The organism is Paenibacillus sp. GCM10027628, from assembly GCF_042676385.1.
GTDB lineage: Bacteria > Bacillota > Bacilli > Paenibacillales > NBRC-103111 > Paenibacillus_E.
Map to the genome: position 1 here is coordinate 113,678 of NZ_JBHTHA010000001.1, position 57,671 is coordinate 171,348.

Annotated in this window: 48 protein-coding genes and 1 pseudogene (2 of these 49 running past the window's edge); 13 read left to right on the forward strand and 36 right to left on the reverse strand. The window is 46.9% G+C overall.

Annotation, left to right across the window (positions count from 1 at the left end; all coding sequences use genetic code 11):
* From ACFQZT_RS00570 to ACFQZT_RS00615, 10 genes are all read right to left on the reverse strand, one after another.
* On the reverse strand, nt 1-932 hold the 5' portion of the coding sequence (locus ACFQZT_RS00570) for an amidohydrolase family protein (RefSeq protein ID WP_379295494.1). The gene continues 328 nt to the left of window position 1, outside the view; 932 of the gene's 1,260 nt are visible here — the first part of the coding sequence; its start codon is at nt 930-932; its stop codon lies beyond the left edge, outside the window.
* A gap of 36 nt (nt 933-968) precedes the next feature.
* Complete coding sequence (locus tag ACFQZT_RS00575) at nt 969-1,865, reverse strand: ABC transporter permease (RefSeq protein ID WP_379295496.1); 897 nt, start codon at nt 1,863-1,865, stop codon at nt 969-971.
* A 19-nt stretch (nt 1,866-1,884) separates the two neighbouring features.
* Nucleotides 1,885-3,222: an FAD-binding oxidoreductase gene (locus ACFQZT_RS00580; protein ID WP_379295498.1), complete on the reverse strand. Its 1,338-nt coding sequence runs from the start codon at nt 3,220-3,222 to the stop codon at nt 1,885-1,887.
* Between the two features lie 17 nt (nt 3,223-3,239).
* On the reverse strand, nt 3,240-4,019 hold the full coding sequence (locus ACFQZT_RS00585) for an ABC transporter ATP-binding protein (RefSeq protein ID WP_379295750.1): 780 nt from the start codon (nt 4,017-4,019) through the stop codon (nt 3,240-3,242).
* A 32-nt stretch (nt 4,020-4,051) separates the two neighbouring features.
* Nucleotides 4,052-4,873, reverse strand: coding sequence for a creatininase family protein (locus tag ACFQZT_RS00590; RefSeq protein WP_379295500.1), 822 nt, complete (start codon nt 4,871-4,873; stop codon nt 4,052-4,054).
* Nucleotides 4,874-4,978: 105 nt separating this feature from the next.
* Complete coding sequence (locus tag ACFQZT_RS00595; RefSeq protein WP_379295502.1) at nt 4,979-5,695, reverse strand: NAD(P)H-dependent oxidoreductase; 717 nt, start codon at nt 5,693-5,695, stop codon at nt 4,979-4,981.
* Nucleotides 5,696-5,705: 10 nt separating this feature from the next.
* A complete protein-coding gene (locus ACFQZT_RS00600; protein ID WP_379295504.1) occupies nt 5,706-7,085 on the reverse strand; it encodes an amidohydrolase family protein in 1,380 nt (459 codons plus the stop codon).
* 24 nt (nt 7,086-7,109) lie between these two features.
* Entirely contained in the window at nt 7,110-8,204 is a 1,095-nt protein-coding gene (locus tag ACFQZT_RS00605; RefSeq protein WP_379295506.1) for an ABC transporter substrate-binding protein, read from the reverse strand.
* 403 nt (nt 8,205-8,607) lie between these two features.
* Nucleotides 8,608-9,603 (reverse strand): aromatic ring-hydroxylating dioxygenase subunit alpha, encoded by a 996-nt coding sequence (locus ACFQZT_RS00610; protein ID WP_379295508.1) that lies wholly within the window; start codon nt 9,601-9,603, stop codon nt 8,608-8,610.
* Nucleotides 9,604-9,636: 33 nt separating this feature from the next.
* Nucleotides 9,637-11,022 (reverse strand): amidohydrolase family protein, encoded by a 1,386-nt coding sequence (locus ACFQZT_RS00615; RefSeq protein ID WP_379295510.1) that lies wholly within the window; start codon nt 11,020-11,022, stop codon nt 9,637-9,639.
* A gap of 273 nt (nt 11,023-11,295) precedes the next feature.
* On the opposite strand from ACFQZT_RS00615, the gene ACFQZT_RS00620 reads away from it, so the two are divergent.
* On the forward strand, nt 11,296-11,757 hold the full coding sequence (locus tag ACFQZT_RS00620; protein ID WP_379295512.1) for an Lrp/AsnC family transcriptional regulator: 462 nt from the start codon (nt 11,296-11,298) through the stop codon (nt 11,755-11,757).
* Nucleotides 11,758-12,222: 465 nt separating this feature from the next.
* Here ACFQZT_RS00620 and ACFQZT_RS00625 read toward each other — a convergent pair whose 3' ends face one another.
* From ACFQZT_RS00625 to ACFQZT_RS00655, 7 genes and pseudogenes are all read right to left on the reverse strand, one after another.
* A complete protein-coding gene (locus ACFQZT_RS00625) occupies nt 12,223-12,450 on the reverse strand; it encodes a hypothetical protein (RefSeq protein WP_379295514.1) in 228 nt (75 codons plus the stop codon).
* A gap of 312 nt (nt 12,451-12,762) precedes the next feature.
* Nucleotides 12,763-13,719, reverse strand: a complete 957-nt coding sequence (locus ACFQZT_RS00630) for a 3'-5' exoribonuclease YhaM family protein (RefSeq protein WP_379295516.1) — start codon at nt 13,717-13,719, stop codon at nt 12,763-12,765.
* 367 nt (nt 13,720-14,086) lie between these two features.
* Entirely contained in the window at nt 14,087-15,388 is a 1,302-nt protein-coding gene (locus ACFQZT_RS00635; RefSeq protein ID WP_379295518.1) for an AAA family ATPase, read from the reverse strand.
* Complete coding sequence (locus ACFQZT_RS00640) at nt 15,385-16,812, reverse strand: RtcB family protein (RefSeq protein WP_379295520.1); 1,428 nt, start codon at nt 16,810-16,812, stop codon at nt 15,385-15,387. Before ACFQZT_RS00640 ends, ACFQZT_RS00635 begins: the two co-directional genes overlap by 4 nt.
* Nucleotides 16,813-16,828: 16 nt before the next feature.
* The gene (locus ACFQZT_RS00645; protein WP_379295522.1) at nt 16,829-17,611 is read right to left on the reverse strand and encodes a nucleotidyltransferase domain-containing protein; all 783 of its coding nucleotides are present in this window, start codon (nt 17,609-17,611) and stop codon (nt 16,829-16,831) included.
* A 313-nt stretch (nt 17,612-17,924) separates the two neighbouring features.
* Nucleotides 17,925-19,031: a slipin family protein gene (locus tag ACFQZT_RS00650; RefSeq protein WP_379295524.1), complete on the reverse strand. Its 1,107-nt coding sequence runs from the start codon at nt 19,029-19,031 to the stop codon at nt 17,925-17,927.
* Between the two features lie 495 nt (nt 19,032-19,526).
* Nucleotides 19,527-20,945: pseudogene (locus tag ACFQZT_RS00655) on the reverse strand (RtcB family protein).
* Nucleotides 20,946-21,133: 188 nt separating this feature from the next.
* Between ACFQZT_RS00655 and ACFQZT_RS00660 the strand changes: the two are divergent.
* The 3 genes from ACFQZT_RS00660 to ACFQZT_RS00670 all read left to right on the forward strand — a co-directional run bounded on the left by ACFQZT_RS00660 (nt 21,134) and on the right by ACFQZT_RS00670 (nt 23,719).
* Entirely contained in the window at nt 21,134-22,459 is a 1,326-nt protein-coding gene (locus tag ACFQZT_RS00660; RefSeq protein WP_379295752.1) for a helix-turn-helix transcriptional regulator, read from the forward strand.
* Entirely contained in the window at nt 22,434-23,249 is an 816-nt protein-coding gene (locus ACFQZT_RS00665; protein ID WP_379295526.1) for a WYL domain-containing protein, read from the forward strand. Before ACFQZT_RS00660 ends, ACFQZT_RS00665 begins: the two co-directional genes overlap by 26 nt.
* Before the next feature lie 83 nt (nt 23,250-23,332).
* Nucleotides 23,333-23,719, forward strand: a complete 387-nt coding sequence (locus tag ACFQZT_RS00670; protein ID WP_379295528.1) for a helix-turn-helix domain-containing protein — start codon at nt 23,333-23,335, stop codon at nt 23,717-23,719.
* 62 nt (nt 23,720-23,781) lie between these two features.
* On the opposite strand, the gene ACFQZT_RS00675 is transcribed toward ACFQZT_RS00670, so the two are convergent.
* The 10 genes from ACFQZT_RS00675 to ACFQZT_RS00720 all read right to left on the reverse strand — a co-directional run bounded on the left by ACFQZT_RS00675 (nt 23,782) and on the right by ACFQZT_RS00720 (nt 38,794).
* Entirely contained in the window at nt 23,782-24,129 is a 348-nt protein-coding gene (locus ACFQZT_RS00675) for a hypothetical protein (RefSeq protein ID WP_379295530.1), read from the reverse strand.
* A gap of 249 nt (nt 24,130-24,378) precedes the next feature.
* Nucleotides 24,379-28,674, reverse strand: coding sequence for an S-layer homology domain-containing protein (locus ACFQZT_RS00680; RefSeq protein WP_379295532.1), 4,296 nt, complete (start codon nt 28,672-28,674; stop codon nt 24,379-24,381).
* A 244-nt stretch (nt 28,675-28,918) separates the two neighbouring features.
* Nucleotides 28,919-33,349: a coiled-coil domain-containing protein gene (locus tag ACFQZT_RS00685; RefSeq protein ID WP_379295534.1), complete on the reverse strand. Its 4,431-nt coding sequence runs from the start codon at nt 33,347-33,349 to the stop codon at nt 28,919-28,921.
* Nucleotides 33,333-34,088: a DUF6063 family protein gene (locus ACFQZT_RS00690; RefSeq protein WP_379295754.1), complete on the reverse strand. Its 756-nt coding sequence runs from the start codon at nt 34,086-34,088 to the stop codon at nt 33,333-33,335. Before ACFQZT_RS00690 ends, ACFQZT_RS00685 begins: the two co-directional genes overlap by 17 nt.
* Nucleotides 34,078-35,604, reverse strand: coding sequence for a replicative DNA helicase (locus tag ACFQZT_RS00695; RefSeq protein ID WP_379295536.1), 1,527 nt, complete (start codon nt 35,602-35,604; stop codon nt 34,078-34,080). Before ACFQZT_RS00695 ends, ACFQZT_RS00690 begins: the two co-directional genes overlap by 11 nt.
* Nucleotides 35,592-36,638, reverse strand: a complete 1,047-nt coding sequence (locus tag ACFQZT_RS00700) for a Wadjet anti-phage system protein JetD domain-containing protein (RefSeq protein WP_379295538.1) — start codon at nt 36,636-36,638, stop codon at nt 35,592-35,594. The genes ACFQZT_RS00695 and ACFQZT_RS00700 overlap by 13 nt, the downstream gene beginning before the upstream one ends.
* Before the next feature lie 151 nt (nt 36,639-36,789).
* Nucleotides 36,790-36,978: a DUF6930 domain-containing protein gene (locus tag ACFQZT_RS00705; RefSeq protein ID WP_379295540.1), complete on the reverse strand. Its 189-nt coding sequence runs from the start codon at nt 36,976-36,978 to the stop codon at nt 36,790-36,792.
* 111 nt (nt 36,979-37,089) lie between these two features.
* Complete coding sequence (locus tag ACFQZT_RS00710; protein WP_379295542.1) at nt 37,090-37,599, reverse strand: UPF0158 family protein; 510 nt, start codon at nt 37,597-37,599, stop codon at nt 37,090-37,092.
* A gap of 197 nt (nt 37,600-37,796) precedes the next feature.
* On the reverse strand, nt 37,797-38,204 hold the full coding sequence (locus ACFQZT_RS00715) for a hypothetical protein (protein WP_379295544.1): 408 nt from the start codon (nt 38,202-38,204) through the stop codon (nt 37,797-37,799).
* A gap of 158 nt (nt 38,205-38,362) precedes the next feature.
* Nucleotides 38,363-38,794, reverse strand: a complete 432-nt coding sequence (locus tag ACFQZT_RS00720) for a MarR family winged helix-turn-helix transcriptional regulator (RefSeq protein WP_379295547.1) — start codon at nt 38,792-38,794, stop codon at nt 38,363-38,365.
* Nucleotides 38,795-38,980: 186 nt separating this feature from the next.
* On the opposite strand from ACFQZT_RS00720, the gene ACFQZT_RS00725 reads away from it, so the two are divergent.
* The 3 genes from ACFQZT_RS00725 (at nt 38,981) to ACFQZT_RS00735 (ending at nt 41,727) form a co-directional block, all read left to right on the forward strand.
* A complete protein-coding gene (locus tag ACFQZT_RS00725) occupies nt 38,981-39,475 on the forward strand; it encodes a hypothetical protein (protein ID WP_379295549.1) in 495 nt (164 codons plus the stop codon).
* Complete coding sequence (locus ACFQZT_RS00730) at nt 39,472-40,245, forward strand: SDR family NAD(P)-dependent oxidoreductase (protein WP_379295551.1); 774 nt, start codon at nt 39,472-39,474, stop codon at nt 40,243-40,245. The genes ACFQZT_RS00725 and ACFQZT_RS00730 overlap by 4 nt, the downstream gene beginning before the upstream one ends.
* Nucleotides 40,246-40,347: 102 nt before the next feature.
* Nucleotides 40,348-41,727 (forward strand): DJ-1/PfpI family protein, encoded by a 1,380-nt coding sequence (locus ACFQZT_RS00735; RefSeq protein WP_379295553.1) that lies wholly within the window; start codon nt 40,348-40,350, stop codon nt 41,725-41,727.
* A 684-nt stretch (nt 41,728-42,411) separates the two neighbouring features.
* Here ACFQZT_RS00735 and ACFQZT_RS00740 read toward each other — a convergent pair.
* Nucleotides 42,412-43,653, reverse strand: a complete 1,242-nt coding sequence (locus ACFQZT_RS00740) for an MDR family MFS transporter (RefSeq protein ID WP_379295555.1) — start codon at nt 43,651-43,653, stop codon at nt 42,412-42,414.
* A gap of 108 nt (nt 43,654-43,761) precedes the next feature.
* Nucleotides 43,762-44,040, reverse strand: a complete 279-nt coding sequence (locus tag ACFQZT_RS00745) for an MFS transporter (protein ID WP_379295557.1) — start codon at nt 44,038-44,040, stop codon at nt 43,762-43,764.
* Between the two features lie 517 nt (nt 44,041-44,557).
* On the opposite strand from ACFQZT_RS00745, the gene yhbH reads away from it, so the two are divergent.
* From yhbH to ACFQZT_RS00765, 4 genes are all read left to right on the forward strand, one after another.
* On the forward strand, nt 44,558-45,712 hold the full coding sequence (gene yhbH, locus ACFQZT_RS00750; protein ID WP_379295559.1) for a sporulation protein YhbH: 1,155 nt from the start codon (nt 44,558-44,560) through the stop codon (nt 45,710-45,712).
* Nucleotides 45,709-47,139: a SpoVR family protein gene (locus tag ACFQZT_RS00755; protein WP_379295561.1), complete on the forward strand. Its 1,431-nt coding sequence runs from the start codon at nt 45,709-45,711 to the stop codon at nt 47,137-47,139. The genes yhbH and ACFQZT_RS00755 overlap by 4 nt, the downstream gene beginning before the upstream one ends.
* Nucleotides 47,140-47,251: 112 nt before the next feature.
* Complete coding sequence (locus tag ACFQZT_RS00760) at nt 47,252-47,464, forward strand: hypothetical protein (protein ID WP_188176423.1); 213 nt, start codon at nt 47,252-47,254, stop codon at nt 47,462-47,464.
* A gap of 142 nt (nt 47,465-47,606) precedes the next feature.
* Entirely contained in the window at nt 47,607-48,398 is a 792-nt protein-coding gene (locus tag ACFQZT_RS00765) for a hypothetical protein (protein ID WP_379295563.1), read from the forward strand.
* Nucleotides 48,399-48,528: 130 nt separating this feature from the next.
* Here ACFQZT_RS00765 and ACFQZT_RS00770 read toward each other — a convergent pair whose 3' ends face one another.
* From ACFQZT_RS00770 to ACFQZT_RS00795, 6 genes are all read right to left on the reverse strand, one after another.
* A complete protein-coding gene (locus tag ACFQZT_RS00770) occupies nt 48,529-48,780 on the reverse strand; it encodes a hypothetical protein (RefSeq protein WP_379295565.1) in 252 nt (83 codons plus the stop codon).
* 101 nt (nt 48,781-48,881) lie between these two features.
* Nucleotides 48,882-49,208, reverse strand: a complete 327-nt coding sequence (locus ACFQZT_RS00775) for a hypothetical protein (RefSeq protein ID WP_379295567.1) — start codon at nt 49,206-49,208, stop codon at nt 48,882-48,884.
* Between the two features lie 18 nt (nt 49,209-49,226).
* The gene (locus ACFQZT_RS00780) at nt 49,227-49,682 is read right to left on the reverse strand and encodes a DUF3995 domain-containing protein (RefSeq protein WP_379295569.1); all 456 of its coding nucleotides are present in this window, start codon (nt 49,680-49,682) and stop codon (nt 49,227-49,229) included.
* Entirely contained in the window at nt 49,672-50,883 is a 1,212-nt protein-coding gene (locus ACFQZT_RS00785; RefSeq protein ID WP_379295571.1) for an ArsA family ATPase, read from the reverse strand. The genes ACFQZT_RS00780 and ACFQZT_RS00785 overlap by 11 nt, the downstream gene beginning before the upstream one ends.
* Nucleotides 50,884-50,944: 61 nt before the next feature.
* Nucleotides 50,945-51,427 (reverse strand): MarR family winged helix-turn-helix transcriptional regulator, encoded by a 483-nt coding sequence (locus tag ACFQZT_RS00790; protein ID WP_379295573.1) that lies wholly within the window; start codon nt 51,425-51,427, stop codon nt 50,945-50,947.
* 155 nt (nt 51,428-51,582) lie between these two features.
* Complete coding sequence (locus ACFQZT_RS00795) at nt 51,583-53,274, reverse strand: peptide ABC transporter substrate-binding protein (RefSeq protein WP_379295575.1); 1,692 nt, start codon at nt 53,272-53,274, stop codon at nt 51,583-51,585.
* Nucleotides 53,275-53,442: 168 nt separating this feature from the next.
* Here ACFQZT_RS00795 and ACFQZT_RS00800 point away from each other — a divergent pair, with 168 nt between their 5' ends.
* On the forward strand, nt 53,443-54,114 hold the full coding sequence (locus ACFQZT_RS00800) for a response regulator (RefSeq protein ID WP_379295577.1): 672 nt from the start codon (nt 53,443-53,445) through the stop codon (nt 54,112-54,114).
* A 21-nt stretch (nt 54,115-54,135) separates the two neighbouring features.
* Complete coding sequence (locus tag ACFQZT_RS00805) at nt 54,136-57,294, forward strand: ATP-binding protein (RefSeq protein WP_379295579.1); 3,159 nt, start codon at nt 54,136-54,138, stop codon at nt 57,292-57,294.
* A 17-nt stretch (nt 57,295-57,311) separates the two neighbouring features.
* On the opposite strand, the gene ACFQZT_RS00810 is transcribed toward ACFQZT_RS00805, so the two are convergent.
* A protein-coding gene (locus ACFQZT_RS00810; RefSeq protein WP_379295581.1) for a nicotinate phosphoribosyltransferase crosses the window boundary here: on the reverse strand, nt 57,312-57,671 show its final stretch. Its footprint extends 1,083 nt past the window's final position; the window shows 360 of its 1,443 coding nt (coding positions 1,084-1,443); the start codon falls outside the window, past its right edge; the stop codon is at nt 57,312-57,314.

The following is a 57,671-nucleotide window of genomic DNA, read 5'->3' on the forward strand; positions in this document are numbered from 1 at the left end:
TGCGCGATGCTGACGTTGACTCCAGCTCTCCACAGCTCCTTGATGCGCGTGATTCCGCGCCCTTTGGGGTAGCTGTCGAACCGACCCTGCATCGCACTGTTGATGAGCGGACAGCATACAACATTGACGCTCGAACGCGCCAGCATACCCTCCACTTTCTGGTAGTACGCATCGCCGTAATAGGCCGAAGCGCTCGCATGGGCGGCCGTGACGCGTTCCCGCAAACCGGAACGCATTGCCAGATGCGCCACCGTTTCGAGAAAGGTGGAGTGGGCATCGTCAATTTCGTCGCAGAAAATATGGACGAAGCAGCCATGCTTCTGCGCAAGGCGGAAGCAGATCTCGAGCGAGGCGACGCCTTCCTCGCGCGTCGGTTCCAGGTGCGGGATGGCGCCGATGCCATCCGCACCCAGCAGCAGCGCTTCTTCGAGGCGCTGCTCGTTGCCCGGGCATGCACGGATGCCGTCCTGCGGAAAGGCGATGACTTGCACGTGCATGTAGGGCTTGACGCGCTCGCGCAGCGCGAGGAGCGCGCGCAAGGCCGTGAGCTTCGGGTCTGAGATGTCCGCTTGTGTTCTCACGAAGAGAACACCGTTTAACATCTGCATCCGAAGCACTTGCTCTGCCCGTGCAAGCACATCCTCATAGGTGAGTGCTTGCTTGCGCTGTTGCCAGAGCCCGATGCCTTCGAAGAGCGTACCGCTTTCGTTCCAGGCGGGCTCTCCTGCCGTTAACACCGTATCGAGGTGAATATGCGACTCGACAAAAGGAGGGAGCAGCACATGTCCGCTCCCATCGATTTCCCTCGCTCCAGCTTCTGCAACAGTCCCCAAAGCAACGATTTTATCACCATTCACGCCTACGTCGACAAGCTGCTGCTCATTCCCCATTCCATCCAACAGACGAACATTTCGAACGACTAAATCCAACACGTAGGATCACCCTCTTTTGCCGCATTGTTCTTCCCATTAATTATCTTTTCTCATTTCCGATTCATGCCAGGAGCTCAGCATCCATTTGGCAAAGGCATTAACTAATAAGAAAAACAAGATTCCCAACGCCGAGGCGGAGAGTCCGCAAGCGAATAAGTAAGGCGTCTTCAAGCGCGCTGCGGCATAAGTAATGGCATAGCCCAGTCCGCCCTGGCCGCCGCCGATTCCGGCGATGTACTCACCGACGATCGCGCCTACGACCGACAGCGTACAAGAGATTTTAAGACCAGCGACAATGTAAGGCAGAGCAGCCGGAATGCGCAGTTTCCACATCGTTTGAAAAGCGTTAGCATTATACAGATAGAACAGGTTACTCATGTTCTGATCTGTCGAATTCAGCCCGATCAGCGTATTGGAGAGCATCGGGAAAAAACCGATTAAAAACGCAATGATGACGATGGCATTCATCCCCGCATCGAACCAAATCACGATGAGCGGGGCGATCGCTACGATCGGGATCGTCTGCAAGATGATCGCATAAGGGTATACGCCTTTCTCAATCCATTTGGACATGGCCAGCAGGATCGCACCGAGTACACCCAAAATGATGCTCATGAAGAATCCCAGCACAGCTTCAAGTGTCGTCGTGGAAACCGAAACCCACAGCGCACTTCTATTTTCTATCGCTGCCGCCACAATATCCGATGGTTTCGGCACCAGGTACACCGGCGCTTTCACCAGGTAGGCGATCAGCTCCCAGCCTCCGATAAAAACAATAAACGCGACTAACGGCGGAGCCACGTGCTTCAAAAATGCCCAAAATGCGCGCCCCGGCGTGGCGCCTTCTTCGAGACGGTTGGCCCAAGCCGCACGCTCGCGGGCAGGAAAAATTTCGTCCGGTAACATCTGCAAATACTTTGAGTCCACAGCCATATTCAATTTCTCCTTTCATTCACATCTCATAAACAATTTTCCCGGGATTGAGCAGCCCTTTCGGGTCGTTTTGGCGTTTTTTCCGCTCCATGCTTCCGACTTCACCGCGCCCGCCGTGATCCAGCACCCAAGTATGGGGATCAAATATCCTCACGCCGATCGACTCGCAGTAGTCAATGATTTCATACAAGCGTTCTTCGCTTTGAAAACGAACAACCGGCAGTGCGGTTGGAATCAACGCGCCTCCGCCTTTTACCCATTCGAAATGCATTAGCACCTCATCGCCGTATTTATTTTTCAGCATTCGCACTTGCTCCATATAACGATCCAGCTTAAATCCAGCTTGCAGGTAAGTCATTGCAGGGTCCGTTTTCATCGCCCATAATGTCGTATGGTTCCAGGTAAAATCGGAAACACCGATCGTTTTACGGTATTTTTCCGCTTCAATGACATGCCCCAAATGGCCGCCGTAACTCTGAGCTAACGCTTCTACCTGCGCGAGCGTACCCTCAGCGAATTCGAGCATAACCGCTGCCATATCCGGCTTAATGACTTTCCCGAACGGTATGAAATAGGAAGGAATCGGCCATTCCATCGGCGCAACAAGACGCTTACGGATGGATTCGTCCCTCGCTAAGGCTTCACCAAAAAGCATCGACTGCTCAAAGGTGTCGAACTGTGCAATAGCCTGCGCCCACTCCGTACGCGGAGCCAGTGGAATCGTCACCTCGGTTAAAATGCCGGTTGTCCCGTAATTATGAATGTAGTTGAACAAATCATCGCCGCTTACGACTAAGCGCTGAGGCTTATCTTCCATGGTATAGATGACAGCTTCCAACACGTTGCCATCCCACAAGTTCCCGTAGGTAATGGAACCGATGCCCCCGGATCCGCCGCTGACAAAACCACCTACAGTAGCTTTGACATAGGTGCTTGGATAGATACGAATTTCCTGTCCATGTTCACGGGCTTTTTTATCGATTGTGGCCAGACGGACTCCGCATTGCAAACGGGCATAACCAGGGCTGATTTCCAGAATTTCATCCATGCGGCTTAAATCCAGTACAATGCCGCCTTGCAGCGGTACGGCCTGACCGTAATTGCCTGTACCCGCTCCGCGAACAGTGACGGGCTTACCGCTGCGGTAGCCAAAAGCAAGCACCTCAGCCACCTCGGCTTCATTGCGGGGAAGCGCAACGACGTCAGCGGCCTTATTATTTTTCAACTGACGGTCCAATACCGGTGAGTACCAAAAATAGTCCTTGGATAGCTTTTCTCTTGTTTCGCCATCCAGCGTGACGATGTCTTCGCCAAGCAGATCCTGCATTTCTTTTTCCCAGCTTATATGAACAGCCATGGCCTTTCCTCCTTTAATCAATGCTCCAAAGCAGCCGATACTTCGCGAACCAATTCGCCGAATTGCGCGTTCGTCCGGAAACCCTCATCCCGCGGAAACGGTACGGGAATATCAATTATCGCGGATATTTTACCCGGACGCGGTGTCATCACTACGACGCTGGTCGATAGAAAAACGGATTCAAACACGTTATGCGTCACAAAAAGCACGGTCATGTCTTTATTCTGCTGCCAGATGCCGAGCAGCTCCATTTGCAGCGTCTGGCGTGTAATTTCATCCAAAGCTCCAAACGGCTCATCCATGAGCAGCAGCTTAGGTCTTGATATGAGCGCACGGGCAATGGAGACACGCATTTTCATGCCACCGGATAGCTGTCTGGGCAGCACTTTCATATAGTCCTTCAATCCGACCAACTCCAGCACGCGCTCCGCTTCTGCCTTCTGCGTTTTCTTATCGACTCCGCGAAGCTCCAGCGGCACCCTTACGTTGGCTTCGACCGTCGACCAAGGCAGGAGTGTGTGGTCTTGAAAAACGAAGGCAATATCGCTTTGCTTACGGGCTTCCTTCGGCGTCGTTCCGAACACATTCAACATCCCTTTGCTCGGTTTACCAAGCCCGGTGATCATCTTAAAAATCGTCGATTTCCCGCAGCCCGATGGACCGACAAAACAGAGAAACTCGCCTTCGTTGATGGTCAGATTGACATCTTGCAACGCGACCGTGCCGTTGGGGTAGGTTTTTGACAAGTTTTCCATCCTTACGAAATTGGCTTTTGACTCTAGGTTGCGGTTCGTCATCCCGATCAAAGATGTATCTATGCTCATCGTCATCAGCTCCTGTTCATTTTCAAAGAGTCCATCTTAAACTTCGAGAATTCGAGCAGTGCTTCCGCGATATCTGCCCCATATTTTTCAAGCATCGCCCGCCCTTTCTCCACGGTTGCTTGTGTAGCATCACCGGAGATCCCCGAGTGGGATAGATCATTCATCACCCAAGCAAAACCGCGGGAGCGCAGCTGCAAATAGCGTGAATCCGGGTAATTGGGAAACTCCGCCTGGGCCAGATTCATGTTGACCCAATGCGGCATCGCCGCCATCACAACGGAGGTTTCCATATCGCCGGCATGAATGCCGAACTGCTTTTCCTTCGGGGTGATCCACTCGTCAGCAGAACCTAAACCGCCCGGGTCTAACCGGAAAACGGCCATTCCCGTTTCGATACGGATCTCACGCGCCATCATGCTGAGCAAATCCGCATTGCCGCCGTGCGTATTGACCAGCACCAGCTTTTCGAAGGCACTCTTTTTCAAGCTCTTGGCGATGTCCATGACAACCGCCATTAAGGTTGTGGCCGATAAAGATATCGTCCCCGGATGCCCTAAGTGCTCCGTGCTTTTTCCATAGGGAATTGCCGGGAGCAGCCAAATATTCGCATCTTCGGGGAGAAGTTCAAAGGCTCCCGTCAACATCGCTTCGGATATTAGCGTATCTGTAAAAACAGGCATGTGCGGTCCGTGCTGCTCAATTGCGCCTACAGGCAGAACGATCAACGCGTCTTCCTTACGCAGCTGCGCTACTTCTACTTTGCTCAATCGGGGGAAGAAATAGCGATCCCAAGCTTTACCTGCTCCTGCATAACGTTGTAGTGGCAAGATCAACACCTCCGAAAAATGTTATGTGAAAACCACTATGGAAGCCATTCAGATAACGGCTGCGTTTAGAGGTTCTTTTTATCATCAGTCATATATAATCGATGATCATGCCTTTGCAAATTGCCGGAGAGCCTCAGCGACATTTGCAACTCTTGCGCCTAAGCGGGACGCCATCAGCAATTCACGTTGATCCGGGGATCTCGAACTATCCGGACCAGCTAAAGTCGATGCGCCATAAGGCGAACATCCGATTGCGTCAGCCGTCAAATATTCGGGATTTTCCGAGTACGGAAGTCCGACGAAAATCATACCAAAATGAAATAATGGAACCATCGAGGTTAAAATGGTCGCCTCATGCCCCGTGTGAATCGAGGCTGTGCTATTGAAAATCCCTGTGGGTTTTCCTTCCAGCGAACCATCCACACATAGCTCACCGGCGAATTCAAGGAACAACTTCACTTGCGATGGCATCGAGCCGTAATAAGTTGGAAATCCCCATAAAATGCCGTCTGCCCAACGCAGGTCATCGTTCGTGGCAATCCGAATTTCCCCTTGCATGGCCTGGGTTGCAACATATTTACTGTAACGATCCGTCAGACGGAATTGATTAGATAGGGTTTGTGCAGCGACAGACGTTTTCGATTCAGCAGCAGGTCTATTTTTATCCTGTTGGATGACACGGTTTTCATGGCCGATCATTTCGGGAATACGCACAACCCGAACCTGATGTTCACCATCTTGGCTCGCGCCTTCCGCAACAGCCTGTGCCATTTGGAACACGTGGCCGAATGCGCTGTAATAAATCACTAGTATATTTGCCATTAGCGACCCATCACCCCTTCGCTAGTGCTTGTTTACCGAAAGAAACGGTCTTTGTTGCATCCTCCCAAAATGCGCTTAGTTCCTGGTCGTGCCATTGCGCCTTACCCGCCGCCATTCTTCTCCAGCCTCCCTGGCTGTAAACCCAGCGACGCTCAGGCAATAAAGTAAACAGCTCTTCGGGCGATTGACCATCCAATATAACAAAATTGGCTTGATGACCTAACTCAACGCCATAATCAGGCAAACCCAGCACCGTCGCCGGTACATCAGTGATCATCCTGAGCAGTGTGCGGAGATCCGCAGGTCGCCCCATATGAGCGGCATAGGAGCCAATTAAAGCAATTTGGAGAAGATCCCCTCTTCCGAAAGGATGGAACGGGTCATGAATATTATCTGAAGCGACGGCAATCGGAATGCCCGCTTGCCAAATTTCCTTCAGTCGCGTCACCCCGCGTCGTACCGGAAAACGATCGTGTCTTCCTTGCAGATACAAATTCACTGCCGGTAAGGATACGGCTTTTAAGCCCGCATCAGCCATGCGGCCAATGATCTCTTCAGCATCTTCATCCGTCATGGAAGCCAGTGCGCACAGATGATCGACAGTGACCCGTCCTGCATAGCCTTCGGCTTTTGTTCGCAGCGCGATGTAGTCGGCAGTGCGCATCAGCGGATTGTCCGTTTCGTCACAGTGAAGATCGATCGGTAAGTCATATTTTTCCGCCAATTTAAAAATTCGGTCAATGTCTTCATTGGCTGTTAATGACAAATGCGGCGCTCCGCCAATGCCATCAACACCCATGCGAAGCGCTTCTTCGATGACGCCAACATCAAGCGATTCCAAATGATGAGGAATCATCGGGAATAGCTGCAGCGTCATGTAAGGTTCGAGCATGGCTTTTGCCTCTAACGCCGCTTCAACGGTTCGCAGCGCCACCTCCCGAGAAGCACGTAAGTTGAAATCCAGATGTGTCCTTATATGCGTCGTTCCGAAGGACAGAGCCTGCAAAGCAGAACGTACGATTCTTGATCGAATCTCCTCTTTCGTAAAGGCAGGCGAAGCCTGGGCATAGTTGCGAACGGCCTCTTCCAAAGTTCCGCTGCTATTTTCGACGGAAGTCAAGGAAAACGATTTGTCCAAATGCATATGCGCATCGACAAAGCCCGGCAGCAATATTTTTCCCTCGAGATCAATTCGGGCAACAGGCGCCCCCTCTTGCGCCGAGTCAGGTCTCCACGCCTCCAAAAAAGTAGAATCAGGAATGGCAGCACCAGCCTCTTGACGTTGAATGCGAGTCCAGATTCCATCGCGAACGGATATTTGATACAAAAACTCCTCATCCTTCATCGGCAATCGAACATTTACCAGATCGATATTCATTGTAGAAGCCAATGCCGCCACCTCCTGAACGTTTCCTTATTTTTTAGGCAAGAATTGGGTTGTGAATACTTTATTGATATCTTCCGCTGTTTTCAGTACGCCAACGTCGACCAATTGCTTTTGTACTTCTTCCCAGCGCTCTTTGGTCATAATTCCCGTACCTTTCGTTGCCGCATCGCCCCCAAACGCAAAATCCACTTCCTTCTGAGCGCTAAACTTCATCATATCGAGGCCCATGTCCGGGTTTTTCTCTTTAATGGAAGGGTTGATTTCTTCCCAGTGATCCTTGTAGTAATCCCAACCTTTTACGGTTGCTTCTACGAAGGCCTTCACTTGATCCGGATGTTCGGCAATCATTTTCTCTGTCGTGAAGTAAACACCGGCATAAATGTTATAGCCGGAATCTGCATTCAGCAGCGTACCATACTCAACCTTTTGCTGATCGAGGGTGAATGGTTCGGATGTGACATAACCTTGGGTCAAGGAGCTTTTATCGCTTACGAAGTTCACTAATTGACCTGTATATTTCATCTCCTGTGCGCCGTCTAATTTATATTTCTTCTTCATGAATTGCCAGAAGCTTGCCGTGGAAGCCACGTAAACCTTATGACCGTTCAAATCGCTGAAGTCTTTAATGCCAGATTCTTTGTGATAAAAGAGGGCTTGCGGACTTTTCTGGAGAGATGTTGCAATCGCTACGATCGGAATTCCCTCTTGCCGTGCTACGAGAATATCGTCGCCGTTAGCCATACCGAATTGCGCCTTGCCAGAAGCAACAATTTGCGTAGCCGAAACCGATGGACCGCCTGGCGTGAGTGTTACATCCAACCCAGCATCCTTATAAAAGCCTTTGGCTACCGCCGCAAAGTTGCCGCCATGTTCAGGCTCGGCAAACCAATTTAAAATGAGGGTCGCCGGTACTGCAGCTTTAGCTGCCGCTGGCGTCGTTGTAGCAGCTGTGGTTGCAGCAGCAGTTGCAGCCGGTGATGCCGCTGTAGTTGGGGCTGAAGTTGCGCCGTTTGAACCCGTACTGCCGCAGCCGGCAAGCATACTCATCATCAAGACTAGACCTGAAGATACTATTGCTGTGCGTTTCATGAAAAATGGATGCTTACGATCGAATGATTTCATACTCAACTTCCCCTCCAAATTTGGTTTTCTATACAAAGCGTTGTTCCTTGAGTCCAATATAGTTTTATGTCATGTTCAAGTCAATAAATCTAACAATAGTTTGTGATTCCACACAATAAAAGTACGGATATTTATTGTTTTTGAAACAACGCATGCGTGAATTTACCGATAAATTCATTAAAACCCGAACATTAGCTCCAATCGCATCTATAAATTAACATCCGCGTTATAAAATCTCACAAACCTCCTCTTTCCCCAAGCCGTTCCAATAGTCACGTTCAGACCGCCAGCGCCCGTGGAGAAATTTTCTCATCAACGCGCTAGGCCGATATGCACATGCATGCACCCTGCCGGTCAGGTCATATTTCCAGTCTCGGCATGGAACACACCTCCTCCTCATAAATTAGATCGTCCCAACAACGACGCCAAGCTCCTTTAACCAACGACGGTAGGCAATTGAAAACCGGTCAACCTTATGGTTGAGCTCGACTTGCAGATCTAGCGGCAGCAATTCCGGTTTTTGCGTTTCGATCACTTTTGCATCCTGATCAAAAACAATGTCCTGGAAACGGATAAAGTCGGCATCATCCACATCAAAGGCATAGTTGCGTGAAACCATCATAAACACAACGCATTCTTCCGCAGCAACCGGCAGCACCGTTAACATGATCCAGAGCGTCTGCCCGTTACTCGGATCCGCCTTGGACAATCTGGCCGATAATGGGCGGTACACTTCCTTCATATATACATAAGTCGTCCCCTCTTCTTTATCAGAGCCTGAATGGGCAACCGGCTGAAAGATCGGGATATTTTCGATATAGATGCGTTCTGTTTCTTTAACGACTTGAAAATCAGGCAGCTCGGCGTAATCCGGATGTCCCAGCAGATTTTGGTGGACGAACATGAGGTGGGCAAAATCAGTGAAATTCTCAATCACTCTGGTGCCGGCAGCCGCTACTTGATAAGGACCGCAAGGCAGCGGACGATACTCGGGGTTTGCAAACTCTTCAAAATGCGGCAGAGCCGCAGCCGGCTCACCAATACAAACCCAGATGAAGCCGTACTTTTCCTGACAAGCATAGACTTCAGCTTTGGCGCGAAGCGGAATTTTCTCATCCTTCGGTTGCGCAGGGATACAGACGCACTGGCCTGAAGAATCATACTGCCAACCATGGTATGGACAGACTAAGTTATCGTCTTTCACCCAGCCCTTGGAAAGCATGGCTCCACGATGTATACATAAATCCCGGAGTGCGTGGACACCTTTTTTCGAACGGTAAATGGCCACTCTTTCCCCTAAAACAATGACGCCAACCGGCTGATCTTTCAGTTCCGATGCCAGATATACCGCATGCCAATCATTTTCCAGCACAGGATCATGCAAACGTTGTAAAGCCATATCAATCATCCTCCTCAAATTGTGATCCATGGATTATTCTTGGATTGAAAAAATCGGATAATGCGCAGAAAGCTTGGAACGAAGCGCATCGACACGCTGCTGCGCCCTTTGGATCACTTCCTGCTCATCGATCCATGTGCTCTTGCCACCTTCCACAACAACCTGACCGTTCACGATAACCAGATCAACATCGTTGCCATTTGCATTGTAAACTAGTGCGGATGTTGCGCGATGAACGGGACTGATATGCGCTTTTTGCATATCTACCGTGACCAGATCCGCATTTTTGCCCGGCTCCAGACTTCCGAGATCCGCGCTTCTCCCTACAGCTTTGGCTCCGTTTACAGTGGCCATTCGAAGGATATCCATCGGCGGCAGCAGGGTCGCATCCAACTCATTGACTTTGTGCAAGCAGGCTGTAAATTTCAGCACTTCCAAATTGTCCTGACAGTTGTTACTGCCCGGTCCATCCGTACCGAGCGCTACGTTGATGCCCATTCGCAGCATCTCAGGAACCCTCGCTACGCCTGAAGCGAGATACATGTTGGACACCGGACAATGAATGACCGATGCTTTTTTATCGCGGATCAGCTCCAACTCGCCATCATCGAGCCATATGCCGTGCACGACTTGCGTCTGTTCGCCCAGCAGCCCGACATCATGGAGCAGCTCCAGATTGCGAAGCCCGTAACGTTCCATTGTATTGTCAATTTGCCCGCTTGTCTCCGCCACATGTACGTGAGAGATTAGCTTGCGATCTCTGCTGAATACAGCAGCGCGCTCCAGATAGCCCCGGGAGCAGCCGTACAGATTGAGCGGTCCAAGCGCGACCTTTATGCGACCCGACGCTGCACCATCCCACTCATCGAGTAGTCGATCCGTGCCTCCAAAGATTTGCTCCTCGGTTTCCCGCAGGCGAACTTCACCCGCCAGATCTGACCCTCCGCGCGCCAAATGCCCGCGAATGCCGGAGTCAACCATCGCGCGAAGAACGCTCTCGTCATTCTCCGGATACGTGTGAATGTAATGATGGTCCATGATGTAAGTAGCCCCGGACTTCAAATTCTCGATGCAGCCAATCAGTGCAGCTAAATAAAAATCTTCCGGCTCCATCGCCAGACTCATCGGCCAAATGATTTCTCTAAGCCACTCCGCCAAAGGCGAATGATCGGACACCCCTCTCATAAATGTTTGAAATAAATGAGTATGGCCATTAATAATTCCTGGAATGATCACTTTTCCAGATGCATCGTGAACGTACGCCGCTTGCGTTTTCAGATGATCTAAACTGCCATCTCCCCTCCACACTCCCACCTCACGGATAACATCATGTTCGATATAAACGTAACCCGACTTATGGATCGTATTTTCACTGTCCATAGTAAGCACCGTGCCGTTGTAAATCAGTTTGCGCGACATTTACTCACCCCTTTATAATGTCACGTTAAGTAACATTGATTTATTTAACCTGCAAATTATGTCACTTTAATTAACATGATTATAAAAAGGAACCACACTTCCGTCAACACTAGTTGTAAATGTGATTACGTATATTTAGTTTCTATTTTTAATAATAATGTATATAATGGTTAACAAATCATTTAAAATCACTTAGTTTTCTTTCGTTTTACGCGAAACCGTACTTAAAGTGAACAATTGTATAAATTTCATTATTTAAAGGAGATACCTAACATGATCGAGCTACCGTACTTAGATCAAACCGATCAAGAGATCATCAAACTGCTTCATGAAAATAGCCGGATTTCTTACGCAAAAATAGGAGAGCTTCTTAATCTCTCCCGCGTTGCGATTCAAAAGAGGGTGGAAAATCTCGTAGAGAACGAGATTATTGAGAATTTCACGATTCGGCTGAATGCAACCAAGCTGGGCAAGGTGGTCAGCGCTTTTTTCGAGGTTGAAGTGGAACCTCGCTATGCCGAGGAAGTGGGCAACACGCTTTCTGACGATCCTAATGTGATCAGCATTTATCAAATGACCGGTTCGAGCTCTCTCCACATGCACGCATTGTTGAAGGATGATGCGGCACTGGAGAACTTCCTCTACCAGAACATATACAAACTTAACGGCGTTGTCCGTGTGAATACGCAAGTTGTGATAAAACGCTTCAAACAAGGGACAGGATTGGAGCTGTAGGGGGCACCTTTATTTGATCGCCAGGCCTAAGCGGGCTGTAGCGCCCTTTTCGGCGCTTACAGGGCCGCGAATTCGAGATGCGGCTCCTGTAAGAGCCCTCAGGGGTCTTACAGGTGCCAAAACACACGCACAAACCCAATTATTTCGGGCTGTAGCGCCCTTTTCGGCGCTTACAAAGCCGCGTGATCGAGATGCGGCACCTGTAAGGGCCCTCAGGGGTCTTACAGGTGCCAAAACACGCACAAACCCAATTATTTCGGGCCGTAGCGCCCTTTTCGACGCTTACAGGGCCGCGAATTCGAGATGTGGCAACTGTAAGAGCCCTCGGGGATCTTACAGGTCGGGAGTCATGGCTAGCTACTATGCATTCTCAAAAGCAGAACGCAGCTAGACCTAACTACCCTTCGCCGATATGCAACAATCCGGCAAACGCAAAAAGCGGTTAAGCAGAGAATTTACTCTTCTCTACTCAACCGCTTTTCGTTTTAGCCTTATGGTCATTTTCGCCGGATCGCTGATAAAAACAAGCGCCACTAGCAGTTCGTTCCACGTGGCAATAAACCCAAAAATCACACAAGTCATGAGCGCCGATTTCATTACAGGCAGCACCACGCCGAGTAAACGCCGTACATGGTTCAGCCATCCACGGCGGCCGGCAAGCCGAACGCTGAGTAAATAAGGACGATCTCCCACTGTGAGTTGACCAACCCCAGTTTCGAAAAATACACAAACAACGGAATCAATGTAGCGTGAATCGGAACCATCATACCTAGAAGAAAATAACCACTTCATAACCCGCTTCTTTCCACTGAAGCATCTGTAATCCTTGCCTCATAATCGGTTCATCGTCTGCGATAATTAGCCGGATCACAATCTCCCATCCTCTCCGTCTGCTTCCTATAACCATCACTATAGTTCGTCAGGGGCAAATCTGTCATCCACAAAAAAAGCCTACCCGGCATCCACACATATAACAGCAGTGAACAGCGGTTAGGCGATATTATTTTATAAGTTCAATCGATAAATGGCTTTATTCTCCAGGCCTCTGATCATCGGCGTCCATGGTTCCGTTTCCGGCGTAAGTTCCAGAGCGTCCTCCACCATTTGCAGTTTAGCATCCATGGAATCAATATAATGCAGCGCTACGGCCTCAGGCAGTTGCGGGAGTACAGGGCTTCCCCACTCAGGGAGATTATGATGGGATAAAATGATGTGTTGCAAGCCCAGTACGATATCCGATTGAAGATCAATTCCATGATGAATCGCGGCTTCCGTGATCCAGCCTGCCGCCATTGAGATATGTCCAAGCAGCTTCCCTTGAACGCTGTAATCGGAAACGATGCCAAGCTGGGCAATCATTTCCTCCGGTTTGGCGATATCATGAAGAATAATGCCGGCTTTAATAAGATCCGAGTTGAGAAAAGGCCGCTGCTTGCAAATAAATTCGCCGATCTCCAGCATGCGCACGATATGATAGGCGAGCCCGGCAAAATATGCATGATGATGCGTTTTGGCAGCCGGATAATGCGATAGCTTCTCATCCACTTTATCCACGCAAAAAGCAACCAGCTTCTTGATCGTCTCATTCGTGATGCTGTCCATCGCCTGTTTGATCGTATGTATAAGATCCGTCGGGCTGATCGGCGCGGAACGGATAAAGTCTTTGACGGCGACGCCATCTTCAGGGGTGACCTTGCGAAGGCGATGAATTTTGACCTGCAATTTCTCGCGGTAAGTTTGGACCAAGCCTTGAACCTTAACTAACCCCATAGGGAAGAAGGTCTCTTTATCCGTCTGGCTCACATCCCAGAACTTGGCCGACAGCTGCCCGCTGGCGTCACATAGAACGATGTCGAAATAATCTTTTGCAGGCGTGCTGTTCGTCTGTTTGACCTCAAGCTCTTTGAGCAGATAGAAGCCGACGAACTCGTCTTGAGCTTGTAATTGTTTGATTAAAGTCATTGAAGTTCCTCCCACTCTCTTTAGAGATATTATACTAGATTATGTCAGGGAGGAATCATTAAAAATAAGATTTATCTCAGACAAATGAAAAAGAACCCCTTTCGGAGTTCTTTCGACGGTGAATTCGTTGTTGGTACTTTTGCCTTGAACCTTACTTGGCTCGGTCTCTACCTCATCACTTCATTGTAGTACATGACTACATTAAGCTTCTGCGGCACATCTCCTCGCTTCTGTATATAGATTCAAAAACAACTTACCTGGTATTTATCTCGTTGATTGTCCAACGGAACCACACCTCTCTTATTGCACCGTCGAAATCTATTATGATCCGATCCGATTCCAATTATACATCCGGGTTTTTAATTACTTAACCAGCCAAAAAACCAACCTTCATTCCCGCGTCTTCTTGCATCCAAGATAGCGTCTGACCTTTATGAAGATCTGACTTCATCGTTTTTATCAGACCTTCTACATCCACCTTCTGTTCGTAATGCCACTCCATTGCCGCCGATACATAAAGCTCGCCCAGTTGGGCAAAAGTAAAACCCTCCGTTAGTTTTGCCGTTGTTTTTACGCTATCTTCCGCTAAAAGTTTGCCAAGCCCTTTTTGCTGCAAATAAGTGAATCGAAGCTCGGTATCCGGAAGCTTGATTTCATATGCACGGTCAAAACGACCGGCACGATTCATCAAAGCGGGGTCAATTTTGTCAGGATAATTGGTCGTTCCAATTATGAAAATACCTTCTTTGGAGGTAGCACCATCCAATCGATTCAGAAAATAAGACCTGGCCCTTTCCGGCATGGAATCGATGTCCTCAATGACGAGAATCATGGGAGCCATGCTCGCCGCAGCTTGAAACACCTCTTGAATCGAATCGCTGCCGGTATTCTCCGTAATTTGCCAATAGGCTACAGGCGCTTTCACGCTGCCGGCGATCGATTTCACAAGGGTCGTCTTCCCGTTCCCCGGCTTGCCGTAGAGCAGTATTCCTCTTTTATAAGGAATCTGAAACGTTTGAAAAAAACTCCGATCCTCGGCAAAAAATTGGTCGATGGACCGATAAATGCTCGTTTTTACATCCTCCTTCATGATCACTTCCTCACGCTCGACCATACGCGTCATCGGGGATATCTCTTTCAGCAAACCGTGAGGTCCATCGGTAAAAACGGTAACCTGCCGGCGATCCAGATCCCGCCGCCGCTGCCGGGAATGCTCCATAAACCGCAGCAAGCTATCATCATCTATGGCGAAGACGAAATCCTCGATGCCGATCCCGTTAGGCCGAAAAATCGGGACCCGGGCAAGTGCGACTCCCCAATCGGGATAAGCAAATACATTATTACGAAGCGTTGGGAACGTGCGATAAGCCAAACTTTCATTCTCCTCTTCCATTCCAAACGCCATTGATTCCATATGATCAAAAATTTTTGTCACTAGATCGACCCGGCCGCTCTCGGACTTCACATCTTGTTCCAGCAGCTCCCAGTATTCCTCATCACCGTTATCACTGACATATGGCTCAAAATGCAGGCCGTACCGTGCCTTGAGGACACTTTGTATCCGCCCAAGCACGTGCGCATAATCCGAAAATGAGGTGAGGGCGCGCCCCTCTTCCTGAGCAGGGACAGTGACAGCCGCTTTTTGTTTCAAACTGTTTTCATTGTTCATTTAGCACCTTTTACCGTCGCCAGCGGTTTACATTTGGCCACAACTTGCGCAAGGCCCGCTCCAACGACACTTTCGATAATTTGATCTACATCTTTATAAGCTTGGGGCGATTCGTCCAGAATCGATTCCAGAGACCTTTGATTCACGACGATTTCCTCGTCGGTCCCGATACGCATGGCTGTATTGAATTCGTTCAACGTGATAAGCCGCTTGGTCGCGCTCCGCGAACGAATCCGTCCCGCTCCGTGACAGATGGAGTAATAGTTGGCTTTGCCACCCGGAGCGCCAACCATGATATAGGAAGAGGTTCCCATCGATCCCGGGATCAGAGCCGGATGACCGGTTAACCGATAGGGCTCCGGATTATCCGGGTGGTTTGCAGGCAGCGCTCTCGTCGCTCCTTTGCGATGAACAAAATAGGACTGACCCTCATGCCGCTCCTCCCAAGCATAGTTATGCATGAGATCATACAGCGTCGTCATTTCGAATTTCGACCCGAATATGTCCTTGCCCGCTTCCCGGATCTCATACGCGATGAGGTGCCGGTTGACAACCGCGTAGTTCAACGCAGAATTCATCAGGTCCACATAAGTCTGGGCGTGAGGATGTTCAAGCGGAGCGAATAGCAGCTTAGGGTCCGCTGAACCCAGCCCTAACGAACGCATCACTTTGCTCAACTCGCTTCCGCAGTATTGATTGACAGAACCTCCCCAAGCGCGAGAGCCGGAATGGATCATTACCGCAACCTGACCGTCAAAAATCCCCCAAGCCTCTGCCACCTCCCTGTTCTCTTCAGCAATCTCGATAGCCTGTATCTCGGCAAAATGATTCCCATTACCTAGCGTTCCAAGCTGACGATGCGAGCGATGCCAAACGTTTTCCGGGAACCGGTTCAGAGCATTCTCGTCAAAAGAAAATTTGCTTCGTTCCACATGCGTGAGCGATGTTGCTTTGCGCGGCGTGTAACCATCCGGGATATATTTTTTCGGAAGTCCGTGCACCCCCTTTGTCACCACATGCTCTAGACGAATGTCGGAAAAATGCCCTCGTGCATGATCCTCAACCGGCAAATACTTCTCAATCGTCCTCACCAGCTTGCGGCGCAGTTTCACATCTTTCAGTTCATTCTTGTGAATATTCGTCAGATGCACCCTCATCCCGCAGCCAATATCGCTGCCCACAATGGATGGAGATACATAGCCGTCATTCGTGTTCCATACGGCCGTAGTCCCGATGCAGGTCCCTACCCCAACATGAACGTCAGGCGTGTAGCTCATATATACTTGATTAGGAATCTGCAGGTTGTTGTTGGCCATCTCAAATACTTTATAATCCAATGTTTTAAACAGGTCTGGACCTGCGTACACATGTACAGCCCCGGATGGGAGTTGCACTTGCTGATAATAGGTTTTGTTGTCTATCATAAATACTTAATCCTCTCTATGAACTCCAAACCTCCTTCAGCGCCTCGCGGAATAAAACATCTAATGCAGCATCCTGCTGTTCTCCGGCGGCTGGGACTTGTTTGGCAGTTTCTTCAAAATAGGCGATTTGCCGTTCTAAATAATCGTTGATCACGGTAATTTTCGGCTCTAAATCGAATTCGACGCCGGCTTTTTTACGTGCTAGCAACGTATACATTTCTTCTTTTAACTTCGATGCAGGCAGTATTTCTTCCACCAGCTCTTCAAAATCCATCGGCGGCATGCTGTTCCTTCGCTCAATCCACTCACACGCCAGCACTGGGCGCAGCACGTAAAAATACTTCTTGATCTTCACATATTCGCCTTGTAAATACTCACGGAAGTTCCCTTTTGCCATGTGCAAATAGTGGTACATACTGGATCGCGGCGAGAACGTGAGCGGAGACAGCTGACGAATTTGTTCCGTCACAGTGAATTGTTCCAAATACTGGATCGGTGACTGCAACCATTCCAGCAGCGGCGGATTCGATTTGCGGAAGAGATTCAGCGCCTTTTTCAAATCCCAGCCGTTGATATCCAGTTGATCGCTGATCGGCCGCTCGATTACATCTCTTTTCTCAAATATGGATAAATACCAGTCGACGGGTCTTACGTATAGAAACCTCACGTCATAATCGCTGTCCTTGGACGGAAATCCCCAGGCTCTGCTGCCGGATTCGCATGCGTACAGTATCTTTACTTGCTCCTCGCTTTCGATCCGTCGTAGCTCTTCATCGATCTTTTTCAAAAAATCTTGCATTGGACTCACCCTTTCCCTCAATAATCAATAAATTTTTTAAAAACAAAAAAACCATAGACCGACATCGTCCATGGCTGTACATGTTTGAACATTAGACTAGACCTAAAAAAAGCGCCTGCTCATGCGTTACAAGTCCGGCAGAGACCGATGAAGTGAAACTTTTGTGCAATTGTCAGATGTTTATTTGAAATGCGAATCATATCGTCGGCCTCCTTTCCATTCATTTACAAACATCATAAAGTTCAAACCCTATTAGTGTCAATCCGGCGGGGTCGGAAAAAATGATTATAAAAATTAGGGGCCCCGAAACCAGTTAAGCTCCTTTATCCCCTAAAAGCGAATTCAGCCGCTCGAGCAGATTGCCCCCGCCGCCCAAAGAGATCGTGCCTATTTTCTCACAGATCTTCTCCAGGAACTCGAGCTCCTTCAGACGATAGAGGGTCTGATTCTCGTCCATCAGCTTGGCTGTATTCAAAAGGCTGCGGGTAGAAGCGGTCTCCTCACGACGAGTGATCAGGTTGGCCTGTGCCTTTTTCTCAGCGATTAGCACAGTGTTCATTATATCCTTGATGTCCCCGGGAAGGATGATATCTTTAACCCCGGCGGACAGGAACTGCACGCCATATTCCTCGCTCTTTTCGTTCAACCGCGTCAACACCAATGCGGCGATTTCCTGCTTCATTTTCAGGAGATCATCGAGCTTCAAGGTCCCGACATATTCCCGCAAAATGAGCTGCAGCTGGATGTACATTTGCTCCTCGAAGGACTTGATTGCCAAGGCGCGCAGCGGATTCAGAATGCGATATTGGCAAACAAAGTTAAGGCGCAGCGTCACTTTATCCTCGGTCATCAGCTCTTGACCCGTCATATCCATCTGCTGCTGGCGAAGATCCACCGTTTTCATGGCAACCGCAATAGGCCCTCTCCAGAAATAGTACTTGCCCGGACCAAGCTCCCGCTGCATGACATTGTTGTAAAACAAGACGCCTGATTCATGGTTCGCCACGTCAAACGTCTGAAACGAACCGGTTAGCTTCGGCAGAACAGCGGAATCAACCTCCGCAGGCAATTCAGGATTTCGTATATCGATACGCGTGTAAGTATGCTTTTTCAACATATTCCAGTACGCATAGCTCCCGGCTGTCAGCAAGCCGGTAAATTTGCCATCCTCATAATGCAGCACGTATTCATGGTCTTTAACCTGAACAATATCAAGCTCTTCCACAAGCTTGTCATCATGAAGAAATAGCTGCAAATCTTTACCCTGTACGGCAAAAGGTTTCGTTATATTCAATACAACTACAGTATCCTCTGAAAAAGGCAAGAACCGGTAGGTGCCTGGCTGCAATAGCTTGGCATAGCTCCCTCTATTGAAAAGCAAGCCACGCTCGTCGGTTTGTATCGTAATTTTTTTAAACATGTAAATCCTCCTTCTGGTTGACCTTAAAATTCGGAATCCTCCTGCAGCTGCGGCGGAAATCTGCTTAAGAAGCAAGGTGGGCGGAACTCCGAGTGCCTAGTCGTTGAACCGCGCCAGGGCCTAAATTCGCCCCCAGCTGCCTTTCATTTCATGGCACCGGGCGATTACGCTCACATTGTTTCGGTATCCGCAGATCGCAAAGCCCAACCCGCAGTGTGCTAAGGAAGCCACTGAGGATTCCGTAGTAAGGTCATTTGAGTTAATCATCATCGCTCGATTGGAAGTCGAGTGCTCTACCCTGAGCAAGTCGTCCCACACGACGGGGAGTCGAACCCCTGTTTTGGCGGATTCATGCCGGAATGAGCAGTACAGTATACACGCACTTAGAAGGTGCGGGCACTGCGGGATCGTTCAGAAATCCCAGCCTGGGTAAGTCACCCGTACATGAACCGAATATATGATCATACGTCTCTGACGTCTATCACCTTGGTTTTATCAAACACCTTTAATCGCAGCCATAGGCTTGCACTTGGCCACCACATCCGCTAAGGATGCGCCTACAACGCTGTCTATAATTTGGTCTACATCCTTGTAGGCTTGCGGGCACTCGTCGAGAATCGTTTGCAAGGATCGATGGTTGACTAAGATCTCATCTTCGGTCCCGACTTTTAACGATTGCTCGAATTGATCGACGGTAATCAGTTCCTTGGTGGCCCTTCTGGATCTCGCTCTCCCGGCACCATGACAGATGGAGTAAAAGTTCTTGAGCCCTTCTTCCCGACCGATCATGATATACGATGATGTGCCCATGGAACCTGGAATTAAAGCAGGATGACCCGTTTCTTTGTATGCGGGCGCATTTAGAAAATGGCCCGGCGGCAGCGCTCTTGTCGCACCCTTGCGGTGAACAAGCATGGGCTGGTTGCGGTGAAACTCTTTTAGCGCATAGTTATGCATCAAATCGTAGAGTACCGGCATTTCCAGCCCGGCTCCGAACACTTCTCAAAAAGCTTGGCGCACCCCAAACGCTATCATATGCCTGTTACTAACCGCAAAGTTCAAAGCGGAGTACATGAGGTTCAAGTACGTCTGCCCTTCATGGCTGGCGATTGGGGCATAGATGAGGTTGCGGTCCGGATTTTCGACGCCCCAGCTATGCATCGCCGCCCGGAAAACCTTCGTATACTCCTGACCTAGCATAGCGCCCCAGGCACGGGAACCTGAATGGATCATGACGACGACCTGACCGTCGAATAAGCCCCATTTTCCAGCTACTTCCTTCTGTTCTTCGGCAATTTCCAAGTACTGAATCTCGATAAAATGGTTCCCGCCACCGAGCGTTCCTAATTGTCCGTGGGCGTACTTACGGATTTTGGCCGGCAGGTCCTCTAGGTAACGATGATCAAACTTGAACGTAGATTCTTCGACGTGTGTAAGCCATTGCTCACTTGGCACGTAGCTTTCAGGCAAACCTTTGAGACCATGCTGAACAACGTTCATAATATCGATATCCGCAAAATGCGTATTTGTCCGCTCGTTCGTCGGTACATACGTTTCGATCGCTTTGATCAGCGCTCTTCGGACGGCTTTGTCTTGAATATCTTTCTTGTGCAGCGGCGTCGTTTGAACGCGCATCCCGCAACCGATATCAACTCCCACGATAGATGGAGAAACGAATCCGTCATTCATATTCCAGACCGCCGTTGTTCCTATACAAGTTCCGATGCCTACATGCGCGTCAGGCGTGTAACTCATATACACATGTCGCGGAATCCGCAAATTGTTGTCCGCCATTTCGTAGACCTTATTTTCAAAAGTTTGAAACACTTCCGGGTTGGCAAATACATGAAGTTTGCCATGTGTGAGTTCCATTTCGTGGTGATTGCTTCCGTGATTGATTGCTCTTATATCCATCCTGATAACCTCCGATACAATCTATAGATAAGTCATTCAATGTTTGTTTATTTGTGTTCCTTACGAGTACTATCATCGCTGATTGGAACGGAAACGAACATGGCGAAAGTATGACGACAGGTGAAAAGTTTTCCATTTTCTACATTTCCGCACCCTGTTACAATGATGATGGAGAGCGAGGGATGAACATGGCGAAGGAAAGTTTTGATAAAGAGATTCAGTTTTTGCGCATGCTTGTCCTGACAAGCGGAGCTTACAGCCGCCAGCAATTTGCCGAAAGACTAGGCATTTCCGTCCATACATTTGATAAAACGCTGCGGCGTTTAAAAGAAATCGTCACCACCGTGCATCAACAAATACCAGAGATGCAAGGAAAAGATTTTGCCGAGACATTGCGTTATAGCTATTATGACTCAACGGATCCAATGCTGCTTTTCCTGTTTCGGGCGAAATCGCTCAAAGAATCGGAGAGTCTCAGAATCTCCATGCTGCTCGCTGCTATGAATGATAAACCCCTGACTGCGATGGAGCTTCTTGAAGTTTGCAGCACCGGTCTTCCCGCCGATTCAGCGCTGCCGGATGAAAAAACCATTCGAACGGACCTCAAATATTTGGAAGAAGTCGGCGTAATCAAGAAAGAACCCGGTCCGCGTCCGTACCGCTTTCGCATACATAATGATTTGGTTCAAGAGCTTTCTCAGGATGAGCTTATTGATTTGTATGATTTCGTTGACGTTATGGCCAACACGCAGGTGCCGTCGGTCCAAGGTTATTTGCTAAGAGACGGCTTAAAAAAATATATGAACCGTCTTTCTGACATGTCGGCTTCCACAGATCCATTTTTATACAAATATCATTATTACTCCCGGATTCTGGACGAAGCGCATCTTTTCACACTCATAACAGCCATTCAGAATCGGCGAAAGGTCCAATTTCTTTATTTTTCTCCAAAACATTCGCAAAGCTATGCCTCCAAAAATACGAACCCTTTGTTTGAACGCGAAATGGAAGGAAAGCACGAGAAGACATTGCCTCTTAAAATCGTATATGACCACCAATACGGGCGATGGTATTTGCTATCTTATAACTCCAGGCTTGGGATCAAGAAATATAGGATGGAGGGCATCACGCAGTTGGAAGAGGATGAAACCGTCGACGCTGATTTCTTCGCAGCAAAGTTGATGGAACTAGAGGATAAAATACAGCTCAGCTGGCTCATCGATACGGGTCGCCCGGTTACGGTGAAGGTTCGCTTTTTTAATCCAGAGGCGTCTCAACCGAACTTTATTAAAGAAAGAGTGCTGCTTCAAGGGCAGTGGGGTGCCATTACGGAGGAAACTGAAGTGTCTTTTCTGTTTGAAATCATCGTCAACGGGACGACGGAAATTAAGCCTTGGATCAGAAGTTTCGGATCGAGTTGCGAGGTGCTGGAACCGCAGTTTTTTCGGGAGGAAATGATTGGAGATTGGAAGGAGATCGGGGCTTACTATGAATCTTTTCGAGAAGATTTTTAATTATCAGCTGATTTCCCGGTTGGAAGATTCGGGCACTTTCATGATTACGGCGCAGGAAAGATCCTGGCTTAAGACCATGCTTGCTCATCCATCAGCCACTGTAGCTTTCACATCGCAAACGTTAGACAAACTGCGCACCATGCTGGATGCCGAGCAGTTACTCGATTTTTCCGATGTGTTTGTTGAAAAAGCAGGCAGTCAGGCCAAGCAGATTTATCACCCGCTCCTCCGTTCACTGCGCAGGATGATTACGAATAAAAGTGGAGTCCGCCTCACTTATAGAGTCAAGGATGAACGCTCATTTCTGAACGAAATGGCGTTTCCTTACAAGCTTGAATATTCCATCGTCAAAAAGGAATGGTACCTTCTATGGTACCACCTGCGTCATCGCGCCTTAATGAGCACAAGGCTTCTGAAGATTGATTCTGTTAACGAGCTGCCAAATTCAGCGGATAGAGCTGATCAAATCGAGATAGAGATTGAAAAACTGCTGGAAAAGCGCCAGCAGCAAGCGACGATTCAAGTGATCAAGGAGTATAATCGTGAGCTATCGCGGATCTTGTATGCTTTTTCGTGTTTTGAAAAAGATGTGGAATATGATGAGGTTCAGCATATCTACACCATTCGGTTAACCTTTCTTAACAATGAAAGTGAATATGTGCTATCGAAGATTCGCTTTCTGGGAAAGCGGGTTAAGGTAGTTGAAGGGGAGCATCTCAAGCGAAGGATGTCTGAAACGGCCAGGAAATCTCTGGCCCGGTATGAATCCAGCATACTTGTACCATCATAACAGGATTATCTTAATATTTAACCTATATAGTGGTATCTCATTTCCTCTCGTTTTTCTCTAATCTCAACTTGAGGTGAATGAGAATGTCCGATTTTTTGAGATTAGTAGGCGAACGCTTAAGAATGATTAGAGAAGAAAAGAATTTGACACAAGCGCAGGTAGCTGAAAATACAGGTATTGAAGGCATCAGCAAGTCACGCATTTCGGATATTGAGCGTGGTCGCAGTAATATCTCTCTAAGAACGTTGGAAAAGATTATGAGAGCCTTAGAAATATCTCCAAACGAATTGTTTAACTTCAAGGAACTTGATGGTGTTGAGGGAATCGAAGAGAAAAAGATAATTCTTGATGTTCATAAATATATGCTTATGGAGAGGGACATTAACGAGATCAAGTATGTCGTCAGAACAACGAAAGATTTTCTTAACACGATGGATGCGAAGGATACGAAAGGGAAGAAGAAACGTTAGAATATTAGTTAAATGTTACAAAGAATTCAACCCCGCCAATATGGCGGGGTTTCTTAGTATGATCATTTTTTTTCGACATGAAGCAGTGTGATCGTTTTGACTGAGTAAGTATCTTTTATTCTTTCATCGGAAATGACATTAAGCTTGATCAGGCTCGAAATTTTGGAAGAATCAGGTTTAGAGAGCAGGCGCCATAATCCGGGGTCTGCCAGCGTTTCATAAAGCTTGTTGTCGTCGTATTCCTTACGATCTTGGAAAACAATCTTCACCCTATGACTTCCGATCTCCAGCTCGGTAACGCCTTGCACTGCACAATAAGCCGTAATATCGTTACGCAGCTCCGACAATTCTTGTTCTATTTCTTTATGTTTTTGTTTTAGATGATAATACCTTTTCACTTTATTGTCCATTGTGGTCCACGCTCCTCTTTATTACAAAATGTATGCAGAGGAAGGTTTGTTTTAGGACAAGAGCTTATGATGAAGCTGAAATTCTGCATTAAAATGCGTTGATTATTGCCATGATGGATACCTCGGGTTCCAGGACATTGCATAAGCAATTAAAAAGTCTACTTGATCTCCGATGCGTTAGCGTGGAAGAGCAAGCAGACTTTTTTGAACAAACAACCGCTGCCGCTTCGGTATGCGGAGGCAACGGAATTAGTTAATTAGGTTTAAATTCTTTAGCATACGATACAGAAATGATGCACTCTGAGCGCGGTCTGCATTCATGGCAGGAGCTAGTTGGTCATCCGCCACACCGCTTGTAATACTTGTTTTTATCGCTACAGCTATCGCTTCTCTCGCCCAGCCTTGAATTTTGTCATGATCGGCATAAGGGGAGAGAATTTTGTCGATATCCGCCGGTGATACAGTCTCTTTCCACATTCCACTAGAATACATGGCATTGTAGATCATTTGAAGCATTTCCATTCTACTTATCTCTACATTCGGTTTAAAGGTTCCATCGGAGTAACCATTGATCAGATGTGCTTTCACCGCAGTCCCAACGGATTGCGCGAACCAATCGCTGGACTTCACGTCTTTAAACATGGTTTGGCTATCACTTGTATCGGGGGTGACGCCGAGCGCTCTCGTAAGCATCGCGATAAACTCGGCACGAGTCACCGTTTTAGTTGGCTTAAAGCTACCGTCTTCATATCCGTTTAGCACATATTTGGAAGCCATTGTATCAATTGCATCTTTTGCATAACTGTTCTCAACATCGCGGAATGTTTTACTATTTTGAACAACAGCATATACGGCATTATTTCTCCCATAGATCTGCGCCTGCAGATTTCCTTTCGAATCTTTCGCAAATATGGCTGGCACAGGATTATATTTGCCTGTTGCCGGATCGATCATCACGCCAACCAGATGATTAAACGCGGTTTCGCTAAATGAACTTGGCACGTTTAAAAGGTGTTTCGTATAGGAATCAAACTGATTCATAATATGATTCGACCCACTTTTTTCGATGAGGTTCATTTTATAATCAATCGGTGTAGTAACGGACGAAATGCCTAATTTACGCAAAAGTTCATCGCTTACCAGACTCTTCTTCGACATAAGCAGCTTAACTCGTGCGCCTGTTAACGGTGCCGCGAATTGGTCAATCGATTTTTGCACAGTGCTAGCGGGAAAATGAAAAGCTGCAAACTTGGACTGGATGGTCAGACCCATTTTCGGATTTTTATCCAGTATTTTTTGAAAGAGCTCGGCGTCAAAATAGAGTTCGAAATCATCCCAACCATCCGATGGTATTTGCAAGACCACCTGATCTTTATCACTAGAAGTTGGCAAATGGTTCAATGCATCCAGAATCGTATTCGTATCCACACTGACTTGCGCGACCTTGTGCCCATTAGAATCGGTAACCGTTGTCGGGGTTACAGAAAGGCTGCCGTCACTATTCTGTTGCACCGGCGGTGATTGTGTGTTGCCACTCGTGTTTCCTCCCGTGCTGCCTCCTGTGTCGCCGCCCGTGTTGCCACCCGTGTTTCCTCCCGTGTTGCCGCCTGTGTTGCCACCCGTGTTGCCTCCTGTGTCGCCGCCCGTGTTGCCTCCCGTGTTGCCTCCTGTGCCGCCGCCCGTGTTGCCACCCGTGTTGCCTCCTGTGCCGCCTGTGTTGCCGCCCGTGTTGCCTCCTGTGCCGCCGCCCGTGTTGCCTCCCGTGTTGCCTCCTGTGCCGCCGCCCGTGTTGCCACCCGTGTTGCCTCCTGTGCCGCCTGTGTTGCCGCCCGTGTTGCCTCCTGTGCCGCCGCCCGTGTTGCCTCCCGTGTTGCCTCCTGTGCCGCCGCCCGTGTTGCCACCCGTGTTGCCTCCTGTGCCGCCTGTGTTGCCGCCCGTGTTGCCTCCTGTGCCGCCGCCCGTGTTGCCTCCTGTGTCGGGCGAATAAGGAGTAATCGCAACACCTGAAGTATAAGGAACAAATTCGTAGTGGGAATTCACATATCCTAACAATTGCCCCATTACATTTTCTACACCAATCATGTATTGGTTGACATGTGGCGGGGAGTTAAAGTTATCCATCAGCATGAAGTCAGACAAATTATAGGAGTATGCAGCAGCTCCGGTTACCGGTATCTCCGCAATTCTAATTTCATTACGTTCGTTATTGCCATCAATCGTCTGAAAGTCAGGCATGATAACATAGCTTGATATGCCTATCTCATTTGATACTGCATTCCACTTGATAGTCCCACTCAAATTGTTTCCGGTCGAATCTGTGCTTAGCATAGATGCATGCAGCGGCAGCATGGAATCATTCCACAGACTAGCAAAATCTGGGGTGATATGCTCGGATGTTCCATCAAAGGTGTATAAACGAATTCCTATTGCACCAGTTGGGATATTGGTTTCTGGTACATCCGGAGCATAATTCGTCGAATCAGGAACAAACGGTGTATCGAGAATCATGTCACCCAGCTTATTCCCTTGTCCATCTTCAAAATACAAGCGATAATCCGTCGGCTGCAAAGGCGCCGATGAGGGATACCAGGACACATAACCGGAAATTTTCCCTGCCGGCATACTAGGAGCTTGCCGGTAATGAAATCTAGTCGGCTGCGTATTTGAAATCATCTGAAGCGTATGTGAAACTTGGCTGCCGAATACAAAAACCGAATCCTGAACGATAGGTTCGGATATCTCATCGCTCCTGCCATTTGTAATGCCTACATGATAAAGACCAGGATACAGATGATTGAATACGGCAACTCCATCCGTTGAGGTGACAGCTGTCTTTGTATTGCGAAAATCATCAGCAGATACAATCGTAACTGTAACCCCGGAAACAGGAGCACTGTAAACAGAACCGTAAACGGAGTTCGAAACGGATTGATTTGCCGCTGTTGACACATTCCATTCTTTAACCGGTACTCTTAACGTCACTGAACCCGGGTTTACCGTATAGCCTGCGCCATTATTATCGTAGGTTATGGTATCCGACACGGAACTATTCCCCGTATATCCGGTATGGATTTTTACACTGTACGTTCCTGGCAGCAAGTGGCCGTTCAGTGTATATTTTAGACCAGTAACATCAAACAAGTTGTACCTGCCGGCTGACTCGCTCAGGCTTGCGGTACTTCCTCCCAGCGGAAACACTTCAAAATAACTCCTGTCGAAATTCGACAAAGCCGGAATATCATATGTAAACTTTAATTGATCATTATTGACGACCTCGATGGAAACGTTGTTCAATGGTTTGGGCACTACAACGTATGATGGTACTAAAGGAATCATTGGCAATGGGCTTTTTGTAGATACCACATTATAACCGACATCCAAAAGTCCATAAATGTGCGTGTTATAGTCATAATTTGATCCGCTTGCAAAGACAGTACCATCCTCATTAACGAAAAAGGATTTCTCATAACCTGCGTAGGCAGCTTTTACGTTGGATACGGTTGTGATTTTCGTGAACGCGCTTGCTGCATACTCTATTTGAGGATCGCCAAGCTGTCCTTCATTGGCAGCACCTACTCCCCAAACAGAGCCATCGTTCATAAATGCGAGCACATGGCCATTACCGACACTTAATGACTTAACGCTTTTCCCATTCAAAGACGTCACCTGTACAGGTGTTTGGGAATCCGTGCTGTTCCCTGTACCCAGTTGCCCACCCCTATTTTGCCCCCAGGCGAATACACCATTGCTCGTTAAGGCGTAAACAAATTCTGCATTCGGGTGAGTAAAGATTGCGGTTGCTCCGGAAATGCCACTGACAGCAGTGGCAACGGCGACGTAGGATGAACCAGGATTCTGAGTATCTGTAACACCCCATTGATATACGGTTCCGTCGTCCTTTAAAGCATATGAAGCAAAATAGCCTTTGGCAATTTGCTTAATACCGGTCAATACAGTACTGTTCTCATCAGTAACAACCGGTGAGGGGGTAAGATTCATGGAGAATGGCGCATTGAGCTGATTTTGGCTTCCTTGCCCTAGCTCTCCTCCAAAATAATTACTTCCCCAAGTCAACACTTTCCCAGCGGAAGTTAATGCCATGGCCATCGTTTTACCTGCTGCAATCTGTTGGATGTTGCTTAAACCATTTACTAACGTTGGGGTACTAGTTCCGAAATTGTTAGGATTGGGAGGCAGCATCCCCCATTCCCACACATTGCCTTGGCTGTCTAGGGCCAATGTGTAAGTCGAGCCTGCGGCAATATCCATAATTTTCGGAGAACCGTCTATCGCAACCTGGACTGGGTATTGGTGATCGGCGATATCGCCTGTACCCAGCTGGCCATAATTATTTTTCCCCCATGTCCACACCGATCCGCCGGCATCCAAAGCGACTGTAAAGCTTTCTGAGGAAACAACTTTAACCGGGTAGACACCGGCAATACCCGTCTGGGAAGCATCCGATGAAGCGAATGAGGCAGGAGCAGGAAATAAAGATACGATCATAATCATCAATGTCAAAATCCGAAGCAGCTTGAGTTTCATAAACACACTCCCATAATTTTTTAAAAAAATTTCTCAAGTATGGAGAGTATCATTGAATGTTTAAAACTGGTTAAAAAAATAAATATTTTTACATAAAAGAAAGTTAAAAACAGTTAAAGTTCACAAAACGATCAGAAATACAGAAATAACTAAAAAGCCTGCTTGATCCGTACCGCAGCGGCGGGGGATCAGGCAGACTTTTTGATTGATTTTTTACTTTATATAAACACTTTAATCCAAAACGTTACATGAATAGTTCTATCTGCTTGACATCCTCTAATCTTTCTAAAGAAATCGGTGCATGATCGCGGAAATAAGCCTGATTAATTTCCTTTTCTTTGGTCATGACTAATTTGCTTCCATTTGCTGCCTGTCTTAGCCTGCAGCTAAAGACAACCGGGAAATAGTCCTTAAGAAATTTACCTTCAGCATGTGCCGTGAGCGCAATGATCTGGAAGCCGAGTTGTTCAGCGATAAAAAAAACGGGACTCAGTACGTGATCGCTCGAGGCCTTACCGAAAGGATTATCCATGATGACGGTACGATGTCTTTTCATATTCGCTTGGATGTGCTGGCGTTTCTCCGCGACATAGTTGAGAAGTCCCAGGAATAAGGTCATATTCTTGCTCCACTTCTCCCCGCCGGACCAATTATTCGACTGTTCCCAGGAGAAGGAAGCCTTCGTTACGTTATTCTCATTCGTCACTTTCCGGCAGGTTACTTTCATCGGCTTTTCCTGCAACACAATTTGCAGAAGCTGCTTGGTATCCAGCCACTTTTCAATCTCTTTGCGAACCGTCGGCTTCACTTCATGACCGCTATCGTCAAGGAAATGGCCTTTTTCCAATTCAACCAGAATCCATTCCAGATGTTTACGCAAATGGTCTTTGGCTTCAAGTTCTTCCCATTCCGGTATATGAAACGAGAAAATCAGCTTCCACTGATCTTCGACCTTCACTCTGGTTTTGTTGGGAATGTCTCTAAGTTCAGAAGCAATCAGCTTGAGGTGGCTGTGTACATGAATAATATACTGCTCCAATTGTTGGTTATGGGTACGCATCGTCTCTTCTGCGACATGGTTAACGCGTTCAATTCTGCTATGCATTTTCTGCTGAAACAACGTCATTTCCGAATAGCTGTCTTTCTGCTCAACACCATTTTCGGCCATTTCTCTAAGCTTCACATCTTTTATGTGCTTCCGGCAAAAATCAATAAACTGGGTTCTGGCTTTCTTCACAGATGTCCTTTCCAATTCAAGACCTTCCATAGCTGCAGATAGCGTAATCAATGATTTCTTGGCGATTTTCATCCGGTCATAAGGAAACTCTGCTTTCGCTTCTTGTGTGATTAACGCCGGCTGAATAAGAGGGTTTTCAAACCCGTGCACGATTTTGTACTGATTTAAGTATTGAATAACCTCTTCAATCTTACTCAATTGACCTTGCATTTGCGTATTTAGTTGCTGCAAGCCCAATTGCTGTTCCTTTAAAAGTCTATCTTCACTTTGAACCTGCGCCTCAACCAATTGCAACGCTTCATAAAAAACGGAAGGCTGCTGCCCGGAATGAGCTTCAGCATACTGTTCGATCAAGAGTTTGACCCTTGTCGATTGCGCATTATATTGATCCTCGACTCGTCTGTATTCAGCTTTCTCTCGCGTAAGCCGAGCTTCCTGATCCTTAAAATCCTTAAATAAGTCTGACATCTGTTCTTCGCCCGTCACAGAAAACGCGAGCTCTTCGTTCAGTTCCAAATCAGCCTGTTCCAAACGGAGCTTGTTCATATCTTTCTCCAGAGAGGACTTACTGTTCTTCGCATGATTCCAATCCGCTTCGAGCTGTTGACGTCCCTGAGAAATGCGATGCAGTTTAAGATGCAAGTCCTTCCTTTCATTTTTCAACCAATCCAAGCTATAGTTCGCTGGAATCGGATCTGTTTGCAGAACCTCCGTATACAGCTCTTGGCCTTGTAGACTTGCTTTTTCCATTTTCAAATAGGTCATGCGGTCTTTGGCGGATTCCATCTTCTGTTTGAAATCCTCAATGGAGCGTTGTCTGCTGCTTACCTTGCTTTGCAACATTTCAGCTTGCTCAGTAAGCTGATCAATGGCCAAGTTGAGCGCACTGATTTCTTTTCCAAGGTCAAAATACTTTTGCCCTTTTTCAATCCACTGCTGGAGCTGGACCATCTCGGCCTTTTGCTCATCCATAATCTTATTATGTTGATCTAGCGTTTGCTCCACTTGCCCAATCGCTTTCTTAAGTACATCCTCTCGGCTCTCCAGTTCACGAACCCGTTCGCGCCCCAGCCCAACCAACTTTTCCATCTCTTGTACGGCCTCAAGAGGGTATAAGCCTATGAATCGGCTGAACAACGCTTGTAGATCCGAAGTGCGCTGCAACTCCTGTTCCTTTGCTTGTCGCGCTTTCAGAACCTCAGCACCTTGTTCAAAAATGCTTTGCTTCCAGCTCACGAATGCAGCGGCATCCGCGTTCTCCCGCCAATGCTGCGGCTCAATCCAAGCATTCTCTGCCGCAGTAACCGGTGCTTGCAAATTAGCCAGACGTGAAGCTTCCTGCGATGATATGACTTGTATCGGAAACTGCATGTCCTCCGCATGGTGCCGCAATTTGTTCGTCAATTGGGCGACTTCCCCTTCAGTCGTTATCAAGGTTACGGACCAAAGAGGGTGTATCAATGCTTGCTGCGTTAAGCCCACACCTTGCAAGTATTGAATGCCTGTTTCCAGCAGAGAGAACTGATTTCTCCATTTATCCAGCAATCCTGCAACATAGACATCAGCGAAAAATGTATGCTGGTTGCTGTAATCATCGATATAGCGAAAAGCGAGACGCTCTTTGAGCAGGTTTGCTTCCTTCTCCAAGCGCAGCTTCTCCATATCATCGTTAAACTGCTCTTCGATGGAGCTTTGCTTATCGTAAACGGACGTGAGTCTCCCCCAAGACGACCTATACACGGCAAGTTTTGCAAGCAGAGATTGGTGCTCATTCTTGAAAGCTTCAAGGTTCTGCTCATAACCGGCGCGTTCCCCATACGCTTCCTTGAGACTTACGCTCACCTGTTCGAGCTCCCTGCCGTTTTCTTCCTTGCCGGACGCTAATTCCTTGTTTTTCTGTACGAGCAGGACATTGCTGTCGTCCAATTTTTGATACCGCTGAATCCAATCCGTCATGCTTCCTTCCATGCTCTCTACAGCAGGATTCGCCAGTACGTTTTTCCGGAGCAAATCCCTGTCCATCTCGCGCGCTTCCGCAATTGACCTATGTTCAATGATTCGTTTGTTCAAACCCTCCAGTTGGACGGATAGCTCTTCTAAAACAGTTTCCTCCAAGCTCTTCCGTTCCTCATAAGCTGCTAAGTCCTGTTGATGCTTCGCCTCTTCAAGCTGCCACTCCTGCTCCATGTTCAAAATTAAACTGCGAATCTGCCCGCTGTTCGTTACCCAGGCCGTTTGAAGCTCTTCTTCCTCTTGCGTGCTCCCGAACTGATCCAGTTCATGCTGCAAGTAGTTCATGCGCTCTTCCGCTTTCTTCCACTGCTGTTTATAGTCAGCAAGACGTAAGGAGTAGTACTGCCGCTTGGCGGTTCGAACCTGCAACTCTAATCTCTCTACATCTTCTTCTACCATGTTCAGCTTTGTTTCCAAGGCGGATTGCTCTTGCTTTTGCTTAGCGATATGAAGCGACTCCCTTTTTTGCATCAAAAGCAGCAGTTGCCGCTCGCACTCTGCCATTTGATTGCGCAATTGGGTAAGTTTCGCGGACTCTTCATCTTTCTGCTCATTAGCTAATAGCCAATAGGCTTTTGCTTCGGCTTGAGCAGTCGCGTACTCCTGCTGTTTGGTGTCCAATTTAGCAAAAATACGCACATAACTGTCCAATTCGGAAAGAATTTTTTGATTTTCTTCGATTTTCTCTTTTAATTCTTTATATTTTTTGAAACTGTCCCGGTGTGATTCAAAAGTATCGGCAAACTCGCCCTGCTCATATCCTGCCATGGCATCTTCTACCGTTGGGATCAGCAGCCGGTCAAACAGTTGGCTTGTTGTCTTACATTCATCAAAGAAGCTCTCCACACCGCCCTCAGAGCTATTGATCTTGGCTATGCGTTCCCATTCTGTTGCAATGATATGGTAATCATTTTCCAATATTTGCTTGTATTCTTTGATCGTGGGAGCCATCTTGGCGTTCATCCGTTTCGACGACATACCTTGATAGTAGTCATAAATCTCGCCTTTATCCGCAGCCCGAAGCTTACCGGCGCTTTCTTTGACAAAAGGAATCCGTTCGATCGAGTCGGGATCAAGCGCCGGATAATCGTACAAATAACGATACGAATCCATGCCTGTTGCCGTTAAAAACAAACTGACGCAGGTTACGACATATCTGCGTGGCCTTTCGCTCAAAATCCACTCAATCGCAATATGTGCCGGACCATTTTCCAGACTTAACGTATCCTTCATCTTCCGTCCGGCAAGATCGGTATGAGGGAGTACAGCCTGTATCGCAGTCTGAATAAAAACCGTCTTACCTCCGCCATTTTCCAGCAAAATCGCTCCATTATGCCCGTCGAAAAGAAACATTTCGTCGTTGTATCGCTTGTTGCCGTCTTCATAGACGACATTCGTAAAACGTATTCTAGATATGGCCGGCATGGCTGTTCACCTCCTCAACGCTCGCATCGAATTGATATAGAAACTCCAAAATTCCTCGGTTATATTCAAGTTCCATGAAATATCGCTGCACAATCACTTTCGTTTTTTCCGTTAAAGCAATTTCCTGATTGCCGATATCGGATGCTAACTCTTGAGCGACCAGGAATTTGCGTACCGTATCCATAAAGCTAACCCGGCTAATCGTATTGCCGCTTTGCCTGGAGGCTGTCTCTTTAATGTCATCCATAGCGCTCCATTTTTCAATCAAAGAAGTCCAGTTGTAGGAAAATTCCTTCTCCATCTCTCTCAGTTCTTCCTCAGGATGCGTCTTCAGCAGCTCTATTCGCTCATTCACAAGCGCCGTCCAATCATCAAGGCCAATAAAGCTTCTGGTAGGCTCCATCGTTTGATAGCTGTCGTAAAAAGCTCCAATCAACACAATAATGCTCACGTACATCAGATATAGATCGGCATTAACGGCATTAGCCCGCAAATACACACGTTTGAGCGTATCATTATTGATATGAAAAGGCGATAATCGCGTCTCCGGTATCATGTACAGCTGTTCCCCGGCTATAACCGTAACACAGTCGACTTCACGGGCGAACTGATCCACCAACCCGCGTACCAAATCATCGGCCATGTATTCCTGTAGCCACTCTTTCCCTACCATGCTATCGCGAGCAAGCAACGTATAGATGCGAAATGCTCTCATGACTGTCCCGTTCTCAAGCCCCATAGTCAAACGCATCTCCCCATAAAATCAACATATTCTGAATCGTAAACCTGCCGCCTACGTTAATGGTATCCTCTTGCTCAATGACGATAAGACTGCGATTTTCGAGGAGCGCGTACATATCATCCAGCCAAGCACCTTGCGTTTCATTCTGCTGCGTATCACTGTCGCCTCTCCGAAGCGGACTTCGTTGATGCAAATAAATCCAAAAATCATAAAACGACCGTTCTTGTAACAGCCTCGAATGCTCGCCAGTTTCAAATAAGTTGATATACTGCCTCAACTCAGCTCTGCCATCCGCTTCCATAATTTGCAGCAGCTGCTCCATGAGCAACTTGTACAACTTTTGCTGGATGGTATGATAACGCATTTCATCGCTATCTCCGCCAATTTCCAGGAACTTGTCGTCCCTCTCCTGTCCATTTCCATCCTCCAGAATATTTTGTTCTGCCCATACCGTCAGCAGCGACCACATCTTCGTCTCTTCCAAAGGAAGGAAAGGAGCCAGCACGCCCTTCATCGATTCTAGCGGAAGCGGCGTACTGAAGATCAGAGAGCCGATGTCCTGGTCAAAATTGAAAGAATCCAGCCCTGTATAATACAGGGATTCTTGAGCGGCGCTTAGTGCATGAGATTTGAGCACCATGCTTTGTTGGAAAAGGATGGAATGCTCGCTGTGCACCTTTTCCAGTTCATTGGAAATGCGTAAAATTAATTCATAAGGCCGTTGATCCGACTGACTGATCGTTACTGCATGTACGCGATCCTTCGTCTCTTTCACGAACTGCCGCAATTCCTCGAACTCCTCATTCTCCATTTGCAGCCGAAGATAAATATCCTCAAGAAGACCTTTGTAGCGTCCGAACGTTTCTTCCGACACAATATTTCTTTTCAGCTCGTGCTCCAGCTTGACCATTCGCTCCTGCAGAGCTTCTACGTCTATTCGCATTTCATTAATTTGCCGCAGCGCGCCTTCGAACTCGCCCTTTTCCAGTTGCTTACGCAGCACAAGCTGATGAATCGATAACTGGAACTCCGAATAAAATTCCTTGGTCGCAAAAATAAGCTCCAACCCATCATCGTCGAGCGTGTAATATTGGGTATTCGTTTTTAGATCAAAGGCATTCGCCTTCAAAATCGAAATATAAATATGATCCGGCTGTCCGGTCTCCCAATTCATAAAGGAAAAATCCCGTTTCTTCCCTGTCGTAGGCCGGAAGGTTTGGATGATCTGCCTCGCCAGGTCCTCAAAACCGTCTTCATCTAGATCGATGAAAATCCCGGTCACCTTCATCAGAAACTGGGTCAGGTCTTTGACGCCTGCCTTATGATTGCGCATCAGCTTCTGCTCAAAGAAGTAAAGCAGCGTCAATATGCCCAGCTCCATGAAGTCAATCGGCTTGTTCTGCCGATCCGTCTGCCGTTTCCGCTGAAGCTCGTACAGGGGATCAAACAGCGCCAGCTTGGCCATGCGTTCCTTAAACCCGGAAACAATCTGCCCAATTTCTACGTAATCCATTGTGTGTTCCTCCATAAAGCGCAGAGCTCTTGTGTATGTAATATTTCCTGGGGGTAATAACCGCCTGCCGCTAAAGGAGCGCTTATCCTTGCTTGCTCCTCTTGGGAAAAGTGTCTCATAAATGCTTGAACGGCCTGATCATTGTTTCGTTGATTTTCCTTGCCATAGACGAAGCTTCTGTCAAGGCATGCCCGGTAAAAGGGCAATGCCGGCTTCGCCGGGCTGCCGAACCATTCCAGTACACGTTCGTTAAGCATATGCCAAATGGCAATCCCTTCATGGTCGATATCACCAAAATAGTAGAATTGATGTATGGAAGCACTGAGCGGCAGCTGCAGTGGAAGCAGCTCGATGCTTTTGGTAATGCGATATCCGCCGCCAAAAATCAGCGTCGTAAATGGAACATCCGGCAATGCCTGGAGCAGCGCCTGGTAGGTCGTTTTATTTTCTACGATAAGGTGCCTGTGAATGGTATTTGCAATGTACCCAGGATTGACCGCCATCATCAGCGGGTCGGCGACAGGAATAATATGCAGCTTATCCCATAACCCAGTTCGTATCAGAAGCTCTTTTCCATGCTTATCCGTAATCCATTTCTCATCGCCAACAAGCTCGAAGCTTCTCTCCGGGGCTGGCACAGGAGTCTTGGGCAACGTATGACTCTTAAGATAAGCATCAATTCGTTCAATATAAGGCCAATCAAGCTCCCAATCGCCAGACTCCAAAGAATAATAGGCATCCAGCCCGATCAAGGGATGAATGAAAATTCTGGCCCGATGGATTTCTTTATGCAAATCTTCCTTCAGACGACTCTTCTGCACTTTATACTGATAGGCAATGGACGGTTGTTTGCCTGTTCTTCCCTTACTTTGAACCATTTGCATAATCCCCGCAGCTTCAAGCTCCAGCACCGCACCGGAAAATTCCTCATAGGTACAGGGTTGTCCAAGAAACAATGCCTCTAATTCTGAGAGTAATGTAGTATTTTTCTTTAAAGATTGTAAATAACGCAGTATTTGTGACTTGGGATCCATGAATACGTGCTCCTGATTGAGAAAGATGTTTCTATTATATCAGAAATTTACTTTTGGGCCTCTGCAACTCATTGGAAAGTAGTTCCGCTACAACAAAAAGTCTGCACAGTCTCCGTTTCGATGCCTAGGGAGAAATGTGCAGACTAAACAGTTACTTGAAGTGATCCATCATTCCTTCTCTAGCTTCCTCCAAAGCCGGAAGTTCGCTTGTCAAGTACACTTCAATTTCAAATACATTTAGAATTTGCCTTAAGTAATGAAAAAGCTCTTCGTTACAAACCCATAGTTCTTTTGGAATGACCTGAGCTTGTTCGATTATCTCTAATAAAAGTCCGCACATTTTATCGGGTGCTCCGCAAAAAAGCAATCGATTTCCCATATTCCAACATAGCCTTTAAGCGATCTTTTTACTTTGGTCAGACGAAGTTCATCTATAGGATTTGCCATGATCTTATTTGCTTTTTTCCATTGTTCCAAAGTCGAATTCATCTGATTCATTTTCTTTGCTGCTCCCATCAATAATATCCACCTTGAATCCACTATCTTGCAGCCATTCCATAACGCGCTCACGATTACGGCTTTCAGAAAAATCATAATACCGCTGCAGTTCGCTGCTATCTGATGATAACGTGTCTTTAAATCTGCGGAATATTTTTCGGCCGCCATTTAATACGTCATTCAGCCTCTTTCTTAATCTCGCATCTGAAACCGTTTCAGTAAAATCTACCATATCGATATATCCTTCATCTGATTCCCTATGTGGAACGCGATAATAGATCTCGTTAAACCCTTCCTCAATGGTTTCGCTCAGTTCCTCATCTTCATCGTCCCTGTCATAAGATCTTAATGTGACAGTTTCACCAGTCTCAACATTTAGAAAAAACTCGATTTCATCCATATAAATATCATAAGTTTCAACCAGCTCTTTCCATTGCATCTCAGTCAGCTTCAACTCTTTCATGCATAACTCTCCTTTATCTTTAATCATTCTGTAATCACGTTTTTGTTCCGCTTCATGTGTACGAATGAAGATTGGATATCCCATATAGCTTCAAGCACATCCATCTTCCCAAATTCGGCCTTATTATACCATATTGTCCAAAATAGCTTACAGTCAGCCATGAATCATGCTATCCCCCACACACTTGAATATATTTACTAACCGCATTTACGTTTGAGTGATACAAGCTGGATTAAATACGCTCCGATCACAACGTCAACTGCAGCGCAAAACACCGGATACCATTCTGGAACGCCGGGATTGACGAATAATCTATCGTGCACGATATCGAATACTGCATGCACTAACCAAAGGATCCCGACAATTCTAGCTGACATCTTCACTCGGAATATCAGGCACGCCACCCCTCCAATGATAAAGGGTGCTCCGAATAGTAACTCCATTACAACCGCAGTGTAGTCCGCAGCGACGAGTGCGAAGGTTACGTATATGAGGGGGAGTGAAATGACAATGGCCGAGTAGAGCCAGCTTTCTCCATTAACTTTGTGAATGAGTAAGATCGACAAGATTCCAAGCGATATACCGACAAGTACTTCAATTAACAATGGATGTTACCTCCTTTGGTTGACGTCAAATTATTGTATATATACAAATATAAAGAAATATTTTTTATTGTCAATAATCAATTGTTGTATGTATGCAATTAATTTTAATAAAAAGCGGCTGCCTGCAAATTGAACTTCAGATCAGCCGTTGCCTTGTTTTAATGTTTAACGTGAGTGTGCTTGATGATTTTCAATAAAATAGCCAGACTCTCATCCACTTGGTTTCGCTTGTTTTCGGGAACTTGGTCTAACAGATCGGCAAACAACTGATGATGTTTTTCATGAGCCACCACAACCGCTTCCAAGCCCTTTTCAGTGAGTTTGATAAGGACTTCCCTTCTATTGTCCGGGTTGGATTGCCTGTCCACCAGGCCTGCTTTCGCAAGCGGATCCAATGTCCTGGTCAACGTGGAAGGGTCCACCCCAAGAATGCCTGCCAAATCTCCGTGACGATAAGTTTGTGAACCTATTTCCATCAAAAGATGCAATTGTTTGGGGGTAAGCCCCTCGACAAAAGATTTGTCGCCGCCGAGTATACCCGACATTTTAATAATGGAGAATAAGAATTCTCCAAATGTATCATGGATCATTTGCCATCACCTGTCTCGAATGTTTTATTACTGGTATATCAAAATAATTGCAGTTTTGCAATAATTGCAATTTTTCTATTGACAAAAGAAAAAAATGTTTTATATTTGTATATATACAACAATTGTTATATATTAAAGTTTGTAACATATCAAATATTGAAAATTAATTTCAAAGGAGAGATAAATATGAACATTCACTTGTTAGAATGGGGACTCGTATCTTTTATCATCGGTGTTATATTGTCGCTGCCGATTGCTGCGATCCATTACGACAACTCGCCGCCTTGGACCAAACTATTTACAAATCCCCGTAAGCTCAAATCCGCTCATCTCGATTTTTTTATGCAAGCATTTTCCGCCGGTCTTGTTTACCTGCTGGAGTTGTCAACAAAATCAGAATTGCCTCTATTTATTGTTATACCTTTGATTTTCGGGATCATTTGTAACCCGTTAATCCTATTGATCGAGTCAACATCCTATTATCGTTCCGGATTTACTCAGATATTTTATCGATTACTTAAATATACAAGCCCTGTTTCCCTGCTCTTCGCATGGATTGCAATCGCAATATACTTTCTGCCTCTCAATTTAATTATTTTTCTTTCCATCCTGTTGCTGACCGGGCTGTTTATCATTTGGAACCATCGACGTAAAATAAACTCGGAGGCGGAATCTGCATGAAACAGACGGTTTTAATCACTGGTGCATCCAGCGGTATTGGAAAGGCGTTAGCTGAACAATTCGCAGCCGATGGCTGTCGTTTGGTGCTTACAGCGCGTAATGAAGCTGATTTATTGACACTTAAAGCGTTTCTGGAAGTGAAATATACGGCTTCGGTAAGTGTGATCCCAATCGATCTATCTACACCGAATTCACCCGATGTATTGTTTACCGAACTACAAAAAGATCAGATTACGATCGATGTCCTGATAAACAATGCCGGATTTGGTATCCATGGAGCTTTTGTGGAAACTCATTTGCCGGATGAGCTATCCATGATTGATTTGCATGTTCGAAATCTAACCCATCTTACCAAACTATTCTTACCCGGCATGTTGGTGCGCAAGCAAGGCGGCATCCTGAACGTCGCATCTACTGCGGCTTTTCAGCCGGGACCGTTGATGGCGGTTTATTATGCAACTAAAAGCTATGTTCTCTCCTTCACGGAGGCACTGGCAAATGAACTCCGAGGGACCGGCATACGTGTGTCCGTTTTATGTCCCGGTCCGACGGAAACCAAGTTTGCAAATCGTGCGAAGATCCAAAATTCCAAATTGTTCTCAAACAGTCTAATGAATGCAAAAGCTGTTGCCAAAGCCGGTTATGTTGGCTACAGGGGAGGAAAAACCGTTATAATCCCCGGTTTTCGAAACCGCATTATGGCTGCCTCCGTTCGATTTGCTCCACGGTATATCGTGCCCATGATTGTTAGGCACTTACATCAGAAGTGAAGAAAAGAAATAGGGTAGCCGAAAGCTGTCGTTTGGTGCGACAATTGATGAAATTATCGCTGTGGCAAAAAGCGATAATTTGTGGCCAGAGGAGAATCAAAGATGAAAATGTTAATATTACGTATCGTTGTCTACGTTATGACGTTCGTTTTACTTTTCGGAGGGATCGGTGCGTTTGGGTATGTTCGCTCCAATCAGGGATATTGGAAACCCGTTCGGCAAACACCAATGCCTGCTTTACAAGGCGTGAGCGTGCCTGAACATAATCCGAAAAAACCTACAGTTGCTGTCCTTTTATCCAATCCGACGACAGAAGTGTTTGATTTTATGGTTCCGTATGAAATGTTTGCGATGACTGAGTCTTATAACGTATATGCAGTTGCCCCGGACAAAAACATGAAAACACTCTCTGGCGGTTTGGATCTGATGCCGCACTATTCTTTTGATGAACTGGATCGATTATTAGGAAAAAGTCCCGACCTTATTGTGATCCCAGCTATGCCAATGGTTGACGAGGCAAAGTATAAACCTGTCCGTGAATGGATACAAAAACATGCTGATTCGAAGTTGTTAAGTATTTGCGCTGGAGCGTTGAATTTGGCCGATACAGGTTTATTAAAAGGGAAAGAAGCAACGACCGACTGGAAAAGTTTTGATTATCATGAAATCAATAAATATCCTGAAACAAAATGGAGAAGGGATGTGCGTTATGTCGCAGATGGGAACATCGTCGCTTCAGCAGCTCTCACTTCAGGAATCGATGCCGTCCTCTATGTGATCTCACAGCAATTAGGCGAACCTATGGCGGAGAAAATAGCGAAAGAAATGAATTACCCTTCTTATAATTTCGCAAAAAATCCGAAGGTAAACCCTTATTATGTGGATCGAACCGAATTGATATTTACGTTTAATCAAGCATTCCAATGGAATAAAAAAAGTGCAGGGGTATTGTTGTATAACGGGATGGATGACGGAGCGCTTACAACGATTTTTGATACCTATGCCGCTTCCGGAACAACAAAGGTATACACCATCTCAGACGCCAAGCAGCCTATCGTTACGAAGTATCACCTTAACCTTGTCACCCGATATCAAATGTCGAATGCACCGAAGCTTGACCGAATGTATGTTCCGGGAGTGGAGGCGGAGTTTTTAGCTGCGGCAGATGTCAAACAGTGGAACGAAAAGGGAAGTAAAGTCGTACCTGAGTTCATTCACAGCGGCTCTGCTGACAGATTTATCTTTGATGCTCCACTTGAAGATTTAGCGAAGCAGGAGGACGTCCTAACCGCTAAATATGGTGCCAAGCGATTGGATTACCGTGCGACCACTCTGAACTTCGAAGGCAACCCGTTTTCCTATGAAGCGTTTGGTATACCAGTTTTGCTTAGTTTAACCGTATTGCTTGCTGCTTTCTATATGGATAGACGATTCATTCGAAGAGTGAAGACAAGGCGTCATCAATCATTAGCACGTTCATAAGTGTAAATGTTGGCTAACATGGATGTGAGTAGAATTCGGTGGTTTTGCATTATATTCATGGATTAATCCCGCGGTATTCCCCCACTTGTCAGGATTAGTAAAATTATATTCAAAAAAACAGACAGTCTTTGACTGCCTGTTTTTTGAGTTGCAGCAGATTCACTTTTTCGAGTATTCGTGAAAATCCAAAAGGACTATCGGAAAAAGCGAAACAAACATTACTAAACAGAATACTCCGCCTAAAGTAACACTTAAGCCACTTAAACTAAAGTTTAATAAAACAAATCCTGTTGTTGACATCAGACAAAATAGTGGATAGAGTCGAATAATGCATTTTCGCCACCATACCATGTCCTTTCTATTATTGAAAAGCTGAACAACAAAACCAATCACAAATGGAAGTGGTAAACCCAAATAAAGGATAGGAATTGCTCCCCACTCCTACTTGGATCATACCAAGAACACCACGGTATCGATGTCCCATAAGTATGAAGTGCATTTAAAAGTAAAAATCCCATCATCAGATAAATCAACAGTTTTAATATTTTCATGAGGCTTGCATTTTCTCCTTCCACTCCTATGGCGCTTTTCGAGTTATTTCATTTTGATCTATAGATTGTGATGAACTTCTCAAAGTGATCCTCTTCGAATATTAGCTGAACTACATCGCCAGACGCATCTGCTTTAACTTTTAATGGCTGTTTGGTGTATTGATGTTCTCTCACGGTGTAGTTTCTCCCCCGCTTTGTAACAAAGGATACTCATTAGCGCGATTGCAGCAAGAATAACGAGCATAATCTGTCCACCCCATTTATCAAGCAGCAGCGTAGACAACCAAGGGCCTAGGAAGTTACCAAAACCGTTCAATGCGAACGCACCATAGTATGACCCGTTCATTTTTGGAGGAGCGATGTTGTCAAGCAAGGCGTATTGGGAAGGGAGAATCAACACCTCCCCAAGCGTAAAGACCACCATGAATGCAACAAAGCAAATCAATGAATTGGAGAAGGCAAACCCCACTTCTCCCGCAGCAAACAAAAGACTTCCAAAAATTACGAGCTTAACGGGGGACTTTTGCTCCATAAATAGCATAAGAAAAGATTGGGCAATTACAACCGTAACCGCATTAACTGTTAACAAGATGGCCAGTATAGCTTCTCCATCGGAGAATTTTTGAGGGAGATATGCTGCCATCGGAACTGTCCAAAGTCCCTCTATGGTTGTAGTACAGATACCCCCGACAACAATCATCACAAGAGCGTAATCGTGGCCTAACACTGAAAAGGCAGTCTTCAGCGAAAACTTCTGACCTGTTTCCTCCACGGTGAGCACCACTAACTGTTTAGGAATAATATCATATTTGTACCGATGAAACAGCCACGTTAGAATTGTCAAATATAAAATGCATATTGCACCCAAGAAAAGAAATGGTAATGTACTTCCGGCCAAGCCACTCCATATACCGAGGAGAGGTCCCATCCCATAACCGGCATTTGCCAATAAATACCGCATCGAATGCGCCCGCTTTCGCATTACCGTAGAAGATATATCCGCAGTTAATGCACGGGAAACAGGGTCAAAATACGATCCGAAGAATCCACCAATTACAAGTAACGATGCTAAAATATATAGATTGGAGAAAACGGCGAAGCCTGCATACTCAATAACACTGATTACAAGCGAAAGCTGCATGAGTCTTTCTCTGCCAAATCGATCGGACAAAGTACCGCCAACATAGGCACCGACGCTAGAGGCTAATGCGCCGATCCCTATTAATATCCCAATGACCTCGACCGGAAGATGTGTTCGTGTACCAAGCATCATGGTAATAAACGGATAACACATCGAGCGAAAAAGTGCTGTAAGCAGCGTCCCGATTAAGAGCGTTTTCACTACGGGATGAAACTTTGCAAAGTTGCTAATCATGTTTTAGTATCCTTACTTTATATTTTCTGTGAATGAGCCTCATTATTTGATTTATGGCTTAATTTTGCTGCTAATGGTCCATTTTTGCCGCCCCCTGCCACCTATGAATTATGGGCTGATGATGCCGCTAACTCTTCCGACGAACGCTTCCTCAGCCCTTGTCAGAATGATAGTCTGACAGGCAACGTGGATAAAGGGCACCATGAGTCCCGACAGGAATTGCGCTGCAATAGCCAACAAAACGACGTCCGTCGTGCCCATCACTGCTACCGCAAGACCGTTCGTTGCAAAGCCGACAAGAAGCATTCTCTGCGGGGTGATTGTACGTGAGAGACCCATCACCAGCATCCCGCCGAGAATCATACCAGATGCATGTTGGTTAATCACCTTTCCTATATATTGAATTGGGTTTTAGGAACCATACTGCTGAAGACATCTTATCATTCACGGAATCCCCGTAGCGCGCAAACAATGAATGAGACGGACGCAAAAGATTGCGGTCAGCGCGCAAAACATGATCCTGCTATGAGAAAAACGTCTATCGACGTCCTTTCGAAGATGAGCGACCGTCGTTCAGCGGAAGTTTTTATCGCCAATAGGAAATTTTGTTAAGCACTTTAGCGCTTTAACGAAGGAGTGTCCTTTCGATCTGCTTTCCAGAGTAGACTTCAATTTCATATCAAAATTTAAATAACTTATCGAATTGTACGGCCATCGCACCTGCTGCTAGATAGTGCTGGGGTACCCTTGCAACAAAGATCAGCAAAACAGATCAAGCACTTTTCTCAGCTTACAATCACATATCCCCCACGCACTTGAATATATTTAGTAACATGCTTCTTTAATGATACCGTTAATGCGTCTTGCATGTCATAGCAGTAAAAACGCCCAGGAGGTGTCCCACATGACAGAGCCTTTATTTATTGTCTCCAAGGAAGATTGGTCGCTGCACCGCAAAGGATACCAAGATCAAAACCGCCATCAAGAAAAAGTCCGGGATGCGATTAAACAAAACCTGCCTGACCTTGTAACGGACGAAAGCATTGTCATGTCAAACGGCAAGCAAGTGGTGAAAGTACCGATAAAAAGTCTGGACGAATACCGCTTCCGCTACAACTACAGCAAGGGAAAGCATGTTGGTCAGGGTGACGGGGATTCGCAGGTCGGCGATGTGCTTGGCGTTGATCCGCAGCCGTCGCAAGGTCCGGGCAAAGGCGAGGGAGCCGGAGATCAGGCCGGCGAAGATTATTACGAAGCGGAAGTCAGCATGGAAGAGCTGCAAGCGATGCTGTTTGCAGAACTGGAGCTGCCGAATTTGAAGCAAAAAGAAAAGCGCAATATGACGACGACGGAAGTGATCTTTAACGATATCCGCAAAAAAGGCATCATGTCGAACATCGATAAAAAGCGCACCATTCTTGAAAATTTACGCCGTAACTCAAAAACCGGCGAGCCGGGGATTCATGGTATTTCTCCTGATGATCTTCGATTCAAGACGTGGGATGAAGTTGAGAAGCCGCATTCCAATGCGTTGATTATCGCCATGATGGATACCTCGGGTTCCATGGGATCCTTCGAAAAATATATCGCCCGCAGTTTCTTCTTCTGGATGACCCGCTTCCTAAGGACCAAATACGAGAATGTGGAGATCGTCTTCATTGCCCACCACACCGAGGCGAAAGAGGTAACGGAGGAAGAGTTTTTCACGAAAGGAGAAAGCGGGGGTACGATCTGTTCTTCCGCCTACCAGACTGCGATCGATATCATCGACAAGCGTTACCCGCCCTCACAGTTCAACATCTATCCGTTCCATTTCTCGGACGGTGATAATCTGACTTCCGACAATGAACGCTGCGTCAAGCTGATCGGTCAGCTGATGGAGCGCTCCAATATGTTCGGCTATGGCGAAGTCAATCAATACAACCGGAGCAGTACGTTAATGTCTGCTTTTCGCCATATTCATGACCCCAAATTTCTTCATTACGTCATCCGTGAAAAAGGCGAAGTGTACAAAGCGCTGAAGACCTTCTTTACGAAGGAAGGAGTGGCTGCAAAATGAGTACGTCCGAGATCCAGCAGCTCGAATATGCCATTGATGAGATTACGGAAATCGCCAAGGGCTTTGGTTTGGATTTTTACCCGATGCGGTACGAAATTTGTCCGGCTGAAATCATTTATACGTTCGGGGCTTACGGGATGCCTACCAGGTACAGCCATTGGAGTTTTGGTAAAAATTTCCACAGAATGAAGACGCAATACGACTTTGGCTTGAGCAAAATATATGAACTCGTCATCAACTCCGATCCCTGTTACGCATTTCTTCTCGACGGGAACTCCCTCATTCAAAATAAGCTTATCGTCGCTCACGTTCTCGCCCACTGCGATTTTTTCAAAAACAACGTCCGTTTCTCCAAAACGAACCGTAACATGGTGGAAAGCATGTCGGCCACGGCCGAACGTATCCGGCAGTACGAAATCGAGTACGGAGCCGAGGAGGTCGAGCAATTCATCGATGCGGTGCTGGCGATCCAGGAACATATCGATCCTGTCCTGACCCTAACCTATCGACAAGCACGCAGCCGCCAAGAATCACATAAAGCTACGACTCCAGATGCAAAGTCGGAAGCGAAATATGGTTATGAAGACCTGTGGGGACTAGATGATAAAGGCAAAGCTGCTGCCGCGGAGAAAGAGGATGCGAAGCGTTTTCCGGCTAAACCCGAAAAGGATATTCTCCTGTTTATCGAAGAGAACGCGCCGTACATGGAGGATTGGCAGCGAGATATTCTCACCATGCTGCGCGATGAAATGTTGTATTTCTGGCCGCAGTTGGAGACGAAAATCATGAACGAAGGCTGGGCTTCGTACTGGCATCAACGCATTCTGCGCGAGCTGGATTTGAACGAGGAAGAGACCATTGAATATTCGAAGCTGAATTCCTCGGTCGTCGTTCCGTCTCGTCACAGTCTGAACCCTTACTACCTTGGGCTGAAAATCTATGAGGATATCGAGAAACGCTGGGATAATCCGACGGAAGAAGAAATTCGCAGGCACGGGCGCAAAGCGGGCGAAGGTCGACGTAAAATATTCGAAGTTCGCGAGTACGAATCCGACACTTCTTTTATTCGAAATTATATGAATAAACCGCTCGTCGAGGATCTGGACCTCTATGTTTTCGAGAAAAAAGGACCCGAGTGGAAAATCACCGATAAATCATGGGAAAATATTCGCGATCAGCTTGTTTATTCCCGGGTAAACGGCGGCTTCCCTTACATCGTTGTCGAAGATGGCGACTATCAGCGCAGCGGCGAGTTGTATCTTAAGCATGAATACGAGAGAGTAGAACTTGATCTGAAATACGTCGAAAGAACGCTCCCTTACATTTACAAACTATGGGGCAAACCGATTCATATGCATACCGTGGTTGAAGAGAAACCTGTACTTTTCACCTTTGACGGTAAAAAGCATCATCGTCGTTTCTTGTGAGTCCGTCCCCAAAAGCAGTGTTTATTCGACAACGATAATCGACGGACTTCATAGAAAGGACATGATAATCTTAAAAAGGTCAAAAAATATGGAGCCAGGAGATGATGCGAAGTTGAGGATGAACATCTTATTTAACATGAAGCCCATTACCGTTCATTTTGTTGGTACAGATCACAAATTAATTCCTTCTTTAATTAGCGCACTGCGTTATAACAAACTTACCATTATGAATCTCGTTCATTCTCTGGAACGCGTTGATCTATTCAGTTCGGAGGCTATCCTCTATTCCAAAGACGGGAATAAAGCAAGAATTCCAATTTTCTAAGAGTTTACATATCTGTAAATAGGGCTGTTCTGTAAGTTTTTCACTTACGGAGCAGCTCTTTTTTTGTGCCTATGAATAACTCTCCGTATTGATTCATAGACTTATAGAAACGAGATGATTTCAGAGAATAGGAGTATGCCCCATGCCTTTGTTTCGTGCGGTCAAAGCGAACCCTACCTCCCTACTAATCTATGTGCTTATTATGCTGACCAGCTTTATGTTGACCGTCATTATTCTGACGCGTACGCATGTGAGCCCTCCTATTCGCCCGGCATCCGAGTACAGCATTAAACAAGGAACCAACGGTGTTGTCCTGCACACGATTCGAACGCCACCCGACAATATTGGTCTAAAAGCCATTACCGCCAATGTCACGGAACTCCAAGATAACGGGATTAACGGAGGCTTTTTCTGGCAAGGTTATTTGCTAAGCATCGCCGTCATCAATGATCAACCGGTCAAAGGAAAGCCCGGCGATTATGGTTCCGGCTGGTTTAACATCGATCGAAAACGCGGGACGCTGGTATGGGATGAAAAAGCCAAAACATTCACCATTCAAGTTGTTGAGGCTGCCGATGAACTGAAAGTGACGGACCGTGCGCATTACTGGGCACAGGGCGGCGTGAGTATGGGGCTGCGGAATCCGGATGGATGGACAAGCCAAGCGATATCGGAGGAGATGCCGGTCATTGGCGAGAAGCGAATGCGCTCAGGAATCGTTTATGATAAAAGCAACAACGTCTACCTGGTCGTAGCGCCAACGCCTTGCACAGGCGAGCAGTTCCGCTCTGCTGTAATGGAGCAGGTCGGTGCGGGAAAGCTGGTTGACGGTCTGTTTCTGGATGGAGACGGTTCCTCACAGCTCAAAGTCGCGGGCAATGTGCTTCCAGGGGATCATCGCGAGGTTTATCAAATGATCACGCTGCTGAATTAGTTGTATCGAGTTCTGTCGAAGATGAGCGACCTAATATAGAGACTACGCTTTGCGACTTTCATGGCGGCTAGACCCATTCTGGCATGAAAACAAAAGCTGCCGGAATACGGCAGCCTTGACGCACTTCAGACTATTGACTGGACTGCAATTCTTGCTTTAATTGGTCAGTCAAATCTTGAGCCTGTTTCACTTCTTCCTGGAGCTGCTGCACTTGTTGTTCCGCATCTTGCAGTTCAGCTTGAGTCGCCTCTTTTTGGATCTGCTGCGCAAGTTGTTGGGATTGCTGTGCAGCTTGCTCCGCCCGTTGCGCGGCTTCCTTTATATTCTGCAAACTTTGTTGCTGCGGATTCAGGTTTGGTTGATCTTGTTCTTGTTGCGGCATATTGGATCGGCCCCCTCGATGCATTTTCCATTCCTTATTAATTTTAGTAAAAAAAGAAATTTTATTCAGCTTAGGATCGAATAGGGGGGATCATGATGCAATTATATGAATATAGAAAGCCCAGTAAGGAGAATAAGCAGCATCAGCGATACGTAAACCTGCACTTTTTTGAGTACGGTCAGGAGGGCTATAGCAAAAATTACGCCCATGAGGTTACTTATCAAACATAATAATTTCAACACTGGATGGCCACCTTCATTTAATAAAGCAAAATTGAACAATCCAATAATGATCAGTAGAAACCCGCAACCGAAAAACCAGATGGCTTGTAGCGGCGGCTTTTGAAAATTGAATTTACGCGTAAGACAACAGTGAAGAGTCCCAATTAATACAAGCAGTGCAGAAATAACAGCATATAAGATATACATACGTTACCCCCTAGTTTGTTAGGAACGTGATACGACTACCGCAGCTGTGAAAAGCACCAGGCAAACCGGTGTATAAAGGATAAGATTGAGCTTATAAAATTGCTTGCTTTTGGCTGCTGCCAGACCTAGCGCCCAAACTATCCCTGCAATTCCGCGCAGGAAGAGCCCGGCAGCAACGATCAGAACGCCGATTTGGAGAATAGAGTCAGGGACTAGTTGCCCGAGCGTGCCAAGGCGGTGGATACGGGCCAGCACAGTCAGGGCACCGAGAAAAAGCAAACAGGTGAGTAAAATAAGGCCTCTTGGTTTAAAGAGATGCACTTTATTGCTATTCAAGATCAACTGGGCCAATGTGAGTTTGTCTGGTGCAGGCCAGTTACGGCCTGTCGCCCAGTAAGCGTGCAGCAGTGCATCCACTGCAAGAACTGCAGCTATGAGAATGCCTGCAAACTCAACCAGCGTTTCATTGTTCATATGCAGCTCCCTCTTCTCCTTCAGATTCGATAGCCCTTTCACCGAATCGGATCGACAACTTTTGCCCGGTAAATCTTGCTCCTGCGATTGGCCGTCCTTGCAATGTTCGCGGAAGCAGTACCTTATGCTTATACGGACCTGCTTGTATGGTCAGCTCATCGCCTCTTTCACTGAGCTGGAGCTGGTCTTTCTGCAGAAAAGGCAGCTCGAGATCCAGCATGTAGTGGTCACCCTCCTTGCGTATCTCCTGAATTCTCCCTCGGTATAACACCGCCGCGGCATCGCAGTCTGTAAAGGCTGCTTTTCCAATCCGTTCAAGCATAGGCAGCCCATGCACTTCCAATTCCATCATGGGAATCCGGAATATTGGCAGCGGACTGAAACAAGTCCGGATTTCCTCCTCATACTTCGCATGGATGTCGCGCCACGCTGACCAGTAGCCGGTGCCAGCTTCTTCCGGGAGCACCCGGTTGACGACAATGGCATCTGTATTGAATCCGAACAGATTCAAGTAAGTGAATGCCCGCCTCGCTTCCGATATGACCATTTTCTCCGGATTGATGACGACCCTCACCGTTGTAATCGCATGATCCGCAATCAGGGTCTGCAGTTCTTCCAACTCGCTTACAAAAGATTCAATGCTATCCATCACTTTGTCGTCCGGCAGCGTTAACCCCCCAGTGACCACTTTTGTGATCGGCCTAACCATTTTGATGAGCCGGCGTTCATAGGGAAAAATCTTTTCCATCCACCACTTGAGCAGATTCGGATAGCTCAGCAGTCTCAGCGTTTCCCCTGTGGGAGCGCAATCTACGATAATGACGTCATAAGCGCCGCTCTCCGAGTGGCGTTTGATCTGCATAAGGCTGAATAGCTCCTCCATCCCGGGAAACACGAGTGTCTCCTCGGTCGTGATATCGTTCAGCTTCGCCCAACTCATGATACCGGACAGCCAGCTCTGCACAGCCCCCCAATGTTTCTCGGTTTCCCGCAAACTGTCTACCTCTTGGCCCCACAATCGTTCGCTGATCTGGACCGGATCGCTGCCGAGAGAAATTTGAAATGAATCCGATAAGCTATGAGCCGCATCCGTACTTAAAACCAAAGTTCGATAACCCTGTGAAGCAAGCTGTACGCCAGTCGCAGCAGCAATACTCGTCTTCCCGACTCCGCCTTTACCGGTATAAATGATAATTCTCATGGTTTACCCTCCTGCAAATTATTACGATTTCGTATTAATTAACTAAAAAAATTTGGATTCTCTAATCGTCAATCGCGATTTTTCGTAATTTCGAATCGGCTATCCCTGAATTCTCTTTCATTTCCTTCCCTTGCATCGCTTTTCCGACCTTCATGGCAAGTAGGAGAAATTGCTGTAATTCCTCTTTCGTAAGCGCAGCCTGAACACGTTCAAACATGTTCTCCATGATCGCTCTTGCCTTCCCGGCCAGCTGTATGCCTTCTTCGGTCAGGTCAACGTTCATAATCCGTTGGTCTTTGGTAGACTGCGTTCGATCGACCAGTCCTTTACGAACGAGCCTCTTTACCAAGCTTGTAGTCGTGCTAAGCGGAACGCCTAGATGAGAAGCGAGCGCCGACATCGTCAATTGACCCCGAAAATGCAGCACCATCAGTGCCGTTAGTTCGGAACGATTCACTTCCCGCTCCAACTCTGCCGTTTCCGATAAAAAGCTCAAGGGGCGAAGACCGTTTTGCAAAAATAGCTCCAACATCTGATCCAACATCGGTTGCTCCCCCAGTTAATACGAAATGGTAATATCTGCTGAATTTAGATTACTACGTTATCGTATTAATTGCAAGCGAATATTGGGAAAGTCACAAATTTTCCGCAATGCAAAAAGGACCGCATAGCCTGAAGAGCTGCTGCGGTCCTTTCCAATTATTTAACTGTTGCCCACCGGAACTCGAAGTCTCCACCCATAGGAGGTAAGATCAATCCATCGACCTTCGTCTTCACAACGAAAGCTTGGGAGCGGAAGTAGTTCGTACCAATCGGCATTTCGTCCATCAAAATTTTCTCGGCATCAACCAACATTTTCGTACGCTTCGCACGATCAAGTTCAGTCTTCGCGCCGTTAACGAGTTTGTCATAATCAGCATTCGACCAGTCAATCTCATTGAATTCTCCGCCTGTAGTCCACATATCGAGGAACGTCATCGGATCATTGTAATCGCCGTTCCACAAGGAAACAACGGCTTCAAAGTCATGCTTGGATTGCTTTTCAATCCGCAATTTGTGCGGAACAGGCTCAGCAATCGCTTTATAACCAAGATTTTGCTGCCATTGTCCGAGAATAAATTCGGTCGATTTTTTACCCGCTTCCGTATCATCGGAAATTAAATGAACCGGTGGCAGCTCCTTGAGTCCGAGCTCTTGCAGACCTTCCTGCAGTAAGCTCTTCGCTTTAGCCACGTCAAATTTCGGCTGAACGTCTCCGGCCGTTTTACGGAATTCGTTGCCATTGCCATCCTGCATACCGGTAGGAATCAAGCCCTGAGCGGCCACAGAACCGTTGCCAAGTACGGTATCCACATAACCTTGGTTGTCAATGCCCATAGTAAGCGCCAAACGAATCTTTTTGTTCTTGAAGGCCGGCACATTTTTCTCACCAAACATGATGTAAGAAGTGGTCAGCTCTTTTTTGGTCGTGTATTCCGGCTTGCCTTTCCAGAGCTGCACGTGATCGCGGCTAATATCGGCAACGTCGGAGGCATTATTTTCAAACAGATTCAATCCTGTATTTACATCTTTGACAATGTTAAGTGTAATTTTGTCGAGCTTCACATTATCTTTGTCCCAATACTTGTCGTTTTTCACTAGCGTCAGACTTTGATCATGCTGCCAGTCAGCCAGTTTGAATGGTCCAGCGCCAATAATGGTATTTGCTTCTGCGCCGAACTTGTCTTTTTGCTGTTCCACGAAATCTTTCTTTAACGGATAATACGTTTGGAAGGCAAGCAAATCCGTAAAGAATGGAACCGGCTGGTCGAGGGTAAATTCAATGGTCTTATCGTCGATCAGTTTCACACCGAGACCTTTTTCTTTTTCCTTCAACTCGTCCGCAGATTTCGAAGCGAGCATCTCGTTAGCGCCTTTTATGTATGAAAGCATGAAAGAATATTGAGCAGCGGTAGCAGGATCCAATACACGTTTGAAGGCATAGTCAAAATCTTTAGTCGTCAGTGGAGAACCATCCGCCCAAGTCAAGCCGTTGCGCAGAGTAACTGTGTACGTTTTGCCGTCAGCGGAAATTTTCGGCAGTTCTTTGGCCAGAGCAGGCTGTGGCTTGCCGTCCTTGTCAATCCGGTAAAGTCCTTCATTCAGAGCGCTGATGATGGTAAATGAAGCGGCTGCCGTTGATTTGGAGCTATCGAGCACCGGCGGCTCCGAACGGAAATTGACATTCAGTTCTTTGGCTTTGGTACTGCTTGGCGTGCTTGTACTAGCGTTCGGAGCAGTTGTCGAGCTTGCCGATGTAGTCGGACTCGGTTTGTCTGTTGTACTACAGCCCGCTGTCGTTACGGCTACAAGGGATGCAGCCAAGGCAATGGGGACCCACTTACGTTTCATTTGATATCCACCTTTCATCATTTCATATTAATTATCCTACGGTAGAAAAAGTCATTGAACTAGTGACTCGGGTCATGAAAAAAGTCATTTTACAGGAAAAACAGTCCCAATCCTCGCAAATTCTTTTATAATGAATAGAAACAACACTAGATGGAATGGGGCCTCCTTATGGAAAAGATTCGAATCGTCATTGCCGATGACCAAACCTTGTTAAGAGACGGCCTGCAAACAATCATTAATCTGGAAGAAGATATGGAAGTCATCGGAGTCGCAGAAAACGGCGAGGAAGCTTACGCGCTTGTCCAGGCCCATCAGCCCACTCTTGTGCTCATGGATATTCGAATGCCCGGTGCAGACGGTATTGAGGCGACCCGGAAGATCCTTGACGATTATCCGGACACCATGGTTGTCATGCTGACTACCTTTGCCGAAGAAGAGTATATTGTAGACAGTTTGGCTCATGGCGCATGCGGGTTTCTATTGAAAGACATGCCTGGCGACAAGCTGATTCAATCGATACGCGATGCTGCAAACGGGCAGCTGCTCATGCCGAATGTCGTAGCCCGTAAACTGGCTGCGCGTATATCCCATCTGACTGCCGGCAGTTCGAGAACGGCACCTTCGCCACGGATGCGCGAGCAGGGCATAACGTTTACCGAACGCGAGAAACATATCATTTTGCTTATGCTGCAAGGTAAGAACAATAAGGAAATCTCCCGGGCGCTATTCATGAGCGAAGGGACCGTTAAAAATTACGTGAGCATCATCTATCATAAAATCGGGATCAAAGACAGGTCCAAGGCGGTCTTGTTCCTCAAAGAGCTTTTTGAGGAGAGCTAATCTCCGGAGGGTATAAATCATATGAACTATCGATGGATGTTGGCATCTTTTTTACTACTTCTTTGTATTTGCGGCTGCATTATCCTGCCTCTGCTCATCCATACGCCATATCCGGAAAGCTCCAAGGATGTCGCTGAATTAGTTGCGAATTGGGAACTTGCGCTCTCGCCTCAGCAGGGTCAAGATTTTGAAGTTCCAAAGCCCCCGGAAGAGGACTGGCATCCTCTGGCCGAGCAAGTGCAATGGATGAAACAACACCACTATACGGGGGAATACTGGCTTCGCAAAAAAATACCCGAGCATACCTGGAGAGATCCTCATTTGTTTGTCATCGGGCAAAAATATTTTGATTTATATGTAAACGAAGAGAACATCTACAGCTTCAACATCCAACCGCGAAATGACAGGATCAACGAGCATTACCACTGGTCCCTTATTCCGCTTACGATGGATATCGGCGGTAAAATGCTCTATGTTAGAGGCATCAAAGACAGTATGAATCCGGTTATCGGCACCTATATGATCGGGAATGCGACAGACTTGAATGCCATGATGATCAAGCAGGACAGCGTCAAGCTGATTTTGTCCGTGTTCTTTTTAGCATTTGGAATCGGTTCCTTATGCCTGTATGCGGCTAACCCGGAAGAAAAGGTGTATCTGTATTTCTGCTCTTTCTCGGTGCTGCTTATCTGCGGAAGCGTATCCCGAACACATTTGTCGCAATGGCTCGGATATGTTCCGTTCTCCGGATATCTGCAAGACCTTTTTATCCCCTTTGGTCTCATTGCGCTGCTTTTTTTAATGCAGACGATATCGTCCAGCCGTAAAATGAATACCAAGATTTCACAAGAGTTTGCCATCTATCTCTTACTTTTCTTTTCATTCTTATGCATTGGTGCTGCCTGTACCAATCCTGCGCTTTATAAAAAGCTGTACGTATATGGTTTTCCATATGTATTTGTTGTCGCGTTCGCCGTATCATTCTGGACCTTGAGGCGGAGTCAGAAGCGCTTCTCACCTAAAAAGCGCCGCGAAATCAATATGCTGAGCTTCGGTTACTGCGCAATTGCACTCCTGATTCTATTTCATGTCGTCAATGAATTCGTTACTCCCGTCTCCGATATTTTTCGGAAATGGTTTCCTTTGATCTCCTTTTACTGGCAGGACGATCAAATTTTTATGGGCGCATTCATTTTTAACTTATGCGTGTGCAGCGTGCTGCTGCTGCGATTCATGGAAACGCATCAAAGGGCTAGAGAAAGCGCTGCCGTATTAGCGCTCAAAAATGAAAAACTGCAAGCGATGGACCTGCTGAAGGACGAATTTTTGGCGAAAACGTCCCATGAACTCCGCACACCGCTTGGCGGCATCATCGGAATCACAGAAGCGATGCTGGACGGGGCTGCAGGACCGATTAACCCGGAGATCAGCGACCATCTTTCTTTGATTATTCATAGCGGACAGCGGCTCTCCACGATGATTAACGATATTTTGGACCATTCCAAGCTCAAGCATCAGGATCTTCATCTCCGTATCAAAAAAGCCGGCTTTCAGAAGATTGCCGACGTTGTCCTGGCGGCTTTGAAGCCTAAGGCGGACCGGAAAAACATTATGCTACTCAATGATATCCCGGACGCGCTGCCGTATATTGCTGCGGATGAAGATCGTCTTCAGCAAGTGTTGTCGAATCTTATAGGGAACGCCATCAAATTTACACAGGAAGGTCATGTGCGGATATCTACGGAAATTGAGGATGGATTCCTCAAAGTCATGATATCGGATACGGGCATCGGCATTACAGAAGAATATCAGGAAACCATTTTCCTTTCCTTTGACCAAGGCCCGCCTGCCATCTCTCAGCGGTATGGAGGGACGGGACTCGGACTCACCATCAGCAAGCAGTTCATTGAGCTGCATGGCGGCACCATCCAGCTGTCATCCATCCCTGGCATCGGCAGCATTTTCACATTTACCATCCCGCTATGGCAAGGGCTGCCGGATGCAGTCAGTGAGACTCAAATCGATTCATCGGCCAAAATGGCAGGCTTCTCAAATGGACAAGCATACCAACGTACGGCTCCTATGGAACCTAGACCGGCGGACTTGCAGAAGCCGATTATCCTCGTTGTGGACGACGAGCCGATCAATCTGGAAGTGGCGGCGGCTTATTTGAGCCAAGAGTATCACGTCATCAAAGCATGCGACGCTTTCACAGCCCTGCTGTGGATAAATGAGAACGGCAAGCCTGATCTCGTGATAAGCGACGTGATGATGCCGGATATGACCGGGTACGAATTGTGCAGAAATCTGCGTCATACTTATAACGCTGCTGAATTGCCAATCTTGCTGCTTACAGCGAAAGATCAGGCTAAAGACCTGGCGCATGGCTTCGACGCCGGCGCGAATGATTATTTGAAAAAACCTGCCGCCAAGCAGGAATTGCTCGCCCGTGTGCATCTGCACCTTGAGCTTGCCAGACTTAATCATTCCCTGGAGGAACTCGTTCGCCTCCGCACCTCGGAGCTTGAACAAACGTACCGCCAGCTTCAATCCTCGATGAATGAAACGCTTGAAGCGCTGGGCGAAGTTGCGATATGGGAAGAGCGGAATCGGATCGCTCAGGATATTCATGACATTCTTGGTCATAAGCTGACCGGTACGATTGTGCAAATCGAGGCAGCCAAAAGGCTCATGTCCAAGAGCCCGGACACCGCGCTGCAAAAGCTTGAGCTCGCCCAGGAAACCGTGCGCAAAGGACTCGACGACATTCGTGTAGCTGTGCGCATGATGAAGGACGACATCGGCAAAGAATTATCCTCCTCGCTGATCGAGCTGATCGAAGAGACGACAGAGATGACAGGCGTTACGATCGAATACGACATTGGCGAGCTTCCCGATCTTGATGCCATGCAGAAGAAGGTCATTTACCATGCGCTTCAAGAAGGGTTAACCAATGGCATTAAGCACGGCAAAAGCAGCTTGTTCTTTTTCAAGTTGGAGTTCGAAAGCGACTGGGTCAGCTTTCTGTTGGTCGATGACGGAGTCTCCTATACGGAATCTCCGCTAGGGTTCGGCTTGACGGCGATGAAGGAAAAAGTGCAGCACCTTGGAGGAACGATCCGAATTGGACCGGCCTCCTCGGGCGGATGCGAGCTTGGGATCATGATGCCTGCAAGATAGTGCCGGCTCCCCGGCCGCTACCCCTGATGCTGATGAATCAAATCCATCTTCAACTTCCAGGCTTCCGTGCTCAAATTCACGCGGTATACTTCGGGGTTCAGCTTGCGGAGGTATTGCGGCCAAAAGAGTTGCATTTGCCCGGCATGATAGTCGCGGATTTGCTCAAGGTTCGGCAGTTCGTAGACGAGCGCGCCTCCGACGAATATGGGCCGGAGCAGCGGAATGGCTTCATAATCTTCGATATATTTATGAATATACGGGTGAATCGGGTCGAACAGTTTGATGCGTTCTCCATTCTTAATATCTACTTCATGTTGGAGCGCCAAATAGTCGGCTTCCGCTTTACCCGTCTTCTTATTCATGATCCGGTAAACTTC

Coding starts and splice junctions, on each gene's coding strand:
- ACFQZT_RS00575 (WP_379295496.1), bottom strand. CDS start 1,865: ATGGCTGTGGACTCAAAGTATTTGCAGATGTTACCGGACGAAATTTTT.
- ACFQZT_RS00580 (WP_379295498.1), bottom strand. CDS start 3,222: ATGGCTGTTCATATAAGCTGGGAAAAAGAAATGCAGGATCTGCTTGGC.
- ACFQZT_RS00585 (WP_379295750.1), bottom strand. CDS start 4,019: ATGACGAACCGCAACCTAGAGTCAAAAGCCAATTTCGTAAGGATGGAA.
- ACFQZT_RS00595 (WP_379295502.1), bottom strand. CDS start 5,695: ATGGCAAATATACTAGTGATTTATTACAGCGCATTCGGCCACGTGTTC.
- ACFQZT_RS00605 (WP_379295506.1), bottom strand. CDS start 8,204: ATGAAATCATTCGATCGTAAGCATCCATTTTTCATGAAACGCACAGCA.
- ACFQZT_RS00610 (WP_379295508.1), bottom strand. CDS start 9,603: ATGGCTTTACAACGTTTGCATGATCCTGTGCTGGAAAATGATTGGCAT.
- ACFQZT_RS00615 (WP_379295510.1), bottom strand. CDS start 11,022: ATGTCGCGCAAACTGATTTACAACGGCACGGTGCTTACTATGGACAGT.
- ACFQZT_RS00620 (WP_379295512.1), top strand. CDS start 11,296: ATGATCGAGCTACCGTACTTAGATCAAACCGATCAAGAGATCATCAAA.
- ACFQZT_RS00630 (WP_379295516.1), bottom strand. CDS start 13,719: ATGACTTTAATCAAACAATTACAAGCTCAAGACGAGTTCGTCGGCTTC.
- ACFQZT_RS00635 (WP_379295518.1), bottom strand. CDS start 15,388: ATGAACAATGAAAACAGTTTGAAACAAAAAGCGGCTGTCACTGTCCCT.
- ACFQZT_RS00640 (WP_379295520.1), bottom strand. CDS start 16,812: ATGATAGACAACAAAACCTATTATCAGCAAGTGCAACTCCCATCCGGG.
- ACFQZT_RS00645 (WP_379295522.1), bottom strand. CDS start 17,611: ATGCAAGATTTTTTGAAAAAGATCGATGAAGAGCTACGACGGATCGAA.
- ACFQZT_RS00650 (WP_379295524.1), bottom strand. CDS start 19,031: ATGTTTAAAAAAATTACGATACAAACCGACGAGCGTGGCTTGCTTTTC.
- ACFQZT_RS00660 (WP_379295752.1), top strand. CDS start 21,134: ATGGCGAAGGAAAGTTTTGATAAAGAGATTCAGTTTTTGCGCATGCTT.
- ACFQZT_RS00665 (WP_379295526.1), top strand. CDS start 22,434: ATGAATCTTTTCGAGAAGATTTTTAATTATCAGCTGATTTCCCGGTTG.
- ACFQZT_RS00670 (WP_379295528.1), top strand. CDS start 23,333: ATGTCCGATTTTTTGAGATTAGTAGGCGAACGCTTAAGAATGATTAGA.
- ACFQZT_RS00675 (WP_379295530.1), bottom strand. CDS start 24,129: ATGGACAATAAAGTGAAAAGGTATTATCATCTAAAACAAAAACATAAA.
- ACFQZT_RS00680 (WP_379295532.1), bottom strand. CDS start 28,674: ATGAAACTCAAGCTGCTTCGGATTTTGACATTGATGATTATGATCGTA.
- ACFQZT_RS00685 (WP_379295534.1), bottom strand. CDS start 33,349: ATGCCGGCCATATCTAGAATACGTTTTACGAATGTCGTCTATGAAGAC.
- ACFQZT_RS00690 (WP_379295754.1), bottom strand. CDS start 34,088: ATGGGGCTTGAGAACGGGACAGTCATGAGAGCATTTCGCATCTATACG.
- ACFQZT_RS00695 (WP_379295536.1), bottom strand. CDS start 35,604: ATGGATTACGTAGAAATTGGGCAGATTGTTTCCGGGTTTAAGGAACGC.
- ACFQZT_RS00700 (WP_379295538.1), bottom strand. CDS start 36,638: ATGGATCCCAAGTCACAAATACTGCGTTATTTACAATCTTTAAAGAAA.
- ACFQZT_RS00705 (WP_379295540.1), bottom strand. CDS start 36,978: ATGTGCGGACTTTTATTAGAGATAATCGAACAAGCTCAGGTCATTCCA.
- ACFQZT_RS00710 (WP_379295542.1), bottom strand. CDS start 37,599: ATGAAAGAGTTGAAGCTGACTGAGATGCAATGGAAAGAGCTGGTTGAA.
- ACFQZT_RS00720 (WP_379295547.1), bottom strand. CDS start 38,794: ATGATCCATGATACATTTGGAGAATTCTTATTCTCCATTATTAAAATG.
- ACFQZT_RS00725 (WP_379295549.1), top strand. CDS start 38,981: ATGAACATTCACTTGTTAGAATGGGGACTCGTATCTTTTATCATCGGT.
- ACFQZT_RS00730 (WP_379295551.1), top strand. CDS start 39,472: ATGAAACAGACGGTTTTAATCACTGGTGCATCCAGCGGTATTGGAAAG.
- ACFQZT_RS00735 (WP_379295553.1), top strand. CDS start 40,348: ATGAAAATGTTAATATTACGTATCGTTGTCTACGTTATGACGTTCGTT.
- ACFQZT_RS00740 (WP_379295555.1), bottom strand. CDS start 43,653: ATGATTAGCAACTTTGCAAAGTTTCATCCCGTAGTGAAAACGCTCTTA.
- yhbH (WP_379295559.1), top strand. CDS start 44,558: ATGACAGAGCCTTTATTTATTGTCTCCAAGGAAGATTGGTCGCTGCAC.
- ACFQZT_RS00755 (WP_379295561.1), top strand. CDS start 45,709: ATGAGTACGTCCGAGATCCAGCAGCTCGAATATGCCATTGATGAGATT.
- ACFQZT_RS00765 (WP_379295563.1), top strand. CDS start 47,607: ATGCCTTTGTTTCGTGCGGTCAAAGCGAACCCTACCTCCCTACTAATC.
- ACFQZT_RS00770 (WP_379295565.1), bottom strand. CDS start 48,780: ATGCCGCAACAAGAACAAGATCAACCAAACCTGAATCCGCAGCAACAA.
- ACFQZT_RS00775 (WP_379295567.1), bottom strand. CDS start 49,208: ATGTATATCTTATATGCTGTTATTTCTGCACTGCTTGTATTAATTGGG.
- ACFQZT_RS00780 (WP_379295569.1), bottom strand. CDS start 49,682: ATGAACAATGAAACGCTGGTTGAGTTTGCAGGCATTCTCATAGCTGCA.
- ACFQZT_RS00785 (WP_379295571.1), bottom strand. CDS start 50,883: ATGAGAATTATCATTTATACCGGTAAAGGCGGAGTCGGGAAGACGAGT.
- ACFQZT_RS00790 (WP_379295573.1), bottom strand. CDS start 51,427: ATGTTGGATCAGATGTTGGAGCTATTTTTGCAAAACGGTCTTCGCCCC.
- ACFQZT_RS00795 (WP_379295575.1), bottom strand. CDS start 53,274: ATGAAACGTAAGTGGGTCCCCATTGCCTTGGCTGCATCCCTTGTAGCC.
- ACFQZT_RS00800 (WP_379295577.1), top strand. CDS start 53,443: ATGGAAAAGATTCGAATCGTCATTGCCGATGACCAAACCTTGTTAAGA.
- ACFQZT_RS00805 (WP_379295579.1), top strand. CDS start 54,136: ATGAACTATCGATGGATGTTGGCATCTTTTTTACTACTTCTTTGTATT.